Below are 57671 nucleotides of genomic sequence, written 5' to 3' on the forward strand. Positions count from 1 at the left end.
GGGCTTAACCTTATGTAATGAGTAGGGGAAACCTCTGAAATCCTAGGTTCTTTAAGGGTTAACTTAAGGAGTAGCGAGATATAAAAACTTTTGGAGTCAGCTTAAAAACTATGGCTGTGTATCAAGTACGACTCATCAACCCAAAGCTTAACCTCAATTGTGCGATCGCCGTGCCTGATGATCAGTACATTCTAGATATCGCGGAAGAGGCTGGAATTCACTTACCATCTGGGTGCAAGCAAGGAGAATGCTCTGCTTGTGTCGCCAAGCTGGTGAGTGGTGAAGTGGATCAAAGCGAGCAGAAATTTTTACGGCCTGAAGAGGTGCAATCAGGGTACGTAGTTACTTGTGTTACTTACCCTATGGCTGATTGCACCTTGCAGACTCATCAGGAATCTGTGCTGTATCAGTCATCGCTCTACTTCAAGCCTGATAGTGTTGAAGCAGAATAGAGCGGCTGATTCCCTGCTAGAAAATTCCTGAATCTAGCTTTAATGATTGACACATAATTCTTGATCTATTCTTTGTCTCGCTCTTTGAGTCCAAGCTTCGGTGGTAAATGAGCTATTGGTATCGCTGAAAGTTACAGGATAAGGAGGTTCCTCAATTGAGGAAAGTGAACCTTTGGCTTTTGCTTCTACTAAGCTGACTACCCAAGGTAGAAACTCTAAAATTTCTTCTGGCAAGATAGTTAACTCAAAGCACCACTTCCGATTCAACCCCCTACATAAAGGGCCTTTGCGAGCCACTGCGATGTCCCCTGCGCCTTTATTAATAGCCAGCCGCAGAATAAAAGGCCGTTCAGACTGAAAAGCATCTGGGGCTGAATAGGCGTAAATGTTGACGTAGTTCAAGTATTGGCTTGCATCCGTCCAAGAGGCCACTAAAGAACTACTGTTGTAAGAACTGCCGCTGATTTTGACAGGGACAGCCATTTCAGCAACAAATAGAGAGTAGAATTCCTGCCTTAAGTTAGAAATGATTCGTATTGTTTCTGGCGTCACAGTTGATTTACCTCTATTGACTAGTTGCTTTTGGCTATTTACGACATCGTCAACTGGTTATCTTTGGTGAGAACGTTGTTTACGCTGTTTGTGTTTGGCTAAAGCTTTCCGCTTTTCCTTTTCCAAGGGGGTCTCAAAGTGCCGCTTCTTCTTCATATCTTGAAAGATGCCAGCTTTAGAAACCTGTCGCTTAAACCGACGCAAAGCAGATTCAATGCCTTCGTTCTCACCTAAAACCACTTGAGTCATCCTGTTTTCTCCCATATGAACCGTACTGCCTGGAAAGTAAGCAAAAAAGTCTCTAGCAGAATAGAGCACTTGCTTTTGTCTGCCAGAGACTCTAAATTTTAAACCTGAAACAAAGGCTTAATAGCGGCGATCGCTACGGCGATTATTACTCCAACCACCGCCACCGCCGCCACCGCCGGACGAACCTCGGTCTTCACGGGGTTTGGCTTTATTCACTTTAAGGTCACGTCCCATCCACTCTGCACCGTCAAGCGCTTCAATTGCAGCTGCTTCTTCTGCTTCTGTTCCCATTTCCACAAAAGCAAATCCCCGCACCCGACCTGTTTCTCGGTCAGTGGGTAGCTGAACCCGATTGACGGTTCCGTATTCTGCAAACGCGTGCTTGAGGTCTTCTTGGGTAACCTGGTAGGACAGATTACCAACGTAAATCGACATGAATTATCTCCAAAATCAAAGAGTGTAGAGAAGTTAGATCCGGAGAAACACTTGTCGGTAAAACGAAATGGGGTTTCAAAGCCGAAAATAATCCTTACGCTGTGACTATAACACAGTCATGTAGAAGGTTGAGTTGTAAATCTTCTGGAAATAATTAGAAGTTAATTAAGTTCTGTTTCAATTGGAGCTAGGCGATCGCCAAATTTAGCGAAAGCAGAATGATAATTTTTGAGCAGTTGTACAACCAAAAGAGCAAATTGTATCAATTTTGACGAACGGTATAGCAACTTTAAATCATTCACAAAATTGCCTCTATTCGTATTGCAGGTATCTTGCCTTTAGTACACAAGATGTTTACATCTAGAGCCAATTTCAGAAATCATTTAAGACGGCTGTAGATAAATTTGAAGTTGCGGTGGCAGAAACTTCCAGAGCAGTAGCTGATCGTTGTAAATCAGCTTGTTGTTGGGCTTGACTCCAACCTAATGTGTTCCCTAGTAGCTCGACCACACGAGGTAAAGTGCTTTGAGTGGCTTGGTGATCCAAAAAACTGAGGCGGGTCCGACGGGCTAGGATGTCGCTGCTGCTCCGAGCTGCTTCCTGCTTGGCTCCGTAAACAACCTCCGCTTCTAAGTAAGGATAGTTTTTTGCTAAACGCTGACCGTATCCTTCTCGGGCTAACTCTGCTACCTGAATTGCGCGATCGCCATAAGCTTGATTGAGGTGGGTCGCGACATCAGGTGTTAAACCATAGGTAGTTTGTAACTGTATGTCTCCTTGAGCGGAGTAGTTCTCTGCCCCCGCTAGTTTCAGGCTCTCGGTTTGGGAGGGGCGATCGCAGTTCAGGTTGCCTAATGTCAAAGCGGCATTAACGGTGTCCAAAGCCATTTTGCGATACGTAGTCCACTTACCGCCTGTGATCGTGAGCAACCCTGAATTGCTGACATTGATCACATGGTCTCGCGACAGTTTGGCGGTATCGGCAGCTTTGGGATCAGAGACTAGGGGGCGTAGTCCTGCCCAAGCAGCTCGGACATCTTGCTGTGTAACAGGAATAGAGAAGTACTTCTGCAAGTGACGTAGAATATACTCTATGTCTTCCTGAGAAGCCTGGGGATCAGCTGACAGGGTCGTGGAGTTGTCAGTGGTGCCCACTAATGTATGTCCTAGCCAAGGCAAAATGAATAGAACTCGACCATCCTCTGTTTTGGGAATTAATATCCCCGTTGTAGGTAGCGAGAACTGCTGAGCGAGAACGAGATGCGAGCCAGAACTCAACCGCAGCATGGGCGTAGCACTCGGCTCATCCAGCTGGCGAATCGTATCACTAAACGGGCCAGTAGCGTTGATCACAACTTTGGCAACGATCTCCCAACTGTCTCCGCTGAGCCGATCGCGCACAGTGGCCCCGCACAGTTTACCGTTGGCTTTATTCAGTGCCACTACTTCCACGTGATTCGCAACTACTACTCCTGCTTCAGCAGCGGTCAGTGCTAAAGCCACATTCATCCGAGCGTCGTTGAATTGCCCATCATAATAGAGAACGCCGCCCCACAATCCTGCTGATCTCAACATGGGTAAGCGATCGCGGATCTCCTTAGCACTGAGAAACTGACTCGGAGCCAGATTTGCTTTTCCGGCGAGAGCGTCATACAACTTCAGCCCTGTGAAAAAGTAGGGGATTTGCAACGGGTTGTACAGGGGCATGACAATCGGTAAGGGTTGACTGAGGTGAGGCGCAATCTTTAATAAGACTGCCCGTTCCTTCAACGCATCGCGGACTAAATCAAACTGACTGCGATCGCGCCGCAACACTGCCTGCTCTAGATAACGCACACCGCCATGAATTAACTTGGTGCTACGGCTACTGGTTCCAGCCGCAAAATCGTCTCGCTCTACAAGAGCCACTTTCAAGTTTCGAGTGGCAGCATCTAGGGCAATTCCGGTTCCAGTCGCGCCACCCCCAATAACTAGCAAATCAAAAGCTTCAGACTGTAAGCGGGCCACATGCTCTTCTCGGTTCATTCGGGGCTTAAAATGTGAGTTTGGTCTGAATAGACTACTGATTAGGTCAGGCTGACTGGCTGCTTGTGCTAACTGTTTGTGTCGTCGTCAGCCTCAAGGAATTGCTGCATGCTATCGATCGCTTGGATAATGTTTTTGCTTTTCTTTCCTGCTTGTCTAGCACTATTGTGGCAGGTGATAGGGGGAGATGAATTATCTACTCAACTGCTGGCGCTTGGTATTTTGTTGCTTTGTGTAGATCAAGCTCGCATGGCAGTGGTGGATCTAGAACAGGTAGCTCAGGCGCGACAACAAATTCAAGATGCTCGCCTCAAGCGTTTCTACCAAGCTACAGTCAGTACCATTGCCCTGGAACTGTTGGGCTTTTATGCTGCCACCCTGTGGCTCGGGTGGGGTTCGCTTGTGATTTTATTGAGCCAAGTTTGGTTCAACCTATGGGCAGGAATTCAACTCCACTCGGCTGAAAAAATAGCGATTCAAGCTTGGGGTATTCCTCAACGGCTCCCGGTTTTAGGCGCTGACGCGATCGGTTTAGTTTTGGTCAGTTTGTGGATGCTAAAAATTGCGCCATTAGGAATTGCTACTGGGCTTTTGGCCTTAGTTTCCCTCTACGGCGCTATGAAGTATGCGTTGCCTACCAAGCCACTCAGCGAAGTTTCTAGATAAAACCGCATCAAGCTTAAAAGAATCAGCGATCGCATGCAGCCTGAGGGAGTGTTGTGTTAACTTTAAGATACTTGTTTAAGCAAGTATTGACCTACTTTAAAATTTAAAGGAGCTTATTATCGTAGCCCAGAAACAGCTCATTAACCGTCAAATCACGTCCCCTCAGGTCTTTCTAATTGACCATGAAAACAATAATCGTGGCTTGATCGATACCAATGAAGCCTTAAGAATAGCTGAGAGTGTAGAGCTTGACCTCGTAGTGGTCTCGCAGGGTAAGGACGCTCCAGTCGCAAAGATTCTAAATTACGGCAAGCTGCAATATCAGCAGAAAAAGCGGCAGAGTCAGGGTTCACGGCCAACTGTCAAAGAAGTTAGGCTGCGCCCGAATGTTGGCTTGTCTGATTACAAGCTCCGAATCGATAATGCGATCGAGTGGTTAGGCAAAGGCGATTCAGTCAAGTTTATGATTCGTCTACGGGGTCGAGAAAATCAATTTCGCGATCGCGCTGGGGACTTGCTAGACCGCATTGCAGCAGACCTAAGTCAAGTTGGTAAAGTACAGTCGCTTGATAAACGGTCGCTGATTGTTCAGGTCGTTCCTGCCTAAATACTCTAGATATTTAGGAATAATTTTTGATCGTAGGGGCATCTTTTATAGATGCCCCTATGTTTTAGGTTCAGGGAGGGTGTTTGGGTAGGCAATGCCGCACGTTGCTGTGCCGTTACGCCAGGGCCACCAGTTTCGTGCTCAAATCCCACAGCCGTTGGGCTTTGTTGTCGTCACTGGCTTCGTCGGAAACTTCTTGCACAAAAGATTGACGACCTGGCTTCTGACGATTGCCCCAGCTCCAATACATCCCCGATTCTTTGTACTCAGGATCAGCGACGATCGCGGCCACTCGCTCACCTGCTAGCTCCTGGGAGACATATCCTCCAGTGATGTTTTTCTGGAAGAGGGGAAAGATTTTGCGGAACAGCGGATAGTGGTTGCGGAACAAAGGCGTATCTGCCACACATCCGGGATAGAGGGAGTTAAACGTGATCCCCGTCGATTCGTGATAGCGACGATGCAGTTCCCGCATGGTCAAAACGTTACAGAGTTTGCTGTCTTTGTAAGCTTTGCCAGACTTAAACTTTTTGCCATTAATCATGGTGATCGGCGCTTTAAAGCCTGCTTCAAAGCCCTGGAGATCTCCTAAGTCCGGAGGAGCGGGGATGGGAATCTTGCCACCCAACTCTTTGGGATTGGCAGTCACAGTGCCCAAAATCACCAATCGGCGATCGGGGTAGGAAGACTTTTTCAAATCTTCCAGCATGAGGTTGCACAGCAGAAAATGGCCGAGGTGATTGGTTGCAACACTCAGCTCATAGCCTTCAGTGCTGCGTAAGGGTTCTTTTAATAAAGGGAGATAAACTGCGGCGTTACATACCAGGGCATCTAAAGATCTGCCGCTGGCTCTGAATTTATCGACGAACTGCCGAACGCTGTCTAAAGAACTCAGATCGATCGGCAAGAGGGTATAGCTGTCTTTAGGAATTTGTACCTCTTGAGCAGCGTTTTCTGCCTTGATTAAATCGCGGCAGGCCATCACTACATGCCACCCTTTTTTGGCAAGCGCTTTCGCAGCGTACAAACCAACTCCGGAGGAGGCACCAGTGACCACGACGGTTGGTTTTTGATCTCGTTCCATGCTGTTCAGACTTCAGTTGACCGTTGTTGACCTTTTCTAGGATCTCATACCGTGAACCAGCGCTGCCTATTTTTCGATTGAGCAACAACGGGACTGATTGGCAAAAACTTAGGCTAGGGCGATCGCTGAAATTAAGTTCTAATGAGCTTTTTAGACAAAAATCAAAAATCAAAAAGCTTAGTATTCAAGTCGTTGCTGAATATAAAGGTTTGTGTGGATCTATTAAGTACCAAAATTACTCTTTCCAGTGAGACCGTTAAACCTAAGCAGGTAGAAAAATTAAATGTTTAGGACAAAGCTATCCCGGCGGTGAAAGTCTGCTTCTGATCCCGTGTGAGCCAAAGCCCAGTAAGTGACCTCACTATCTTTGGTTTTGACCACTGCGGTAATCGCCACGTCTAGAGGTTTCTCGTCTGATGCGATCGCTGCCAAATTTAGCTCAAGTGAGAGAGTGTGTGCTTCCGGTTGCGTCTCTACTGCAGAGGGCAGCACAGTAAAAGCTGTTTCCTCTTGCATCCCCTGTCGATAGCCATCAAAGCGATAGACGTTCCAATCACCAGATGGGGACAGGTTGAATTCCCAGTAGCGATCGCTGTCCTGCAACCCTAAAAAGAGCTCGAAACAGGTTTCCTGCCACAGCTCATGCTTACGAGTGGGGCTGTCTGAGGGAGCGGCGATCGCAATTTTAGACAAATCGCCGGAGAGCACATAACGAATATGGAGTGTCTGTGCTCGTCGAGCAATATCACCTGTGAGCTGAAGGTTTGCAGGTGAATTGGTATGAGGAAAGGGTTGCAAAGAGAAAGCTTTGCTGTTCATCGCAAATCAGAGATTAGATTTTGGAGAGTCGTGGCTTGAGATTCGATACTTTCAGTTAGCTTAAACTGCACCAAGGCTCTGGCTAGATTATGTTCTGGGTATTTGACCTTGAAGTAGACATTGCCTGCCAGGTGATCTGTCAAGAATCGCAACCCCAACTCAAAAGCAATCAGACGGATGGAGTCGTACAGGTAGGTATAATCTGGTTCAGTCAAAAAGTCTTTGGCGATCGCTAAATATCCTTTGAGAATGCCTCGACACAGATCCGTGTCAAACTGCACCGCTTCCCACTGCTGGCTTTCTTCTCCCGCTGGATTGCAACCCGATCGCAAGCAATCCCCAATGTCGTAATGCACTAAACCAGGCTTAACGGTATCTAGGTCAACCACGCTGACTGCTTTTCCGGTCGTAATGTCAAACATCACATTATTGATTTTGGGATCTCCGTGCATCAAGCGGAGGGGCAGTTTGCCTTGTGCTTTGGCATCTTCTAAGACGTGAACTAAAGCTTGGCGATCGCGGACGAACTGTAAACAGTAAGAGACTTCTGGCGTAGGGTTAACATTGGTTTGAGCCAGAACTTGCTCGTAGTGCTGCCAGTAGCGGGGGGTGATGTGGAAGCCTTCTAGGGTATCAGCTAGCTTGGTGGCAGGGAGATCGCTAATCAGGCTATGGAACATCCCCAAGGCATATCCAACTTCTTGGGCCTGAGCCACATCTTGCATAGTATCGAAAGATTCAGAGCCTTCGATGAAGCTGATGGCTCGCCAGAAGGAACCATGATCATCACTGCAATGGTCTTGTCCGTCTTGGGTGAGGAGAACACGCGGAGTTTCCCAACGACGGTCGAGGGGGGTACGTTGTAGGCGATCGCAAACATGCTCGGTGAGGATTCGCATGTTTTGCATCACGAGTTCGGGATGGCGAAAAACTTGAGTGTTGATGCGTTGCAGGACAAAGCGGGTTTGGTCAAGATCATCCAAGGCGACGAGGAAAGTGTCGTTAATATTGCCATTACCAAAAGCTTGGACGCTAGTGATGTTGCCTTGGTGGGCAAATTGGTCAGCAATAGCCACAAGGGGATCTAGAGTACTACTGGGGGTGCGATCGCTGGTCTTATCTACCCTGGTTGACATGGGAACTCCGCTCACTACTCGCCATGACACAGTGTACGGCGTTGCCGACCTCTAATCCAGAAACCAAGGCTGATGACATTACGCCACTAAATAATATGTTGAAATTCTAGTTTGACCAATTACTATTTTGACAATCAAGCTACTTCAGTAACCTCATTAAAGTAGGGTCGTTCACTCGGTATCGCTCAGATGTATATTGAACGTTGTCTAGGGTAATGACATCACCATCTTTTTCTGCAACAAAGGTATAGCGTCCAACCCTTTTGTAAGCCCTACCAGTGATTGCATCTTTTAATGGGCTAGTTGATTTTGCATTCAGTTGTGTTTTGATTCCATCTTTCCAGGCAATATGAAAAAATACGCTATACATATTGCCTCCTTCAACTGCGTAGCAAGGCATATTAGATACATTTCCACCATTGTTGGTGCCACGATCCAAGAAGGAACATCTAGCAAAGTACGCTGCTGTACCCGCCTGCACGTGAGTATTCAAAAGCAATGAAGTTAGAATGACAGATGTAGATATGGCCCATTTCTTCATGTTTTATAGCTCTTGGATAATAATCTAATTCTCACCTAGATTACCTAAGTTAGCTCCAACTTACTCATGTTTAACAAGCCTTTACAAAGTCTTTGGTTAATTTAGATTTAACAAGGATAAGCCGAGTACTCAAATTTATTAAAGATTGCTAATTTGAAGTCAAAAGTCAAATAATTAGAGCATAGAGGTCATATGGGACTAATTACCTCTTCAGGGCTGCCAGGCCATAGCAACTTACGAGCTAGGATCTGCAATGCCTTAGATCGATGTCAGGAGTTTCGGGATATTGATTTTAAGGAGTCTGGTTCTTGGGGAGAATTGCGGTGGAAGATTATTAGAACTGTAATTTCAATGGGTAATTTACGAGGTGGCGGCATCATTATTCTTGGCGTTTCACAACGTAACGATACTTGGAATCTAGATGGTATTTCTTCAGAGCATTTAGCTTCTTTTGATGTTGATGACTTTACAGATCAGGTCAACGCTTATATTTCTCCTTATGTGGATATTACGCTTGTAACTGTTGACTACTCGACTGAACAACGCTTTCTGGCTATTGCAGTAGATGAGTTTCTTGATACGCCGCTAGTCTGCAAAAAAAATGGACCTAGCCCTAAGGACTTAGTGGAAGGAGCCATTTACGTTCGCTCTTACGGTAAGCCTGAGACAACTCGAATTATGCGTGCTGAGCAATTACATGATTTGTTGGAACTAGCGGCTGAAAAGCGTGCACGTCGTTTGATTACACTCTCTCATCGAATTGGTTTAGTTCCTGGTACCTCAGCAAAAGAACAGTTTGATCAAGAACTTAGTGGTCTAGTTCAAACTTTACCTGTTCCTGTTGCAAGGCAGCCTCACTGGCAAATAGTTGTTCGGCCTGAAAACTATGAAAGGGAATTGGTCCCATCACTTACTAATTGCTCTCAGCTTGTTGAAAGGGCACGAGTGAAACTGAGTGGATGGTCTTATCCTTGCCTAACCTTTAACTCGTCTTTGTCAGCTCGTGGCTCAAATTGGATATCAAGTTGGGTTGATTTGAACTTGGGGCGTGCAGAGTACTGGCGCATTTATCAGAGTGGTCAGTTCGTGCATTACCTAACTTTCTGGAGTCAAAGTAGCGAAGATCTGCAAGAAATAAACCAGTCTGTTCGGCGGCAATCTAGCTATGGTATGCAAGAGAGCATTCCTGGTTATGTTGCTATTCCAGACATGATCTTTAATATGACGGGTATGTATGAGTTTGCAGCTCGGCTATGTGAGTCAGGCATCTACCGTGGAGCAGTCACCTTTCAAGTAAAGCTTGTAGGGATTCGAGGCTTTGTTCTAGCTCAACCGAGAAGTTGGCTTGGATTTAGCGGATTTCATCAAGTGACCGAAAGCTCACTAGAACATCTAATGTCTGTCTCAAGCATAGATTTGATAGCTAATCCACGAGAATATGCTGTTAACTCTGTTATTTGGTTCGTTGAGCGTTTCGGCTGGAATCATCCACCTAAAACTGCATTTGCACAAACTCAGCAGCAACTCTTCGAATAATGAGAGTTACTAGCGATCGCCTCTTCTCTAAAAACAATGGGCACAGCCGCTATCATAGACTTACTCCTAGCTCTCTTCCGGCAATATCCTGCTAACCGCGATCGCAGATGACTCCTGCCCTGCCTCAAACTCTCACCCTGGAAGAATTTCTCAAGTTGCCGAATCTTGAGGAATCTCCAGCTTGGGAATATATAGAGGGACGGGCAATTCAGAAACCCATGCCCAAAACTCGACACTCCATCCTGCAAAAACGCCTTGTTGCTGCGATCGATAACCATAGTGATGCTTACACAGCCCTGCCAGAGCTGCGATGCACCTTTGGCGGTCGCTCTATCGTACCGGATGTTGCAGTTGTCGCTTGGGATCGGATTCTGCTCAAAGAAACTGGAGAACCAGAGGATGACTTCTTGACAGCACCTGATTGGTCTATCGAGATTTTGTCACCTGACCAAAAAGCCAACCGTGTAATCGACAATCTTTTACACTGTCTCCAAAACGGTTGTCAGTTGGGTTGGTTGATTGACCCAGATGATTATTCTGTTCTAATATTTGCTCCTCAACAAGAACCCAAAGTTAGCCGAGGAGATCAACCACTGCATGTATTAGCAGGAGTCGATCTGACATTAAATGCCTCACAAATTTTTGCTTGGTTGCAGTTAGGAAAGCGATAAAACTTCCTCAGGAACCAGCGATCGCTGGTTCACTCTAGGCAGGATGTGTTAGATAAATTACACTGGCCTTACGGGAATACTATTGTTGGTGGAGAATGGGTGTGCGTTTTCCAGGAATTAGGGCTATTATCCTTGCTACTATTCCTGCGATTTCCTAAACCACTACTCGCTCTCCCACTGCACAATCCATTGCGATCGCTTAAACCTTAGGGTGAAAGGCACGACCATCAGTCCTAATTGCCTACTATATGAAAAAGCGAGGCTCCTGTAAGACTTGGAAATTTCCAGCACAAAAACTGCAACTTGTTCTGGTTGTGCCGTTTGTTTTACAAGTTTTTGGAGCAGTCGCGATCGTTGGCTATCTATCGTTTAAGAATGGACAACGAGCAGTCAACGAATTGGTGCTGAACTTGGAGAGTCAAGTTGGCAAACAGATTGATCAACACCTAGAAAACTATCTATCTAGCACCCGTAAGCTCAATGAACTGAACGCAACCACCATCAGCTCTGGCTTAATCAACCCCAACGATCTAGACGGGTTAGGACGTTTTTTCTGGAAGCAAGCCAAGCTCTACAACGTGGGTTATATACTTTTTGGCTCCACCAATGGCAAATATGTGGACGTGGGCCGCCCGCTGACTTATCCAGTCGAGCTAATTACCGAGCGGATCGACCCCAGCGAATTTGGCAATCAAAATCTCCATATCTATGAGCCAGATGCACAGGGAAATCGAGGTAGACTGCTCGACAAAGATTCAGGCTATCCGTTTCAAAAGGAGAGTTGGTACACTGAGGTAATGCAGACAGGGAAACCCTTGTGGTCTTCAGTCTATACCTGGCAAAGTGAAGCCGCCAATCCTCTCGCGATTTCGATTAGTAGTCCAGTTTATGACAAGAATAAAAAGATCATTGGAGCGATCGCCGTTGAGCAACGTCTAGGCCAAATCAGCAGCTTTCTCCGCGATTTAGACATCAGTGATTCTGGACAAGTCTTTATCCTAGAACGCAATGGTCTACTAGTTGCTAGCTCCGGGACAGAGCCACTCTCCAGACTGGTTAACCAGAAGCCACAGCGGTTAAAAGCGATCAACAGTCCGAATTCTATTGTTCAAGGCGTTTCCATCCAGCTTCAACAGCGCCTGAGTAATTTTGCCAGCATTACCACAGCTCAAGAACTACAACTTGACTTACAAGGAGAGCGCTACTATGTGCGAGTTACGCCTTGGCGCGATCCCTACGGGCTAGATTGGCTGGTTGTGGTGAGCCTGCCAGAACGCGAATTTATGGCTCAAATTGATGCCAACACTCGCACTACAGTCTGGTTGTGTTTAGCAGCTCTGGGAGTTGCTTCGATTCTGGGCATCTTTACCTCCCAGTGGATTACGCGTCCGATCTCCAGACTGAACCGAGCCAGTCAAGCCATGGCATCTGGCAACTTAGATCAAACTGTAGAAGAAAGTGGGATTCAGGAGATCAACGCATTAGCGAACTCTTTCAATTACATGAGTGGACAGCTACGCGAATCCTTTACGGCGCTAGCCAGTAGCAATGAAGAACTTGAAGACCGCGTAGAAGATCGCACGACCGAACTCAAAAATGCTCTGACTGAGTTGCAGCGGACCCAAGCGCAGATGCTTCAGAGTGAAAAAATGTCTAGTCTAGGCCAACTAGTCGCTGGCATCGCCCACGAAATTAATAACCCAGTTAACTTCATTTATGGCAACTTGGGTTATGCCCAGAAATATATCCGAGATTTATTAGGATTCTTGCAGCTTTATCAACAGCATGATCCTCATCCTGTCCCTGAAGTCAAAACTGCTGCTGAAGCAATTGATTTAGAATTTTTGCAGGCAGACCTGCCCAAAATATTGTCGTCGATGCAGGTCGGCACCGATCGCATTCGTCAAATTGTGCTCTCTCTCCGCAACTTCTCGCGCATGGACGAAGCGGAGATTAAACGGGTGAACATCCATGAGGGAATTGACAGTACCTTGCTCATTTTGCAGCACCGCCTCAAGGCTCACTCGCATCGCCCAGAGATTGAAGTCATCAAAAACTATGGAGATTTGCCGCTAGTCGAGTGTTACGCTGGACAACTTAACCAAGTATTCATGAATATTTTGGTGAATGCGATCGATGCTTTAGAAGAACTGCCTGAGATCAATAACCCCAGCCAAATCGAAATTTCAACTGTGGTGGTGGATGAAAAGTGGATACAGATCGCGATCGCAGATAATGGCCCAGGCATCCCTAAAGATGTTCAAGCCCGCATCTTTAATCCCTTCTTTACCACTAAACCTGTGGGTAAAGGAACGGGGATGGGGATGTCAATCAGCTACCAAATCATCACAGAAAGACATAGAGGCAAACTAGAGTGCCTCTCTCATTCCGGTGAAGGAACCCAGTTTATAATCCACATTCCGAGTCAACTCAACTGAGCGCCTCAAACTGTTGCCAGCAGAGGTAGAGTGCTCTGGGAACATGGAAGCAGCCTTTCCATTTGCCGCCTTTCAAGTTCAGCAGCACTTCTCCGCGACGATTCAGATAGCCGAACCACTCACCATATTCCGGGTCAGCAAAATGAGACCAGGTATAATCGTGCAGCTTTTGGTACCATTGCCAACAATCCTCGCGCCCGGTTAAGCGGTAGCCCATTGCCAACGCCACCAAGGATTCCACATGCACCCACCAAAGTTTTTGGTCCCACTCCAGCTGTTGCGGGGGATGGCCTTGAGCATCCATGAAGTAATATAACCCGCCATATTCTGTATCCCAAGCAAAGTTAAGGATATTCAGCACCACATCCACTGCCTGGTGAATTGTGGCAGTATCTTGGCGACGATTGGCAATATCCATGATGAACCACATGGCCTCAATTCCATGACCTGGGTTAATCAGCCGCCCCTCAAAAGAATCCACATGGGAGCCATCAGGAGCCACATTCTCATACATTAAGCCGCGATCGCGATCTAGGAAGTCGCTCATTACTTCCTGCACTGTAGCTTCCAGAACTTGCTCTAGTTTCTCCTGAGGCAACAGCCATTCCATCTCCAAAGAGAGGTTAGCCAAAATCATCGGTACTGCCAACGACTTTAGCGGACGAGTACCCGGATAGGTTTTGTTGTACTTACCCTTGGGGTTCTCCTTCCGGCGCAACACGTTGTTGTAAGCCTGTAGTGCGATCTCCTTAGCACTCTCTTCCCCAGAAGCCAACGCATATTTGCTAAAGGCCATCGCTGCAAAGCAGTCCGAGAAGATGTTGTAGGGCTGCACTAAAGGGTTGCCAGCGCGATCGATCGCGAAGTACCAATTCCCCTCATCATCGCGACCGTGTTGTGCGAGAAAATTGGCTCCGTGCGCGGCAATCTTCAGCCAGTTCTCTCGCTGCTCCAGTTGGTTATACAGCATCGAGAAGATCCAGACTTGGCGATTTTGCAGCCAAATAAACTTGTCGGTTTCATAAACTTTGCCGCTGCGATCGAGACAAGTGAAATAGCCGCCTTGCTCCCAATCGATCGAGTGCTGTTCCCAAAAAGGAATGACATCGTTGAGGAGCGCATTTTTATACAGTTCGGCTAGTTGCGTAAAATCGTGCTCCATCGTCATGTCCTCTGTCTTCTAACCCAACAGCGTTTATTATCTCCTACGCTTAGCTGATCGAGGTGGGGCGATCGCTCAGGCTTGCAGTTGATAAGCCAAAGCCACCCATTCGTTACAGCGTTCTGAGTCAATGATGATAAAGCCTGCTGCTGCGAGAGCCGCTGTCACTTCCGCTTCGTGATCTGTAGTGAAGCCAGCCGTAATCAACCGTGCGCCTTGAGTCTGTCGCAGGGCTTGGCGGTAGTCATCGGCGAGGGCAACATGCACCCGCGCTAAAATATTCGCCATGATTAGGTCAAACTCTGCGATCGCTTTCACGGTAGGCACCTGATCGCTAATATCTCCGCCCATCCAGTGCCCTAGCTCGCTGCCACCCCCCAAACTGCCTTCCATCACCCTGACTTGTTGCGCCACACCATTACGCGCCACAGCATCTTGCGTAGACTCTACAGCCACCCTGTCGTTATCTAGAGCCAAGACTTGTGCCCCCAGCTTCGCGATCGCTACACTCAAAATTCCTGAGCCTGAGCCTAAATCGAGCGCCCGCATTTCAGGTCTAACATGACGCTCCAATAACAGAAGGCTGAGCCGAGTGGCTGGATGAAAACCGCTGCCGAAGGCCAGACTTGTCTTTATCCTTAAGGTAAGTTCATGGGCTGTTTCAGGTTGGTAGGGTATATCCCCGGGCAAAACCACAAAACGCTGCCCGATGCGGTGAACTAGGGAACTGACCGTCTCTGGTAGAGCAGGTTTCTGTTCTACGATCGAAGCTTGTAGCTCAGTAGTTAGCCCAGTGCGATGTAGGGGAGAAAGCACAGACTCAATTTCAGCAATCCGAGTGCGCACCCGGATATCGTAAGGGAGATATAAGCAAATCGTGAATGCCCAGTCGGAAAAGGGAATTCCTGGCTCCCTGGGGCAGCGAGAATCTAATTCACTGTAAGTCGTGACTCGAACTTCTCCTTGATAGTCAGTTCCTGCTAGCAGCGTCTGAACCCAGTCCACCGCCTCTGGTGTGGTATCCAGGCTCAATTCGATCCACGACATACTTACTTTCCCAAAGAGGTCATTCTAGCGCGACTCAAGGTAGCTCGATCAACTCCAGTTGTTCTTGACGGAAGACCAAAGGTTGCCGGATCTGCCAGGTTTTGTCTTGGGAGAGCTGCAATACCTGCTGATGATGATTCGCTAGGTTCGGGCGATGACCCACGCTCAAGAAAGTAGTACCGATCGCTTGTAGATGTTGATAGAGTTTTTCCTCATTGTCGAGATCCAAAGCACTCGTCGCCTCATCCAAGATGGCGTACTTAGGTTGGTTGACCAGTAAGCGGGCAAAAGTGAGACGCTGTTGTTCTCCTAACGATAAGACTTCCGCCCAGTCTCGTTCAGCCTCAAAACCACCAAAGCGTTCATCTAGATCTGCTAAGTTCACCTGTTGCAGCACTTGCTTTAAGTGTTGGTCATCCACCTGAATATGCGTGTTGGGATAGAGCAGTTGGTCCCGTAGAGTCCCCATTACCATATAGGGACGTTGGGGTAAAAACAGAATCTGGTCTGGTTCAGGGCGCAAGATGGTACCACGACCCGTATTCCATAACCCAGCGATCGCCCGTAGTAGGGAACTTTTACCACAACCACTCGGCCCCATTACTAAAAGCCCTTGCCCAGCCTGTAATTCGACAGATAAGTTTTCGATCAGTGTGCGTTGGTGGTTAGGCGTTTCTAAAGTGAGATGTTCTACCGCGACGCGATCGGCAGCAACGGTTTGAATGGTTGCTTCAGTCAGCGAGTCAGGAGCATCAGTAGTTTGGTTGTTTTCCGGCTGTTCTAGAAACTCAGCAAAGGTATACAAGCGATTGATGCCAGCTCCAAATGTCGTCAGAGCTTGGAATCGAGCCACTACCACATTCAGCGAGAAAAAGACCCGCACAAAGGCTCCCTGAGCTTCCGTAACTTTGCCTACCTCCATCTCCCCTGCAAAGATCGCTGGCGCTACAACTAAAGCTGGCAGGACAAAAGGGATAAATTCGTAAGCATTGGTTAACACGTTCAGATTCAATTCCCAAAGCAGCAGCCGCTTGACGTTGTCGAATACCTCTAGAAATCGGTGTTGAATCTGCTGCGACTCGCGCTCCTCACCTCGATAAAAGGCGATCGCTTCAGCATTCTCCCGAATTCGCACCAAACTAAAGCGAAAGTCAGCTTCTTTTTTGAGTTGCTCAAAGTTGAGTCGTACCAATGGTTTGCCAAACACAACCGTTGTGACGATCGTGCCAACTAGAGCGTAAAGCACTAGGAAAAAAACCAAAGGTTGAGAAATTCCCCAAAGCACGCCACTAAAGGCAATCACCGACAACACCGACTCCACTAACACCAACAAAAAGGTGAGAGATTCTTGGGTAAAGCTGCGAACATCCTCAGCAATCCGCTGATCTGGGTTGTCAATCTCTGTGTTGGAGGTGTTGAGATGGTAGTAGGCTCGATTGCTAAAGTAATTTTCGAGAAAGCGATTGGTCAGCCAACGCCGCCATTGCAAACTCAGGCGATCGCGCAAATATCGGTAACCTGCCAGCAGAGGGGCATACAGGACCAACACCGCAATAAAGATAGTGACTGTTTGCCAAAACCGAGGTTCATCCCGAGCCGAGAGCGCGGAGATCAGCACGCCTCGCTTGTTATTGAGGACTACGCTCAGCCCCGTATAGGCCAGCAAAAACAGCACCACTCCCAGCAATAAGCCTCTAGCTTGCCATTTCTCATCCCCGAACCAGTAGGATTTGGCGATCGCCCAAAACTGCTGAAACACTTTGAAGTTCAATCGATCCATCTGCTTATTTTCCTTGGAATTGCTTTGCGAACGGGGCAAACCCTTCAAAGGCTAAACCGGTCTCAAGCAGGTTGAAATCTGCCCAATAGTCGATCCTATAGCAATCCCAACTTGCTCAGCGCAGAGGCCGACCAGATGCGACTTCAGGTGTTTTCAGAACTAGTTGCTACCGCTGCCGCTGATTCCAATGTTGGTTCTGGGGTCGGCTCAGATGGCTCAGCGTCACTGGTCAGGTCAGCAATCCGTTGTCTCAGAGCTTCTTGCTGTTCTTTAAAGCATGAATCAGGATATTGTCTCATGGCTTCTCGGCACGACTTTAGAGCCGTTTCTAGTTCACCCAACTGCCATAAACAGTTAATTTGATAGAAATGAGCGTGCCGCACCGAATAGCGATCGCTTGACTGGCTCTGCACAATCGGGTTAAGCCATTGCAGCGCTTCTTCGTAGCATCCAAGTTGATAGAGTGCATAACCCCGATCCGAGCGAATGTGCTCACTATCCGGTGTGTATTTCAAATAGATATCAAAGGCAGTAATCGCTTCCTCGTAGCGCTCTAGCTGCAATAATGTGTCTCCACGTTCATGAGCCAAACTTGGATCACGGGGTCGCAGCTCATAAGCTCGGTCGTAGCTGGCGATCGCTTCCTCAAATCGTTGTAGCTTGGCTAACGCTAATCCTTGTTCATGCCAGAGGCGGAAGTTGCGAGGAAAGCGCTTCAATCCTTCCTTATAGACAGCGATCGCTGGCTCATATTGATCTGCTTGTTCTAAGTCTTTGCCATAAGCTAACCACTGGATCGCTTGAGTAAAAGGCAGTTGGGTTAAATCTTGGGGTTCCAAATTTGGTTCAGCATCTGGGTTGGCTGTGTCACCCGTTGCGGGCGGATCGGCAGCAGCACGACGACGGTAGCCAGCTAGGTGCCAACCTAGGCTGAGACCGAGGATGAATACAACGACGCTCCAGTCGGAATTGGCTAAGGTCGGCGTAGCTTCCCAATCCCTTAAATCTTGGCTCTCCAGCCCGGTAAACGTTTGTCTCGCCATGTCTTTACTCAACTCCAAGCTCTCAGCGCCCCAATTAGCATTCAGTTAGACTTCAACGAGCTACACTTAAATTTCTGAAACATTCTCGGTGCGATCGCTGACCTTGAAGTAACAAATTGCCGACAAAAAGTAGCTTTCACGCTAATTTGATTTGCTAAGTTTATGCTTTTCAGAATCGGGGTTGCAGTTTATACCGAGTCAAATTACCAACTCTTTATAGAAATGTGAACTCAGGTTAATCTAAGTCTACCTCTTGGAGGATGAAGATTTTCTGTCTGATCCCTAAGAGTCAGAGATAAGGACTTTATCAATAGTGATGACTCTGTCCATCTGTCAGCAATGGTCTGTCAGCAATGGTTGGGATAGAACAACTAACTATCGGCACCCTAGTGCGCCACCTTCGTCCGGATATGTTTCAGAGGTAGAGTGACAACTGTGAATGCAGAACGAGAGGCAGCTATCCGAGAAGCCATTCTCGCGGGTGGAGGTGAAATGGGGGCGCTGATGCGATCGCGAGACTGGTCGCAAACATCGCTAGGCCCCGTAGAGCAGTGGTCACAGAGCCTCAAAACTGCTGTACGCATTATGCTGACCTCGCAACAGCCGATGTTTGTCTGGTGGGGCGAGGAGCTAATCAACCTTTACAACGACGCCTACAAAGCTATTCTTGGCGGTAAACATCCAGGAGTTTTAGGCCAGCCCGCTTCAGTCGTCTGGCGAGAGATTTGGGACCAAGTCGGTCCCCGGGCGGCCTCGGTAATGCGTAAAAATGAAGGCACCTATGACGAAGCACTGCTGCTGATCATGGAACGCAACGGCTACCCGGAGGAAACCTACTACACATTCTCCTATAGCCCCGTACCCGATGACGAGGGTGGGACAGGCGGCATCCTTTGTGCCAACACAGACGATACGCAGCGCATCATTGGTGAACGGCAGTTGTCTCTGCTACGGGAACTAGCCGCTAGAACCGCCGATGCCCGGACGTTTGATGAAGCTTGCACCCTAAGTGCGGCCTGTCTAGAAACCTATCTTTACGATCTCCCTTTCGCCATGATTTATCTGGTTGATCCAGATCAGGGGCACCTGTTTCTGGCGGGAACTAGTGGCATTGAGCGGGGTCACGCGATCGCTCCTGAAATAGTCTCCCTGGATGATAGTGCTTGGTGCTTTGCAGAAGTGCTAGAAACCCGTCAATTTTGTTTAGTCACTGACCTAGAGAAACGTTTTGACGACCTGCCCACAGGGTCTTGGGATCGCTTACCCCATCAAGCAGTCGCACTGCCGATCTCCCCATCTGGACAGACTGGTAAGGCGGGTGTCTTAGTAGCGGGTCTCAATCCGTTCCGGCTGTTGGACGATAACTATAAGGGATTTCTCGATCTTGTGGCAGCGCAGATCGCCGCTAGTATTGCTAATGCCCAAGCTTACGAGGAAGAGCGGAAACGAGCAGAAGCTTTGGCAGAACTCGATCGCGCTAAAACTGTCTTTTTCAGCAATGTCAGCCACGAATTTCGTACCCCCCTCACTTTAATGTTGGGTCCTACCGATGATGCCCTAGCTGACCAGACCGAGCCACTACCGCCTAATCAGAGAGAGCGGATTGAGACGGTACAGCGCAATGGACTGCGACTGCTGAAGTTGGTCAATACACTGTTAGACTTTTCCCGAATTGAGGCAGGGCGAGTTCAAGCCTTATATGAACCTACTGATTTGGCAGCTTTGACGACAGAACTAGCCAGTGTTTTTCGCTCTGCAATCGAGCGGGCTGATTTACACCTGGTTGTGGATTGCCAACGCTTACCTGAGGCTATTTATGTAGACCGAGAGATGTGGGAAAAGATAGTACTTAACCTACTCTCCAATGCGTTTAAATTCACCTTTAACGGCGAAATTTCAGCTCGCTTGCAGTGGATGCAAGATCACGTTGAGCTAGCAATTCGAGACACTGGTATTGGTATCCCTGCGGCTGAAATTCCCCATTTGTTCGAGCGGTTTCATCGAGTCAAGGGAGCCCAAGGACGTAGTTTTGAGGGATCAGGGATTGGTCTCTCCTTAGTTCAAGAATTAGTCAAGCTGCATGGAGGCGCGATCGCTGTAGAAAGTGTAGAGGGGCAAGGCACCTGCTTCACCGTCTCGATTCCCACCGGAACGGCTCATCTCCCTCCAGAGCGCATTAGTGATACTCGCATATCACCTATAACAGCGGTAGGCTCGGTCTCCTTTGTGGCAGAAGCCTTGCGCTGGCTACCTGAAAAGGATGTTTATGTTAGTGAAACAACGCCTCAGGAGATCGGCGAAAGGATCACCGTGGGAGCAGATATTTCTTTAAACTCTTCATCTTTGCTCCCTCAACCTGCGGCTCGTATCCTCTTGGCTGATGACAACGCCGACATGCGCGATTATGTGAAACGGCTCTTAAGTCAGCGATATGCAGTAGAAACCGTTACAGATGGTCTTGCTGCCCTCGCTGCGATTCATTACCACTCTCCTGACTTAGTGTTAACAGATGTCATGATGCCAGGGCTCGATGGCTTTGCCTTATTGCGAGCGCTTCGTTCCGATCCTCAGACTCAGGATATCCCCATCATCTTACTATCAGCCCGTGCGGGCGAAGAGTCTCGTGTTGAGGGATTAGAAGCTGGAGCTGATGACTACTTGATTAAGCCATTTTCGGCTCGGGAACTGCTGGCACGGGTAGAAGCGACCTTAAAGCTGGCGCGATTGCGGCAAGAAGCTACCCAGCGAGAGCAAGGTCTACGGGCTGAAGCAGAGGCAGTTAGAGTTCGTTTAGAGAGTGTTTTGGCAGGCATTAACGATCAGTTTATTGTGCTGGACCGGGAGTGGCGCTACAGCTTCATCAATGAACAAGTCCTGCGAGTGACGGGTAAACGTAAGGAAGAATTGCTAGGTCAGCGTGTTTGGGATGTGTTTCCCGACATGGTCAACAGTCTATTCGGAACTGAGGTGTGTCGGGCAGTTGCTGAACAAACAGTGGTTCGATTTGAGGTTTTTTATCCACCCTATCAGCGTTGGTTCGAGAACCGGATTTATCCTTTTGCCGAAGGTGTCACTATTTTTGTGACCGACATTAGCGATCGCAAGCAAGTAGAAACAGCCCTATTGGAAAGCGAGGAGCGGTTCCGCCACATGGCAGACAACGCCCCCGTCATGATCTGGGTAACTAATTCAGCAGGCCAATGTACTTACCTGAGTCAAAGCTGGTACGAATTCTCCGGTCAGAGTGAGATAAGTGGTTTGGGTTTGGGCTGGTTGGATGCTGTCCATCCAGATGACCGCAGCGACGCTAAGGATAATTTCATAAAATCTAGTCAGCGTGGTGAACCGTTGCGCGTAGAGTATCGTTTGCGGCGTCACGATGGTGAGTATTACTGGATGTTGGATGCGGCGGCTCCTTGGCATGGGGCGGAAGGTGAATTCAAAGGATATATCGGTTCAGTTATAGACATTTCGGATCGCAAGCAAGTAGAAGCGGAGCGGGAACGATATGCGGCGCAAAGCTACCATCTCCTGCAACTTGAGCAAGCGGCCAGAGCGGAGGCTGAACGTGCTAACCGGATTAAAGATGAGTTTCTAGCAGTCTTATCCCATGAGTTGCGATCGCCTCTCAACCCTATTTTGGGTTGGTCAAAGCTGCTACAACAGGGCAAGTTAGATGAGCAAACAACCCAGCGGGCGCTAGAAACGATTGAGCGCAATGCCAAACTACAAACCCAATTGATCGAAGATCTGTTAGATGTCTCCCGCATCCTACAAGGCAAGATGACTTTGAATGTGAGTCCAGTCAACTTAGTCACAGTCATCCAAGCGGCGATCGAAACGGTGCGTTTGGCGGCGGAGGCCAAACAAATTGAAATTCAAACTCTGTTTGCGGCTGATGTCGCCCAGATCTCCGGAGATGCGGCCCGAATTCAGCAAATTGTTTGGAACTTGCTCTCCAATGCCATCAAGTTTACTCCCGCAGGTGGACAGGTAGAAGTTCGATTAGAGCCAGCAGGCACTCAGGCCCAGATTCAAGTTAACGATACTGGAAAAGGCATCAATTCAGCATTTCTGCCGCATGTGTTTGAGTATTTTCGCCAGGAAGATGGAACAACTACCCGTAAATTTGGCGGCTTAGGATTAGGGTTGGCGATCGTTCGTCACCTGAGCGAGTTGCACGGTGGTACTGTTGAGGTGGAAAGCCCTGGGGAAGGGTTAGGATCTACCTTTACAGTTAGAATTCCGCTCCAGAGGCTAGCTTCAGAACCCTCACAACCTCAGAACTCAGATACCACTACCATCGACCTGAGCGGAGTACGGGTGTTGGTGGTAGACGACGAAGCCGATATGCGGGATTTAGTCGAGTTTATTCTGACGCAATATGGAGCCGAGGTCAGTTCAGTAGCATCTGCCTCAGAGGCTTTAGCTCTTTTAGAGCAGTTCCAACCAGATCTCCTGATTAGTGATATTGGTATGCCCATCATGGATGGTTATATGCTGATGCGCCAGATCAAAGCCCGTTTTGCAGACGCCTCTGCTTCAGGCAACTCACTAGAACTCAATCAGCATTCAGCATTCAGCAAAGCCATACCCAAAGCGATCGCCCTCACTGCCTATGCTGGAGAGATAGACCAAAAACAAGCTCTTGCCGCTGGTTTTCAGCAGCATGTGGCAAAACCTGTAGAACCCGATGAGCTAGTCAAGGCGATCGTCACATTGCTCGGAAAGGGCGATCGCCTGTGAGTGTAAGTGATGGACACAACTGGACTCGAACCAGTGACCCCTACGATGTCAACGTAGTGCTCTAACCAACTGAGCTATGCGTCCTAGCGATTTATAAATGTATCACACCCTTCCAGGAAAGCGCAATCCCTCTCGTGAATCGGGAATAACTTTCCTTGGGCAGTTTTTTCTAACCTAGCGGCTGCAAAGTCAACTAGCCCGAAAAGTCCTTGCTACCTTGGGAAACTGAGGGTCTCTAGGGAGAAGTGCTGTGCAATATCAGGTTGTAGGCGATCGCATTGTTTGTGGCTCTGCTCGCTTTAGTGCCTTGAGCCAAGGCTTAATTCGTTTGGAGTGGTCAGCAACAGGGCAATTCGAGGATCGACCCACCGTCCAAGCAATGACGCGACCCCAAGCATTGCCCTTTCAAGCGATCGCCTGGACCGAGGCTGGTGCACTCCAACTACAAACTGAACTGATTCAAATTCACTATCGACCGGATACTCAGTCATTCAACGACAACAACCTGCAAATAGAGTGGCGCTGTGGGACACAAAAAGGAAGTTGGACTCCTACAACTGTTGACTCTGCCAACTTGGGCGGTACATTCTGTAGCCTTGACCTGATCCACCGCAATCTCCGACCTACTGAGGTGCATCCGGCGGCAGTCGAACGCGCCTATCCTTACACCCAAGAATGGCTTTACAACCCGATGAAAAAGGCTCACCTGAGCTTGCGCGATCGCGGAGAGACTACCCGCTTTGAGGAGCCACCACTCTGGTATCTCGATCGCCACCGTCAGGAAGAGTTACCGGAGGAAGTGCGGCAAGTCTTGCAAGAGTGGCAGCGCTTCCCACCAGGAATTCTCAGCCGGAGTGGTTATAGTGTCTTGAATGACTCGGCTAGTGCCCCCCTAGAAAACAACTGGCTAGCTCAACGCTTTGATCCAGAAAGCCAAGATTGGTATTTCTTTGCTTACGGCTCTGACTATGCTCAAGCCCTACAAAACTTTGTGCAACTTTGTGGCCCAGTTCCAATGTTGCCGCGCTGGGCTTTTGGGGTTTGGTTTTCGTTGTTTGGGCAACTCTACGACACTGATTACCACAACCTAGTGAAGCAATTTGAGGCACTTGACCTACCACTCGATGTTTTGATTTTGGATGTGGATTGGCATTTATCGGGTTGGTGTGGTTGGGATTGGAACCCAGAATTTTTCCCAGATGCGCCGACCTTTCTAAAGCAGATTCATGGGCAAGAACTGCATGTTGGAGCGAATGTTCACCCAGAGGGCTTGGCTCCGGGCGATAGCCAGTTCCAAGCTTTGTGCGAAGCGCGAGGACTAGACCCAGATGATGTCAAAGCGGGAAAGGTGTTTGCAATCAGAAACCCGATGTCCAGTTGGATTTTTGAATCTTGGCATCCGAGCGGAATGGCAGAATATAAGCCCACCCAAGCAGAGCTAGAAACGGGTTGGCTGCTGTTTAACTTGGCTGAGCCAGAAGAAGCTCGGTTATTTATGCAGGTGCTGCACGGTCCGCGAGAAGCAGATGGCATTGATTTTTGGTGGATTGATGGCTCCAGCGCGATTCATCCCGGCGTTAACTCTCAGCTTTGGACAAATCATGTTTATTTCACACATCTAGCCAATCGTTCCCAGCGACCGATGATTTTGTCTCGTACCGGGGGCATGGGTTCCCATCGCTATCCCGCTCAGTTCTCAGCGGATACCTACTCGCAGTGGGAAGTGTTGCAGTTACTCGTAGACTTTACGGCACGGGCTGGCAACGTTGGGGTCGCCTATTGGTCACACGATTTAGGAGGTTTCTACAACCATGTGCCTGGTGTCCCCTATATTGACCCTGAATTGTATGTGCGTTGGGTGCAGTTTGGTTGTTGGAGCCCGGTGGTGCGCTTGCACTCAGACCACGGCAAACGAGAGCCTTGGACCTATGGCCAGTGGGTGTTAGATGCAGTTCGCCAAGCCTTCCAGACGCGGGTTCAGTTTCTTCCTTACTTCTACCACCTCAGTCGGATGGCCTATGAGACAGGGTTGCCCCTCTGTCGGCCTCTGTATCTGCATTATCCCAAAGATCCGGTTGCCTATGAACAACCAACTCAGTATCTCCTGGGCGATCGCGTCTTAGTAGCGCCTGTAGTAGAAGCAGGCGGATATCGCTCCATCTATTTGCCTGTGGGAGGTTGGTGGCATCGAGAAACCTGTAAATTCTATCGAGGAGCGCAACAGTTAGATCTGTATGTGCCGCTGCACCAAGTACCCGTGTTTGTAAAAGCAGGTGCCATTTTGCCGCTACAGCCTATGGCTTTACGAGCAGGGAACCAACCAGCCGCTACCCTACTGCTCGAAGTTTATGCGGGAGATGCTGGCGACCTGGATTTTTATGAGGATGATGGCATGAGTCAGGCATATTTGCATGAAGCAGGCAGTCGGCGACGATTTACCCAACAGCAAACATCAAGCCGGCACATCCTAACTTGTGAAGCAATTCGAGGTACCTATACAGCTATGCCCGCTGCCCGAGATTTCCAAGTGCATTGGATTGGTTTAACTCCTCACAGCCGAGTCACAATTCAAGGAGCAGAAATCAGTGATTTGCGCTGGATAGGCGACCGCTTAGAAGTAACGCTGCCTCAAGTTCCTCAAGCAGCTAGCTGGCAGTTGGTGGTGACTGAGAAATAAGACAAGTTAGAGCTAATTTCGCGATCGCCCATCTCCAAAGCAGGAACATTCAGAGACAATAGAGAATAGCAATAACGACTTCTACTGAGACTCCTCTCTCTGACCTGGTATGACTAAGACGAGCGATACGATTAAACTAGATCAATTTTTGAAGGTGATTGGGCTTGTAGACACCGGTGGTCAAGCCAAGATGATTATTCAAGATGAAGTAGTGAGTGTCAACGGTGTTTTGGAAACTCGTCGGGGTCGCAAACTAGTGTCCGGCGATCGCGTCACCGTGGATGACCAAACTTTTGAAGTGGATTTGGATAACCTCTAGTTCGCCTCTCTCTTCCTCATCTTCTTTCAACTGTACGACCCCCCAGCCGCTTCTTTATTATGGAAGGACTGGGGGGTCCGGTCTTTAGCGATTAGCACCCGCCAATGGATGCGCTCCCTCTGTGGTCATGCGATAGTCGCCACCCATTTGACTGCGGTGTTCTTCAATCACCTGCTCGCTGGGTACGCCGCCCGCGTTGACCGTCTTTTGGTATTGGAAGTAGCGAGCATCCTCAGGTAGTTGCTCAACTGGCACGAATTCCGTATCTTGAGTAGTCAAATTCACCTGATCTGCTAAAACTTGACGGATATAGTCTTTGTTTTCTTCAAAGCGCATCGTTTCCGGTAAGCTTGGGGGCAAGAATTCTTCCGGATCGCGATTTTCATACTGACGGAGCAGATCGCAAGCAATTCGCAGATGCTCAATCTCCATGTTCAAGTGGAGTTCCCATATTTGCTTGATCCGGCGATCGGACTCTTGCTGCATGAAGGAGTAGTACAGATAGCACTCGTTGTACTGGTGCAATACTTCCTGCTCTAGCCAAGAAGCATTGGGGTCCAGCAGAGATTCATAGTGAGTGACGTGCTGTTCCTCAATTTGAGCGATTTCCAGGTAGAGTCCCCGTGCCAACGGGTTCATGGGACGATTGCCCACGTTCATGTAGAAGTTCATGGTCTGTTGCTCCGAAGCAACCAAGGTCAGCACGTGCAGCAGGGAGACCGGATCAGCTTTGGTGCGATCGCTAGGTCTACGCACATCATCATAGGGATGGCGGTGTTCTGCGACTGTTGGCCGTCCTGGCATAATCTCAGTCAACCGACCTGTGACTTCTTCCGCTTTCTTGCCTTCGGTCATTTCTAGCAAGTTGGCATAGCGATAGAGATGGTCGAAGTCCTCTAAAAGACCAAATTCAAACGCTTGCTTGATATAAGGATCAGGTTCATGACGAGCTAAAAAGGCCGTGAGGTCAACTGCAACCTGCTCATAGCCAATCGTGACTTCCAGAGTCGATTCATTACCGGGCGTGAGCCAGTTAACCACTTTCTGCTGTTGCTGCTCCACTCGACGCAGCATGGCGAGTTGTCTCCGTAGGTCTGGGTCGGCGGTGTGGCGCGCAAATTGATGAGAGAAAAATATCCCTTCTGTTTCAATTCCGTTCATCGTAATGACACGGGTACGAGTATAGGGATCAACTTGATCTTTGATATAGGGCTGAACGTTTAGCTCGGACCAATTTCGTAGCTGTTGATCAAGCGGAATTCCTTTTTCAGCTAGCGGATTAAAGCTCATTATTTCACCTGCTTAAATTATGTAAAATGCCTCGAATTAATCAGCTCAATCGGCTTTTCTCAATCGACTTCTATTGATGAATTCAAGGTGCCAGCATTTTCAAAGTATTTGCTATTAAGCAGCTTAGTGGCGATCGCTCACAGCTTCTTCCACTGAGGACAGAGAGGCTACTCTATCCAAAGTTGTAAAAACGCTGTATCTGAATGAAATGTAACTGTACCCATAAATACTGCCCGTGCTGAATAGTGGCTTATTACTACAACTAACTAATCATGTCGACCGTCAAGTTACTTAAAGTATCAGGCATTACAGCTTAGCTTACGAGAGACTCACCTATAGAAAGACCTAAATTTATCTCCAATGAAGCAGAACTGAACTAAAAGTGCGTTCTAAAGTGAACATGCTCGCCGAAGCTAATAAGGCGGCAGATTATGGAACAGCCAAAAGAATTTAAATAGTTGAGATTCGGCAGATAAAGAGCAGATTCTCAACTTAGCTTATGGCTGACTTCTAAAAGTCTTTTAACAGATAGAAATACAGCAAAACCCCGGGAGAAGCAACGATGAGTCAATCCAAAGAATTACAACCACCCCAACATCAGAATCAACAGCCTGGTATTGAGTCTGAAATGACTCCCAGGCCTCAGTTTGATGATTCTAAATATCGGGGAAGCGGCAAGCTACAAGGAAAAGTCGCTCTGATTACTGGAGGAGATAGTGGCATTGGACGCGCTGTAGCAGTCTTCTACGCCAAAGAAGGAGCCGATGTCGCACTCCTTTACCTGAATGAGCATCAAGATGCCGAAGATACCAAGCGCCGAGTTGAAGCGGAAGGCAGACGCTGTATCACCATTGCAGGTGATATTGGGGACGAGCAATTCTGCAAAGAAGCTGTACAGCAAACGGTACAGCAACTAGGCTACCTCGACATTTTGGTGAACAATGCGGCTGAGCAACATCCGCAGCAAAGCATTGAGGATATTACAGCAGAACAACTGGAGCGTACTTTCCGCACTAATATCTTCAGCATGTTCTTTCTGACGAAAGCTGCTCTGCCCCACCTCAAGGAAGGCAGTGCCATCATTAATACCACTTCGGTCACAGCTTATAAGGGCAATCAACAACTGCTAGACTACTCTTCTACCAAGGGCGCGATCGTTGCCTTTACCCGTTCTCTGTCGCAATCGCTGGTTGAAAAGGGTATTCGGGTGAATGGTGTTGCCCCTGGTCCTATCTGGACTCCTTTGATTCCTGCGACCTTCCCTGAGGACAAAGTTAAGAGCTTTGGGTCACAGGTGCCGATGCAGCGAGCTGGGCAGCCAGAAGAAGTTGCACCGAGTTATGTCTTCCTGGCTTCTGATGATTCCTCCTATATGTCCGGGCAAATTCTGCACCCTAATGGTGGCGAAGTTGTGGGGGGATAAAGAACTGTCAGCAAAACCGTTTGTATATTGGTTTGCCCATCAACGTTACGAAAATTTCTTTGAGTCAGAAGTGTGGCTGATTTAGTCACAGTACTCTACGCGAAGCGATTCAGTGTCATTATCAAACCTAGGAGTTTAGGCTAGCTGCGCCACCAGTTTTGGCAAACTCCTAGGTTTCTTTTTTCTTGAAATCAAAAAAGTTGATCCATGCCATTTTGTCTGATGTAACTGAAGCTACTACTGGTTGAGGGATACAGCTCTACCTTTAGGAGTTTGCAAGATTGGCAGAAGTAAACCTTTAGAACAATGAAACTTAACAGACTATTACATAGATTAGTTATGTGATCTATTGCTAGTACGAATAGCAATAGAGAACTCTGAAATTATTAATGCCTTCAGGGTGGGGCGAATGAAGCTAGCTCTACTGCACACCGGGTATCGCTGATTAACATTGCATATTTCGATCAACTCTTCGATCAACTCACAAATTCACCCATTTCACCCATTTAAGGACTACTTATGTCTCACTTTAGTACTCTTCGCAGTAAGCTGACAGACGCTGAACTGCTTAAAGCTTCTCTCGCGGATCTGGGCCTAGTTGCTAGTACAAACACCGATGTGCGCGGCGCTTGTGGTCAAAAAGTTCGGGCTGACATTGTAGTAGCGCTTAAAGGCGATTACGACTTAGGTTGGGTTCGCAATCCACAAGGATCATTTGATTTAATAGCTGATCTTTGGGGTGTTGCTAAGAGTCATAATTTAGCCAACTTAATGAATAGCATTAATCAGAAATACGCGATTAACAAAACATTGGCAGAAGTCAAGCAACCTGGTTTACAAAATGCCAAAGTTAACTTGATGGTGCAGCAATCAGTTGCCTAAGAATTTCTACTGCCTATAGTTTTGCTTCGCTCTGATTTCGCTTTTCTCCCTTCAACTTTTGGTTGAGGGGAGTATTTTTGTGACCTGCGCCTGCAAGCATCAACCTATTTAGCAAGAGAAGTATGACGAAGCGATCGCCCTCCCCTCAAGACAGCTCAAAGGCAAGGCGATCGCTCATGTGCAATTCAGGCTAATCATTTTGGGCGAATCAAACTTACTAAACAATCTGACGCAAAAAGTCAACTTGCTGACTGACTTCTAAAGACTTCAGATGATTGATGATTTCTTGAGCGCCAGAAGACAGTTGGGTCGTCGCTGCTGTCGAGATAGCATCTCTATCCAACTCTTGAGCTAAGCGATACCAGAACGCTAAGCGAGCATTAGGATCTAAAGATTGGTAGTGGCTGAGAGGATCTTTGGTACCACCAGGAATCAATTCTAGTAACGCTTTACTGGGGTGGGGGTCAAGCGCTACTTCCTCGCGACCACCCTGTTGGCTAGAAAATACGTCGCGGATAAATTGCAGCTGGTCTTCTGAACGCAGATCTTTGACGTGCTTGACGAGTTGACTAATTTCGTTAGAGGAAGTCACTCCAGAACTGGGAAAAGAGATCGATTGACCTAGCTCGGTATAAAGATAAGCCAAAGCAGCAATTTGCTGATCCACATCTAGGTGCTGAAAAGATCGCAGAGTTTGAGCGGTATTGGTATTTGCAGATGTCATAACAGATGTCCAAAACAGTAATCTCACACCCGCATGCTAAACACCTGTGGCCCAGGTAACGCCTATATAAAGACGGAAGATAAGTTTTGTTACTAACACTAATAAATCCTTCGTCAGGCTGAGGTGCGATCGCCAATACAACGGGACGATGAATCCTAGCGATGTTCTGGCCGCAGAATTAGCCAACTTCCTACTTCAACTACATTAGGCAGATGGTTATTGCGTCCGGTTAATGTTGATCAATATAGTGTCTCAACAAGTAGGAGAAAGCATCTTGATTCACTCTATGTTGCTGGCAGCAGTCCCCGCTGCTACGTCCCAAGACCCCACTGCTTTGTGGAACTGGCAAGGTACCCCCATTATGATTGGTTCCTGCCTACTGGCTTTGTTCATTGCCAGCCGCACCGTCCGCTTTCCCAAAGTTGGCCCTAAGATGCCTCTCGGACCATTCTCTGGCCTACTGAACAACATGAGTGTTGCCACCTTCTTAGGCGCAATGAGTTTTGGTCATATCTTAGGAGTTTTAGGAATTTTACTTAGTTCCAGTTGGCTCAAATAAAAATAGCAACTCTACAAATTCGTTGATAGATTTAACTGCTCGCGCAAGCTAGAAAATTTGCTGCGATAGCTTTTAATCTACTATGACAAGTGATCTATAAAATTGAGAGAGGGATATGATTTTGTTGTATCTCTCTCTCAATTATTTTTTAGCTGTTATGCCTTTAACTCTGTAACTTTGTCAGTATTTGAGCGACTTCAACGCCGAGATTCTCAACGGTAGTTTGTTGAGCGCTATCTTTCAAGCTGCCATCTGGATTAAATGCTTCATGAGCTTTTGCGATCGCAATTTGGTCGGGAATGACTAAAACTTGGATATTAGACAGAATACTACGAACATGAACCAAGCCTCTTAACCCTCCTAAACCGCCCGGAGACGTACTCATAATTGCGGCTACTTTATCTGTAAAAGCAGCTAAGAAGGGTTCACCAGGGGTAGAACGAGAAGCCCAATCGATCGCATTTTTGAGTACCCCAGAGATAGAGCTGTTGTACTCAGGGGAAGCAATCAGGAGTCCCTGATGAGTTACCATGATCTCCTTAAATTTCAAGGCATTGGCAGGAATTCCTTCAGCCGCCTCTAGATCTTCATCATAAAGCGGCATTGGCAAATCGCGCAGATCTAAGAAAGTAACTTCAGCGCCCGCAGCGCGAGCCCCTGTAGCGGCAATTTTAACTAGGGTTTTGTTGTAGGAATTCGTTCGGGTACTGCCCGCAAAAGCCAAAATTCTGGGTGAGTTAGCCATAAAAATTGATTTCCAAAGATATCTTTATCGAAAAACAGAGCTGCGATCGCAGTTAAGTGAGTTTTAGCTAGTATCCTCAAACACAAAACGCGATCGCAGCTTTCAAATCTCATTCTAGAGACGAAAGTCAGCGATCGCGTTACGCTTAAATCACTCTAGTCAAGCTACTTAGAGCGACTAGGCAACACCCAAATAATCTGCCAGGTCTTCAGACCCACCAATCAATTTGCCGTCAATAAATACTTGAGGGACTGTTGTTCCTCCTGCCATTGCTCGCAACGAGCGTGTCGTCGCATTTTTACCAATCACAATTTCTTCGTAAGCGAGGCCGCGCTCCTTCAACATCTCTTTAGCCCGAACACAGAACGGGCAGCCTTCCTTTGTAAACAAGGAGACGCATTCAGGCTTCACAGCATGAGGATTGATGTACTTGAGCATTGTATCGGCATCCGATACTTTGAAAGGATCTCCTGGTTCTTCTGGCTCAATAAACATCTTCTCAATCACGCCATCCTTGACTAGCATGGAATAGCGCCAAGACCGCTTACCAAAGCCCAGGTCAGTCTTATCAACCAACATCCCCATGCCTTCGGTGAACTCACCGTTACCATCTGGAATGAGTGTAATATTACCAACGTCTTGGTCCTTAGCCCATTCGTTCATCACGAATGTATCATTGACCGAAAGACAAAGAATGCTGTCTACACCGTTTTCCTTAAAGGCTGGAGCCAACTCGTTGTAGCCAGGTAAATGAGTAGAGGAACAAGTCGGGGTGAAAGCACCAGGTAAGGAGAAAACGATTACAGTCTTTCCGGCAAACAGATCATTAGTTGTGATGTTAATCCACTGATTGTTCTGTCGAACTCGGAAGGTGACGTCAGGAACTCTTTGTCCTTCGTGGTTAGGCAACATAAGTTTCGCTCCTCGCTGGGTTTGGATGTAAAGTTTTGCATCCTATGACTGCTTAAAGCGTACTCATTATGAGTATGCCTGTCAATACACCATAGGAAGTTCTACCTGAATCAAGCTGAGAATAATAGAGGCGCTATAGGACTAATTTGGTTTTGTCCAGCATCACTCATTCAGGTGAGTCACCTGGGTGAAGTGCAAAGTTGAAGTAGATGCCTACACTAAGGCTGTATTGCCACAAGATCTATTTATGAATGCCACTATCTCATCGCCAACTTTACGGGTTTTGATTATTGAAGATGATCCAATGATGCAGTTGGGTCTGGAACAGTCATTACAAGCTGATTCGGCGTGCATTGTTGTGGGACAGGCAGAAGATGGGTATTTAGGTGTAGAGGCAGCTCTAAGACTCAAGCCAGACCTGATTATCATGGACATCGGTCTGCCCCGACTAGACGGAATCGCGGCCACTCAAAAAATTAAGGCTGCGCTCCCCGAGGTTCGGGTCGTGATGCTGACCTCACACACGGCAGAAACAGAAATTATTGCAGCCCTCTCTAGTGGAGCCGATGCTTACTGTATTAAGGGTGCCAGTTTAGATCGACTCCAAGCAGCGATCGCCGCCGCTCAGGAAGGTGCTACCTACCTCGATCCTCAAATTGCCCGGCGTGTGATTGATCACCTCAAGCCGCCTACGCCCAACAGTGGCATTGGGCAACTGTCGGAACGTGAACTGGAAGTGCTGAAGCTGATGGTTGAAGGACTAAGTAACCCCGAAATCGCTGCCAAACTCTACCTAAGCCCCAATACCGTCAAAACTCACGTCCGGGGCATCATGAATAAGTTATCGGTAGACGATCGCGTGCAAGCCGCAGTGGTCGCTTTGCGCTCTGGTTTAGTTTAAGTCTGGCGCGATCGCGAGCCGAGTTGGTGCGTAACTGCTAGAAGCAACCGCTGTCGCTAGGGGCAGCGTAAACCAGATGATCGAACCGGGTTCGGTGTTGATAACGCCAATTTCACCTCCATGCGCTTGAATGATTTGCTGACACAGGTGCAGTTGCACCCCCAAACTCGTAGAACAGCAAGCATGGGGCGATCGCACTTGCAATTCAAAAAAGCGATCGCATTCTCGAGAGTCCCAGCCCTGCCCATCATCGAGTAGAGTACAGCGCAGCATCCCAGCTCCCACTTCGGCAGCAAGAGTTAAATGCAGGCCCGGTGGATTGTGTTGCAAGGTTGCGGTTACTAGGTGGGAAACCACCCGGCGAATTTGGTCCGAATCTGCCAAAATGGGTGGCATATGGGCAGGAAGCTGCGGCGTAATTCTCGCTTGGTTGACGCTTAAAAGGGGTGCCAAGTCCTGCAAGATAGTTTGGCTGAGCGCTGGAAACTCTACAGGTTCCGGTTGCAGCGGTACGGTTTGCTCTGTCGTAGAGTAGGTTTCAAGCAAGGCGCTCATAGCATTCAGTTGGCGATCGCTGGCTTGAACCATCCGTTCTACTCTAGAGCGAGTGATTGTAACCGTCTCATCTCCTTGCTTGAGTAAGTTCCGCAAAACCATCAAGGTACCCATGAGGAAAGGGCGCAGATCATGCTCCATGACATGAAACAGTACAGCTTGCCGTTGACGTACTTCCTGAAGTTCAGTAGAGGCCTCTTGCAACAACGCTTCTACCCGATCTAGCGGCTCTAGTACGGTGTTGGTTGCGCTTATTGCGCTTAGATTAACGGTGCTAGCTTCTGCCTGAGGTTGACTGCCTACAAACCCTGATAACTTTGATAAATGCTGACTGGCGCGAGGGTCTGCGAGGAGTTGTTGTAGTTGGGTAAAGGCTGCTTCATCGCGACAGCAATTTCGTAAAGCCTGGAGATAGTTCACATCAGCAATCATAATTTAGTTCTTATAGGATTTAATTTTGGCGATAAAGCGAAGACAAGCGAATCTTTAGACAGTGATTTTGCCGCCCTAATCGGCAACCACCTGATATGCGTAATCTCAACCAGGCTGTGCCAATATAGTCAGCTTGGTAGTGGCTCAAACTTTATTAGATTTGGTTATACACATCGTTAAATTGCTGTGAAAATAACCAGTTCGCGCTAGTTAGGAAGACTGACTTCTTTGCGGAATCAGCTTGAGAGCAGGTGTAGCTGATTTCAAATTCAGTTTGTTTAATCACCTTAGTTTTATCTTAGGTGGGGGTAAGGCGATCGCACCTCGCTCACATGATTCACCCATCAAGGTGATTTTGTGGTTGCTCCTACAGGTGCCAAAGGTAAGGTAAACCAGAAGGTCGAGCCAACCTCAGGACTGCTAGTCACGCCCATCTCTCCCCCATGAGCCACAATAATTTGACGGCAAAGATATAAACCTAGTCCTAGTCCGGTAGAGCGACGGGTTTGAGGTCCGCGAGAATACAGCTCAAACAAATGCTCGCACACCTCTGGGTTGATACCTGCTCCGTTGTCTTGCACTCGGCAAAGCAGCGAGTTGTCTCCTTGTTCCACGCTGACACTCAAGCTCACTCCTGGCGGGTTGTGCTTCAGGGCGTTTGCTAGTAAGTTTTCTAGCACTCGGCGCAGTTGCAAGGGATCTGCTGGAACGGCAGGTAGATGGTTTGGAATCAAAGCTGTGGCGCTAACTTGGTTTTTAGAGAGCAGAGGCTCAAAATCCGTCAGCACATCTGTGATCAGGTGCCCAAGTTCCAGCGGTTCAGTCTGAAGGACAATCCCCCCCACTTCGCTGGCATGGACTTCTAAAAGCGAGTTAATTAAATACAATTGGCGATCGCTACTTTGAGCCATGCGCTCCAAAATGCTACGGGCCACCGGGATCACCGCCTTGCCAGAACCGTTGGAGTCATCAATAGGCAGCGATTCACTTTTGAGCAAATTCCCCAACACCATCAACATCCCAGTCACTGGGTTGCGGAGGTCATGAGAAACGGCGTGCAAGAAAACCCGCAATGCATCTTCCACCCGCTGGCGTTCAGCAATTTCCACCAGCAGTTGCTCATTGGCCGCTCGAATATCCGCAGTTCGCTCCTGAACTCGGACTTCTAACTCTTCATTGCGCTGTTCTAGAACGCCAAAGGAAGCGCGTAACTGCTCCGCCATATTCTGAAACGCCCGAGCCAAGACCCCCACTTCATCTTCTCGCTCCACGGGCACCGTTTGCTCCCACTCACCTTGGGACAAAGCTTTAGCCGCTCGGCTCAAATGCAAAATCGGCTGCGCAATCCAGCGTGAGGTGAGAATTCCCAACGCGATCGCAGCAATCAAGGCGGCCAAACACAGCAAAATTGTCGATTGCGTGTTGGCCTCGATTTGCTCCATGAAGTCTGTTTCTGGTACTACCACCACGATCAGCCAATCCAAACCTCGCTGATCTGGTAGCGGTAGCACTTGCAGAAATTGACGTTTACCCTCCAACTGAAAGTCGAGCTGTTGGCTACCTTGAATTTGCCGCAAATCACCGAAGCGTTGCTGTAAGTGCTGCGCCGTTGCTCGAATCAACTCATTGCGGCTAGCAGTCGCGGCCAGTCGTTCCTGCGTTTTGCCATCAGCGCTGAGGATGAAAGGTTTCTCGGGCAGCGAAGTTGCAACTAGAAGCCCCGATCGCTCCATGATAAAGGTTTGTCCCGTTTTACCAATCTTGAGGCTGCGGAGAAAGTCGCCGATTTGAGACAACACCAAATCAGCCGCCGTCACCCCAATCAATTTGCCTTGGGCATCGTACAGTGGCTGGTCGGCTGTGATCGTGAGTTTTTGCGTGGAGAAGTAAGTGTAAATCTCGGTCCAAATCGGTTTACCCGCTTTCACACTGGTTTTGTACCAATCCCGCTGACGCGGGTCATAATTGGGTTTACTTTGCACCAGTTGCGTGCGGTTTCCTCGGCTATCCGTGGCGTAGGTTTGGAAATTTCGACCTGTGGCGCGATCGGAGACTTCAATCTGTAAGGCACCATTATCTAAGCGCTCTACTCCGATGTATTCTGCCTGCTCTGTCCCCAACGAGATGTAGCTCACCGTCTTAAATTGCTGCATCTGTTGCCAGAAATAGCGTTCTAAACCAGGGATGTTTTCAACGTTCAGTAATCCCAAGCGAATGGCATCAGCGTTAATGCGGTTGACGAGATGAGGAGTTTCTAGATAAGTCGTGACATGCTGCTGAATCCGGGCTGTTACCTCAGTCCGTAGCTGGCTAGCCACATCGTTGACCGCGTTCTGACCATTACGTAGCGACAGCCAACCCGTCAGCCCCACTGCGATCGCAATTTGCAAGACAAAAGGAGCGACCAGAACCGTTTGCAGTGGCACTTTCTGCAATCGCTTCGTGATAAGAGTGGCAGGGTGTTTCATGCAGGCGTCCTTGCCAATCCGCAGAATCTCGCAACGCTTTGGATCAATATATACCTTTTAGCGTCAATTCTGGCAGTCCAGCTTACTTACATAGAAATTAACCTTGAGTTTTGAGGGTGAGGACTTGAGGTGGGGTGGAATCAGGCGGATAAATCAAATCTAGCTGCACAGAACGGCCACTGTTGGGAGGCAGAGTGATCATCTCTAACGGCTCCAGTACTTGTCCCTTACGGTGCCACAAATGCACATACCGAGTCTTAAGCTGGCCTCGATCATCTGGGTAACGCAGACGTACAGTGCCTCGAAAGAAGGGCACATCAAAAGGGGGTTGGCGGAAACGCAATCCACCTTGACTGAGACGATCTTCCTTTAAAGGAGTTGCTAAGGTGAAAGCCACTTTCTGAGGCTGTTGAGTCGGGTTGAAAAGCGGCAAGGTCAAGTTGTATTCCACACCATAGTTGGCATGGGATTCGTAAGCGGTATCGGGGTAGCGCACCAGCATTTTAGCCGCTTGATTTTGCTCCGTGCCCAAGCGACCTGCTCGCACTGTGCTGATGGCATAAGATACCGCCTGCCCTGGAGCAGGAATGGTTAAGTTTTTGGCTCCAGGGCGATCGCTGAGTTGAGCTTGCCAGCGCGATCCTTGAGCAACTCCTGCAACTCGACCATAAATCAACTGTCCGCCTGCCTGTTCGGGTGGGGTTGGTACTTTGTCGCGAGGTCCAGAGAGAGTCCCAGTGTCTAGTAAAGCTTGCCACTCCGCTAAGGTGGGGGCGCGATCGCTACCATTGGCATTTTTCTTGGCAAACATCATCAAGCTGGCCGCGTAGACCTTGCCATTACTACGCAGCCGCAGATAACCCGATCGCCCATTGATTGGTTTCTCTAAACCCCGCACTGGCATCGGGTGGTTTAGGAGCATCCGGCTTTGACCTGGCGGAATTACCAGTTGAGCCGGAAAATCAGCTTGGCGCTTGCCCTGAAGAATATCTGTCACCACGCGATCGCCTGGCCCTGCATAGACTGTATTGTTGGGATTGTCTACATAGGTTGGCAGCTTGATGTAGGGAGCGCTTTGGGTCAGATAAGTCGCGCCTTGCAACACATCAACAGTTACTGGTTGCGAACTGGAGTTATGCAGCATCACACCCAAGTAGAAAGTTTGTAGATCCTTCGGGGTATGCGTTTGGTGGTGAATGAATAAATCGAAGCGGCCCTGAAACGGAAAGTTTAGATGGGCAGTCGGTGTTTTCTTGCCCGTAGGCGGCAGAGTCGAAAGCAGAATTCCCTCAGTCTTAACCCACTCCGGGCTATTGCTGTTAAACATCGGCACCTGATCTAGCTGCCCTGGCAAAGCTCGCACCGGTTGCGGCTCCACGATGATTTGGGGAGTAGGTTTCGGGCTAGGTGGCGCTCCTTGAGCGAGGTCCGACGCAGATAAAGCTGTTTTACCAGCAAGTAATAAGCTGTAACTGCCTACCCCAACCAGGGCTAGAGCAGAGATCAAAGCGATCGCGATGTGATTTTGCTTCGGCCTCATAAACAATTACCTACTTGGGTCTCACATAAAGGGATACATCTTGTAGAGACCCAAATCCTGGAGCCAAAGTGCCGTTGTAACTACTTCCAAAACAGGAAATGGTTCACTCAGGCGATCGCCAAGTTAGCCGTTTTGAGGTGAATCAGGAGCTTGACTGTCTAAAACAGAGTTTCTTGATGGCAGGAGTTGAGGCAACAACAAACCAGAACGCGCTTTGTACTCAGCAAACTCTGGGTAACGCGCCAGAGATTGGTCCTTCTTCCGCATATTCGGGATAAACAAACCTGCGGCAAACAGAGCCAGAATCACAAACGGCAACCAGTGCTGAGCTAAAAGCGCAAACGAGCTGTAGATCAGCACTTCCCCCAAGTAGTTGGTGTTGCGGCATCGGGCAAAAAAGCCTTCCGTAATTAAACCAGGATGATATTTCAGCGTGAAGTATTTCTGAGCATCGCTGCTGTAGTGGAGGAATACACCAAGGATGTTTAAGGCCACAGCTGCCGCAATCAGAGGAGCCGACGGCACAACACCACGACTAATCAGCAAGAAGGGAGCAACCCAATACAAAACTAGGATAATGCCAACAAAAATTCCTTGCCCTGGTGAAATCTTCTGCTCCCACTGCTTGTCGGGAAAGAGCTGATCTTTAAGCAACCAAAGCAGGCCGTAGGTGCCATGAAGTGCCAAATAAATCCACGGACCGATGGTGAAGTTCTGATAAGCCCACATCAGTCCTAGGACTACAAATCCAGTCAACCCCTTTTGCAAGTTAATAATATGTTTCGCTTTCATCAGCGTATCCTTTTGATCTCTGATTTATGATTGAAGGCAGCAATACGGAAACTGGCAAAACCGCTTAAGGCTCGACGCTAGCCTGATAACGTTGCTTCGCTAGTTCAACTTGCCTTTGGCGGGCTACTTGGCGGGCTCTTTTTTCTTCTGTAAGACTATCAAAGCAATGAGGACAAGAAATTCCTTCTTGGTAATGTTCTGAAGTTTTGTCTTCGTCTGAAATAGGTCTACCACAAGCCATACAAGCATCATAAGAACCAGGTTCTAGCCCGTGACGCACCGCTACTCGCTGGTCAAACACAAAGCACTCGCCTTCCCAAAGACTTGCTTCGGCTGGGACTGCTTCGAGGTACTTCAAGATGCCGCCTTTCAAGTGATACACTTCCTCAAACCCCTGCTCCAGCATGAAGGAGGAAGCTTTTTCGCAGCGAATTCCACCCGTACAAAACATTGCAACTTTCTTATGTTTTTGGGGGTCTAAATGCTGGCGAACATAGTCAGGGAATTCTCGAAAGGAAGCCGTCTGGGGATTGCAAGCGCCTTGAAAAGTACCGATTTGCACCTCGTAATCATTGCGCGTATCAATCACCACCACGTCTGGATCGGCAATCAGATCATTCCACTCTTCTGGACTGACGTAGGTTCCTACTTTCTGGTTGGGGTCAACCTCAGGCACGCCTAAAGGCACGATCTCTTTTTTTAAGCGAACTTTCAGGCGATCGAACGGGGGAGTATCTGTATATGACTCTTTGTGCTCTAGGTCGGCAAGGCGCGGATCAGCCCGCAAAACAGAGAGAACCGCATCGATCGCTGAGCGAGATCCGGCGATCGTGCCATTGATGCCTTCTGAAGCGAAAAGAAGGGTGCCCTTAATGTCTTGGTCTAAACAATAGGCCAAGAGCATATCTTTTTTCTCAGCGAAGTCTGGCAAGCTGACAAATTTGTAGAGTGCGGCAACAACAATTTCGGTCATGCTTCCCGTACGAATCAAGCGTCTAAACACATTTTAGGGCACACCGGAGTGCGCCCTAGTAGTTAGTTTTGGGTGGGACAAAGCCCATTCCTCTCAATCAGACTATTACTCAGACTATTACAGCGCTACAGCAACTGGTTTGTGACGGATGCGATCGTAAATCTCGATGTAATCCTTACCCGGATGGTTCCAAGAGTAGTCGTATTCCATGCCTTGCTTCACTAGTTGTTGGAACTCTTTGGGGTAATCCCGCCACAGGCTCAAAGCTCGATTCATGGTTGATTCTAACGCTTGATAGTCAGAATCATAGAATACATAGCCATTGCGGGTTTCGGGCAGGTGGTCTGAATCGTGGTCGCGATCGAACACCGTATTCACCAGACCCCCCACACTCCGGACGATCGGCACTGTGCCGTACTTTAAGCCAATCATCTGAGTCAGGCCACAGGGTTCGTAGTTGCTCGGCACCAAAATCATATCGGCCCCAGCGTAGATCAGGTGCGACAGTTCTTCGTTAAAACCCAGCTCCAGATGCACATCTGGATGATCGTTTAAAAAGCGCTTTTCGTGCTGGAAGTGAGCATTAATTCCCGCTTCGGTGGCGGAACCTAACAAGACAAACTGGGCACCGTTATCGATGGCGTGATAAATGGCGTGATGCACCAGGTGAACGCCTTTTTGGGCATCCAGACGGCCAATATAAGCAATGATTGGTTTGTCAACATCTTGCAACAACAGGCGATCGCGCAGCGCTTTCTTGTTCTGGGCTTTGCCTTCTAAGTTGTCCTTGGTATAGTGGTGTGGAATATAGCGATCGACTTCAGGGCTCCAGAAGTCTAGATCAATGCCGTTGAGAATTCCGGTAAATTTGTCTTGATGCATATGCAGCGTGTGGCCCAGACCAGACCCCACCTCTGTATGACGTGCTTCCCAAGCGTGGTGCGGTGAAACTGTGGTTACTGCATTGGCGTAAACAATGCCCCCTTTCATCAAGTTCAAGGCGAAAGGGTTAAAGTTGTCTTGCAGGCGATCGGGTTGGAAATAGTAAGGTTCGTTGTTGAGTCCGGTGGCCCAAAGAATTTCGTTGCCCGCAAAGCCTTGATGCTTAAAGTTATGAATCGTGTAACAAACTCGCTGGAGCCCCATTTCATACTTGTAGTTTTCAAACAGCATGACGGGAACTAAGCCAGTCTGCCAGTCGTGGCAGTGGATGACATCGGGACGCTTATTGCTTTGTTGCAAAAATTCTAGAGCGGCCTTGCTAAAGAAGGCAAAGCGCATGGTGTCGTCGTGGCAACCATAGTAACAACCGCGATTGAAGAAATCATCGCGAGAGTGAGGCTCAATAAAGAAGCAGAGTTGCCCATGTACCCAGCCGCAGTAAACCGAGCAGTGAATTGTGCCGCCATACCAGGGCACCCACAGGTCACGGTAGGCATCGTGCAAGCCCCAAATATGGTCGTAGCGCATGCAATCATATTTGGGCAGAATCAGCTCAACGCAGTGTCCTCGCGTTTCTAATTCGCGGCTGAGTCCATAAACCACATCGCCCAAGCCTCCGGCTTTGATGACTGGAGCGCACTCAGAGGCAATTTGTACGATGTACATCTTTACTCCTCGCTGATCAAAAGGGTTTTGTTATCTTCACAAAAGTATATTTATTTCTCGCGAAGGAGCAACCCCATCATTCGGCATAATCTGAAATCAGCACATCAGGTGATGTTGACAGGTAAACTCGGGGAGAATTACCTAGCGATCGCTTTAATTCACTAAGCCTGAACGCAAGCCTAAAACCGCTGCATGAGTACGATCGCTGGCTCCCATTTTGTTTAGGATATTACGGACATGGGTTTTCACCGTGTCCAGCGTGATATAGAGCTTTTGACTAATTTCCTCGTTCTTGTGCCCCCCCACAATTAACTCCAGAATTTCTAGCTCCCGTTTAGTTAAAGGGTCAGCGCCTAGAATGGGGCCTACTGCTGGGTCAATCGGTTCAATACTCACAGAGCCAGGGCTAGAATCGTTGGTGTCTTGCTCAATCGTTTGCTGATAGTGGGACAGCACAATCCGAGCGATCGCGGGATCGAGCCAGGAATTTCCCTGGTAAGTTGCCTCAATCGCTTCTAACAAATCTTGGTGATTAGTTTTGTCTTTTAAGCAGTAAGAATCTGCGCCTGCGGCAAAGGCTTGCATGACCAATTCTTCATTAGCTTCAGTGCTAAAAATCAAAACTTTCAGGTCGGCAGATTCTGCTTCCGACTCTGGGTTCTTAATCTGCTGAATGACCTCAATGCCACTGATATCAGGCAAATCCAGTTCGATAATGACCAAATCGGGCTGAGTTTGTTGCAACAGGTCTAAACCTTCTCGCCCCTTGGCCGCTTCCCCGACAACAGTGATTAGATCACTTTGTCCTAAAGCCGCTTGCATCCCATACCGACTGAGGTCTTGAGATTCAATTAGGGCCACACGAATTTCACTCATTTGCAACCTTCACCACTGCCTGATAAGGATGGAGCTGATTTAACAAAGCTTTTATAAAGACGTTCTAATCAGCGCAAAAGTGCCCGTGTAGAAAATTATTAATTAGTTCAGTACTACTGAAGCCATCAAAGAGAAAAAACTGCGATCGCAACCCTAAAAGCCTTTTCTTAGCTGGAATCCAGCGCTTGGTATTGTAGTTAAAATCTTGATTAAGCTAACCCAATCTAAACCCACTTTGTAGTTTTTGTCTTCCTACAAAGCTTTAAGTGCAATTTCATAGTTACGAGTTTTCACTAAAATAAATTAATCAAATTGCTACTTTATTCATGAAGAATGCAGTAATTTTCATTGGTTTTAGGACTTATCGATTCAGAGTGCCTAGATCCAGCGTTTGATTACCCGTAACATTACAGAGGTTTCCCCTTCACCTGATCTTCAAGCTACGATTAATCGATCTCGCTAGAGGTGAAATATGACTTTACGCAAGTCCACAATTACCGATCAGCAGTTTGTCCAAATGCGCTGTAGTACCGATGGCGGAACTCATTACTTTGAAGCCACGGGCTCGATGTACGCGCAGCCGCTCGACTCAGATCAACCTATTCACCTGTTCGACTTTTTGGGGGTCGATATTTCGCGCTGTATTCAAGACCCTACAACTTCGCGCTGGACTTTACTCAGCCGCAAATTTACGCTCTATCTAGACCCGCGATCGCAAGAAATATTGCGGCAATGGCAAAACCCATGGACAGGTGAAACGCTACACGTCATCCACCGCTCCTACGACTATCAGGAGTTTCAGATTCCGCCACAGGTTGGGGCTTTTATTGGGCCTGAAGTGTCTTTTGTCTCACTAGACCTCAACCTGAAGCTACCTAATAATTTGGCGAGTAATCCTAAGTTTTCTGAATATTCTCCTGAGCCATTCGTGCAATCTTCTGATTCCTACAAATTTATTTTTCCAACTCGCATGCTTGAAGACGAAATCGTAGATGCCAGTTGCGATCGCGCCGTCACCTTGTCTTACTACCGCATGGGACCTTGGGAGCCTTGGATGAAGATGAAAGGCAAAGCAGGCTTTTTAGTGTTGAACTACACAGGCACAAAAACGGATGTCTTTGAAGAATTGCATCCAGCGCTGAAAACGCAGATCGAGCAACGCCTCCCCTTATACCGAGAAGCTCCAGCCTGTCGTTTGCAACGTTCGATTGCAACAAGCTGGAGCCGATTTGAAGAAGAATTTGATGCCTACCTGCGCGGCGAAGAATTTCCCTTACTCGCTCCCCTCAAAGAGGAACCTTGCTTAGAGTAAAGACTAGGCACTAGTAGGTTAGCGAGTTCAGAGATAGTTCAGAACAAGTTAGCCTACTACATCTTGAGACAGCGCTACCGCAGGACTATTAGAGGCGAGTTTGGCTCCTGCTCCATCGGGCAGGATAGCGTCTGACAGATATGCATGACTTAGATTTGTGTCACTCAGATTGACATGAGTCAAGTCGGCATTCTTCAAATTGGCCCGTGTCAAATTGGCTCTGGTTAAGTTTGCGCCCGTCAAATTGACGTCGCTCAGGTTCGCTTGGCTCAAATTGGTGCTAGTCAGGTTTGCCCCTCTGAAATTGGCTCCACTGAAATTAGCCCCACTGAAGTTAAGATTTCTTAGATTAGCGGCCATTAGATTAAGGTTTCTAAAGTCCCTTTGTCCAGCTGAGTAGCGGCTTAGAAGTTCTTTGGTATTCATAGGAGCCTTTAGGAGTTGTTAGAAGATTTACGAAGAGAAGGAGTGTCTCATTTCAGCGATCAAGCTTAACTTGCGGACCTGAGTTCCGAGAGTTTTAGGTTGATTAGGCTGCGTCAGCCGGATAAGTTTTAAGGATCAGTGACGAGAATATTTTTTCCGCTGTCTATGCTTAGCAACTAATTTACGTTTACGTTTTTCCCCAGGCGTTTCGAAGTGGCGATGCTTCTTCATATCTGGAAAAATTCCTGCCTTAGAAACTTTCCGCTTGAATCGATGGATTGCTGCCTCAATTCCCTCATTTTCATTTAGAATTATTTGGGCCATTCGGTTGGGGCATCTCCAGAATCAAAGGTGCAGAGAGTTAGATTCGGAGAAACGCTTGCAACAAAACGAATTACACAGCCGAAAATAATCCTTTTCCACAGGCTAGCACAGGATTGGGTTAAGCAATAGTTAGCTAATTATCTTTCGTCAGGATTTTTGTCACGAGTTGCATAGTTAAGTTACAGATTGCATCACGATGCAGTAGGCCAACTCTCGCAAGTCTAGCTTAGTGAATTGCCTTTAAGATTTAGTGCTTCTATTAGATGAGCCAGGCAATCCCGCACCTTAGGATAAATGGACCTATCTAATTAAGGCGATGCGTTATTTAGCAATTGCTTCGGATTACGACGGAACACTCGCTACGAAAGGTCAAGTCAGCAAAACCACGCTGGCAGCCTTGCAACGCCTCCGCGAATCTGGCCGCAAACTCATTTTAGTCACAGGTAGACGGTTAGACGAGCTATTCCAGGTGCTGCCGCAGGTAGATTGGTTTGATTGTGTGGTTGCGGAGAATGGGGCTTTGTTGTACTGGCCTAGGACCCGTGAAGAACAGTTGTTGGGCGATCGCCCTCCCGCAGCCTTTATCCAAGCTCTTCAAGAGCGCCAAGTTGATTCCTTAGCGGTCGGTCGCGTGATTGTAGCAACTTGGAAACCCTATGAAACCACGGTATTAGAAATAATCAAAGATTTGGGGTTAGAGCTACAGATAATTTTCAATAAAGAGGCTGTGATGGTGCTGCCCTCCGGCTTAAACAAAGCGACCGGGTTGAAAGCAGCTCTAGAACGCATGGAGTTATCTCCACAGAACGTAGTTGGGTTTGGTGATGCAGAGAATGATCTCGCTTTTCTGAATATTTGCGCCCTCTCTGTAGCCGTAGCCAACGCGCTGCCGATGGTGAAAGAACAAGCGGATTGGGTGACGCAAGGCAGCCGAGGTGATGGAGTCGCTGAGGTGATTGACCAGTTACTTACTTCTGAATTGAGCATCTGAATTTAAGCGAGATGACCGCACGACTGCATTAAGGCCGCGATCGCTTAACTCTACCTCCTACCTGCTGAGGCTGCCTGGGTAGAAAAACCCTTGCTCTTTTGGCAAGACAAAACTTTTAAGACAAAACTTCTACGTGTTCTGGCGATCGCTCTTGCGGACTGGGGGCGATCGCTCCTTGGGTAACTAAAACCACACAGGGAGCGTGGTGCAGCACATAGTTACTGACGCTACCTAAAAAGAGTTCGCTCAGACCCGATCGACCCCGACGGCCCACCAGAATCAAATCTGCGCCCCAAGTTCGAGCTAAGGCACAGATGGCTCGGCCAGGACTACCAGGGCTTTGGGTAAACTCCACTCGCACGCCTGCATCCGCCGCTTCTTGAGCCCGCGATCGCAGCATTGCTAGCCCTTGACCTTCATAGTTTTGCCATTGCTGTTGGTATAGCTCTAAAGCTTGAGTCCGGATCATGCCAGGATAAGCGTCAAAACCTGTCAGCACTGGCAATCTAGGACTTCCTTCCTCTTCATAGGAAAGGACGTGGAGCAACATTAGATTTGCTTCTGTCAGCTTCGCTAAGGCTAAAGCTTGTTCAAAAGCTTGGCGGCTAATGCTGGAGTGATCGATCGCAACAAGGATTCTTCGATACATATAGATCTGCTCTCCCTAACCGTAGCAAGATGTGATGTAAGTTGCGCCATAACTTTAATGTAAGCCGGATCATTGCGCCGCAAGCTCAATCTCCCAAATTCTTAGTACTTGTTGGTACTTGTTGGTAAAGGTGCCGCTAAAACTGACCCTCCGATCAGTAAGGCAACCCCAGTTGCTGGTTGAACTGGGTTAAATTTGCTGAAATCAGCCTAGGGATCAGTGCTAGGTCCATCCGTTAGGCCAGGTAATAGCGCAGCGCTTTCGGAGGAAAATGATGCTATTAACTCTTTTTCTTGGTTGAGCAGTTCGGACTGGTTGCTCAAGACCTGAACTAGGTTTCACCAGTTCAAACTCGTTACTACTGAAACTAACTCTGGGAACCGCAATCATGCCTCACAAACACAAAAACCTCTTATCCACCATTCGGGCTTTAGGCGACAAGCAGCTTACCTTGACCCAGCAAGCATCAGAAGCAAAAGAGGGAGCGGTGGAACCCCAGCTTCATCAGGCTGCTGAGGAGTTTGAGCCAAAGCACCAAGAACCAGACACCGCTAGTAACGAATTGATTGCTCCGCTCCTGACCCCGTCCACTCTAGAAGAGCGTCTAGAAGCGCAGTTAAGCTTAGACACAGAAACGGTTGAGACCGCCGAGACCCTCCACCTAACTGAGCTTACTGCTTCAGTTGAGGTAGAAGCGCCCCAAGCAGATCCAGAAACATTGCCTTCTGGGGAACTGGCGATCGCAGAGCCTAAACCAGAGGAATCTAAACCGGAACAGCCTATGGCGGAAGAGTCCGAGCTAGCTGAGTCTAAGTCAGAAGCACCAGAACCAGAAACATCTAAACCAGAAGAGCCTGTGGCGATCGCGGCGAACTTCGAGGATCAGGTTGCAGCCACAGATACCGCAGCCCCCACCAGAGAACCTGCACCACAGCAACCCACATCTTCTACCCCCAGCCTCCAAACTACAGCTAATCCTGAGAACGATGGCAATCCGAATGGTACCAATGACGATAATCAGGCGATTGCCCCTAACCTCCAAGCGAAAGATTTACTCAAGCGGCCAGAAGCTTTTGCACTGATTGTCTGCACCTTCTTCATAGCCATCTGGCAAACTCTTGTGGGGATTGGGCAGAAGCGAGAGCTGTAGAGTTCTGACGAACCGTAAAAGAGACATTTCACTGGGGCAAAGATCAGGTGTTGGAGATCAGTTAGAAGTTACGGAATGGCAAAGGATGTTAGATTTTCTACTCAATCTCCATTGGCTGACTATTCTCATCATTGCGATCGCTTTACTGGTTGGGGGTGGAGTAGGAGCAGCCCTTTATGCCGCGATCGCCGCCTACCGCAATCGTAAACCTGCGATCGCCCAGAGAGTAGAAACGCCTCCTAAATTCCAAGATATTCTCGGCTCATCTTGCCCCCGCACTGAGATCCGGATTTCGGATGGGCAAAAGGAATATCAGTATGACAATTTGCGTGTGGTCCAGATTCATTTACTCAATCAAGGCACGCAGGATTTTGACGAGTTTAAGTTAGGCATCTCCTTGAATCTGGATGATGCCGAGGATGGAGCCGTGCATGTCGAGGTCCGCTCAGGCGATCGCGACCACCAGGTAAAGCAACTCACCCCCTTGTCCTTTGCGGAACCACAACCCGCCTTGGATGTCGTTCTCATTCCCTTTAACCGCCAGGATTCGTACAGTTTGCGCTTGTTGCTGGCCGCCAGTGAAGACGTAGAGCTTTCTGGCAAGATTGGTTTAAGCTCACCTCACGCTATCCGCTTTGTAGACCTACCAACCGTCAAGGAAGCAGTGCAAGAAGCAGCAATGGCTACCTCACTTTCGCTAGGCCCATTCCAATTCTCCTTTGACAAATAACTCTTGCCCCTTGAATCTAGATTTTCTGAATCTATATACCAGTCCTGAATAATTTATGAAATTGGTGGATTGCTATGTGTCCTGCATGAGCCACATCAGTGAGGACAGTTAGAAAAGTGTTACTTAACGGCACTAAAGCATGGGTAGAAAGACTGTACATTTACTCATGTGGGGATTGACTCTAAAGCAAAAGCCCTTGGGGTCGAAACACGGCCAGACGCCCAAGGGCTTTTCTCATAATTGTTTTAGACACATTTTTATCATTTTTTTTGATAAAATCAAATTAAGTTAAATCTATTAAAAGTTACATAGATAACGGCGTTTATCTATCCCTTGAGGCTACTACTTAGAAGCACCGTACACTAAACTAAGAAACTGGTGACTTAACCTTAACCACACTAGCGTTAATTGCTGTTCACTACTATAAAGTCCTTGCAGGATAGCTTTATACCGCTATGCCGCTGTCAGGTACTACCCTGGGTTGCAATGGAATGATGAAAACTGAGCCTCCAGTTAATATTCTTCTGGTCGATGACCATGTAGAAAATTTGCTAGCGCTAGAAGGAGTTCTTGCTAGTTCAGGTCAAAATTTGGTGCGAGCCTGTTCGGGCAAAGAAGCCTTGAAGTGCTTGCTGGAAGAAGATTTTGCTCTGATTCTGCTCGATGTCCAGATGCCAGAAATGGATGGATTTGAGACAGCGACTCTAATTCGTAGCCGCGCGCGATCGCGTCATATCCCAATTATTTTTATGACGGCGCTCCATAACAGCGACCAGTTGGTTTACAAAGGCTATTCGGTCGGAGCAGTAGATTATTTATTCAAACCGATTGAGCCAGAAATTCTCCTTTCCAAGGTAGCCGCCTTTGTGGAGCTGTTTCAGAAGACTGCTCAGATCCAACGGCAAGCAGACCAATTAGAAGCTGTAAACGCTGAACTGCGGACGAGCCAAGCACGGTTGCAAAACTTCTTAGACCATGCCAATGATTTAATCCATATCATGTCTCCGTCTGGGGAGTTGCTCTATGTCAACCCCGCCTGGAAACATACGTTGGGTTATGACGAAGCGGACCTGAACAACTTAGCCATAGACATTGTGCATCCGCAAAGCCGAGGACGATGGCTAGAAGCAATCTATTGGGTGCAGGCAAAACCCGCTACCCGTAGCTTGGAAATCACATTTTTGAGTAAAGAGGGACGAGAAGTTATAGTTGAAGGCACCTTGAGCAGCCGATTTGAAGCAGATCAGCTCAAGGCAATTCACTGTATCTTTCACGATATTACGCAACGCAAGCAGGCCGAGCGATCGCTGCGCCAGTATACTGCTCAGTTGCATCAAGTCCTCGACTTTAATGACATGCTCAAGCGCATCACCGATAAGTTGCGGGATAGCTTGGATGAAGGGCAAATTTTAGCTACTGTCGTGCAGGAATTAGCTCTAGTACTAGGCGTAAATCGTTGCCAAGCGGCTCTGTACGATCTGACCCAACAAACTGCGACGATCGCTTATGAATATACTGCCTCTATGTTTTCAGAGCAAGGCTCTGTGATCGAGATGGCCTATTTCCCTGAATATGAGCAACTCCAAGAAGGGCAATCCCTACAGTTGTGCAACTTAGTACCCCATCCGATTCAAGGACGAGTAGCCATGTTGGCTTGCGCGATCGTGGATGACCAAGGAGTGTTAGGTGATCTACGCTTGGTCAATGACAAAGACTATCCTTTTAGAGATTTAGAATTACATTTAGTGCAGCAGGTAGCCAACCAATGCGCGATCGCCATTCGCCAAGCGCGGCTCTATCAGGCGGCTCAGGCCCAAGTGGCAGCCTTAGAAAGACTCAATGGTCTCAAGGATGACTTTTTAAGCACCATATCCCATGAGTTACGCACTCCTATCTCCAACATCAAAATGGCAACTCAGATGTTGAAGATGACTTTAGAACCGCTAGAGATCCCACCATCAGCAGATTTGGCGCGTTATTTCCAGATTTTGCAGAGCGAATGTGAACAAGAAATTAGCTTAATTAATGACCTGCTAGACTTATCCCGTCTAGATGCTGATGCAGAACCCTTACTATTGACCAGCATCAAACTTAGTACTTGGGTGCCGCATGTAGCAGAAACTTTTATGGAACGAGCTCATACTCAACAGCAGCAAATCCAGGTTGATCTCCCTGATGATCTCCCTGCTCTCACTACAGACCTGATTGATTTAGAGCGCGTCTTGTCGGAGTTGCTTGGTAACGCCTGTAAATACACCCCCCCAGGTGAGCAGATTAAAATCTTTGCCGAGGCTACCCCCGAACGATTACAGCTACATATCAGCAATTCTGGGGTGGAGATCCCCGAGGAGGAATGCGATCGCATTTTTGATAAGTTCTACCGCATCCCCAACAACGACCCTTGGAAGTATAGCGGCACTGGCTTAGGCTTAGCGCTAGTCAAGAAACGGGTCGAACGGTTGGGCGCAACTATCCACGTCGCTAGTGAAGCCGCACAGACGCGATTTAGTATTGAGTTTCCCTTGCCCACCTCCTAAGTCTGCCGAAACTCAATCAGGGCCTGGCGGTATGCGTCTGGTAATCCTGTATCAAACGATCGCCCTTGCACCATATAGCCCATCATCCCTAACTCTTGCCGCAGCCGCTCTAGGCCAGAGGTGAGCTGAAATTCATTGCGATCGCGTAAATTGCCTCGGATTTGCTCTTCCAGGTAGTCAAAAATTTGTGGTGACAGCACATACATGCCGAAAATAGATAGCAATTGATCTGGGTTCATGCCAGGTATATGTAGATGTTGCCGCGCATACTCTACCTCTGGTTTTTCCACCAACTGAGTCACGTCTAGCAATACCTGTGGCTCCTGCCACGTACCTGTCACACATCCTCTATGGCTAATCTCGGCGGCTGGGGTCACTTCCAGACTAATGACACTTTTGCCACAGCGCTCGAACATAGCCAACATCTGAGCCGCACAGGAAACCTCCGAATCAGACTTGTAGACGTGATCACCTAAGAGCAGCAGAAACGGCTCATCCTGTACCCAGTCTTTGGCACAGAAGACCGCATGACCGAAGCCCTCTTGCTGCTCCTGTGTCAAGATTGTGATGCGATCGCCTACTTCCTGGAGATACTCCAAATAAGCGCCCTGTTTCACAACCAGTTTCTGGAAATAATCTCCCTCGGGTGGCGCTTTAAAGAAGGTTTCAAACAGCTCGCGATCACTGGGCTGCACCACAATCCCGACCGATTCAATCCCAGCGCTAAGCGCTTCTTCTACGATCGCCAAAACCACAGGCTTGGCCCGTCCCTCAGCGTCAATAATCGGAAATAGCTCCTTCTTAACGGCCTTGGTAGCGGGAAAGAGACGTGTACCAAAGCCTGCGGCTGGGATTATAGCCTTACGCACAGAAGGGGGACTAGAGGGCTGAGGAAGGGCGATCGCTGGAAGCATGGGTGAGGACGCTCGCGCAGATATTGATCACAGCATTGGGCTTTTCAACTAGGCGTGCTTCTGGGATTTCTCTAGAAAAGCAATAAAAGAGTCTTTAACACATAGTCAAAGACTCTCGTTGAGGAATATAAACATGAATAAAATTTAGCCCTTCTAATTTTGCCTGTCTTGTATCTAGAGTTACGAATAGTAGCTGTCGCAATCCACCTCTTTAGGTAGACCCTGGTTTAAGTTTCAAGGCAGGTTATATTTGACAGGTTTCGTGGGGTGAGCAACCAACGGTGCCCCTCTCACTGATCAATAGCCCAGAGCAGTCATAGTTTAGCTAGTTAAGGCTCAGCTCCACCTCAATCGCTTGGATGATCGCTTCTAGCTTGACGGGCTTAGTCAGGTAAGAACGCACCCCCATCCTCAACGCTCTTTGTTTCTCCCGATAAAAAGCATAGGCCGTTACGACCACCACAGGCAAAGCATGCCACTGCGACTGTTGTAGTTCTTGAAGCAGCGTGAATCCATCCACTTGAGGTAGCCTTAGATCTAAGATGAGTAAGTCTGGTTGAAACTCAGTCACCGTTTCCAAGAAATCAATGCCGTCACACAGACTTAGGACTTGATATCCTTGCGACTCTAAAAAATCTTGGGTGAACAGACGGTGGATTTCGTTATCTTCTACAAGAAGAATCCGTTTACTCATAAACTAGATCCTAGATAGGGGGGTTGACCGTATTCTCTATTATTTCTTGGCCTTTTCTATTCACCTCATCGGCGCTCTAGTCCAAATTCTAAAATTGCATAGCTGACAGTCTAGTCCATAAATTTTTTCTTAAGGTAGCAAACCTGAGCCAGTCAAATCAATTTTTGCCCTAGCCGAGAATATTTAGCTACCAACAAAAGTGCTTCATTAGAAGCCAGAATTATCAGCTTTTGTCAGAGCCAGAACCTAGTGGACAGTAATGCCAAACCACTTCAGCATTGCCAAAGCTAAGCATTGACATCACTCATCTCTGCAAGCTTTTGCTATTAAAAACTAATGTAGAAAAGCAGAGCTTAATTAGGCTAGTGATAAGACCAGTCTCAATTAAAGAACAATTGATTTGTGGAAGTTTTTCCAATGTCTAGCCTGCACCAAAAATCGCTTAAGAATTTACGCCGCTGGTTTGCTTTAGCGATTACAAGTGTTACAGGTTTACTTTTAGTTGCCCTACTCGTCTTACCAGCAGTTTCCAGACTGGCAGACCCTAAAAGTGCAGTGTTTGAACAAGCTTGGCAGACAGTCAATCAAAACTTTTATGATCCGAAGTTTAATGGCGTGGACTGGCAGGCAATTCGCGATCGCTACAGGCCCTTAGTAGCGCAAGCCAGCTCTATGGAAGCAGCCGCTGTCGTGATCAATCAGATGTTGTCTGAGTTACAAACTTCTCATACGCAGTTTTACACTCGCTCCGAACCCGCCTATTACCAACTTTTAGGCATCTTTCAATCTGACAGTTTGTGGAGACAGTTGAGAAAGTTCTTTCCAGATGGCAAGGTGGAATATCCTGGCATTGGCATTTTCACCCAAGAGCTGAACGGTCAAACTTTTATCAGCGCTATCCTCAATGGCAGCCCTGCGGAGAAGGCAGGCTTAAAAGTGGGCGATCGCTTACTCAGTGTCGAGGGCCGTCCTTACCAACCAATCCAATCTTTTGTCGGGAAGGTGGGGCAAGGAGTCAAAGTCTCTATTCAGCGCACCTCGGATGCGGCTAGCACTCAGACAATTACAGTTACTCCCAAATCTCTAGATCCCACCAAGCTTTTTTTAGAAGTAATGCAGGCGAGCACGGAGATGATTGAGCAAGGGAATCAGCGAATTGGCTATGTGCATATTTGGTCTTATGCGGGCGATCGCTACCAAGAGGAATTAAAGCGATCGCTAATCTATGGCGATTTGAGAACAGCAGACGGATTAATTTTAGACTTGCGAGAGGGCTGGGGTGGAGCGATCCCAGAATATCTCAACTTCTTTACTGCCAAGTCTCCAACCCTGACTCAAGTTGAGCGTGATGGCACCAAAACTGACCTCAATTACCGTTGGAGCAAGCCAGTTGTTATGTTGGTCAACCAACGCTCTAGAAGTGGTAAAGAGATTTTGGCCTATGGCTTTCAGAAATACAATATTGGAGCCGTGATTGGTAGCCAAACTCCAGGAGCTGTGGTGGGAGGTCGCCCATTTCTGATGCAGGATGGTAGCCTGCTATATCTAGCTGTGGTAGATGTGTTTATCAACGGAGAACGCCTAGAAGGGAGAGGTGTGAAGCCAGATATTGAAGTGCCATTCCAGTTAGCTTATGCTCAAGGCGCAGATCCACAAAAACAGAAGGCGATCGCGGTTTTAGTACAAGCATTGCAGCAGTCAAAGTAACTACTGAACTTCAGGGTGGGGGCAATTCGCTTGAAAATCGCAGCATTAGAATATTTGGAGCGTATTGCTAAACACAGCGTCTTGATACATCCAAACAAGCCCTAAGAAGAAGATGCATAAGTGTTTGATGGTTATGCTTAACCGTTAAGGCTTTGCCGATTTTGCATCTTTTTAGACCACAGTTTTAAACAACAGGAATCTCAACAATGAAATCTCGGAAACCAGGACAGTATTTCGCCTTGGTGATAGGTATCCTCTTTCTGTTAATCGGTATCATGGGATTTATCCCAGCCTTGGTGAAAGAACCTACAGTGTCAGCCGATGCGGCGAATCTTGGCTTTAGCGGCGGATATGGCGATCTACTAGGTTTATTCCCTATTAACTTCTTGCACAATATCGTTCATCTGACTGTAGGATTTCTAGGAATTCTGGCTTCTATCTCCTTAGGCAGCTCCCGCCTTTACAGTGGCGCGTTGGCCCTATTCTACGGATTGCTCACCATTCTGGGTCTGATTCCCGCTACTCAATCCACTTTGGGCTTTATCCCTATCTTTGGTAATGAGATTTGGCTGCATGCCTCTACCGCTGCGATCGCAACTTACTTTGGCTTCATCGCCACACCCGATTTAGCAGAACTTACCGAGAAGAAACTCTCTGAGAGAAGCGCCAGCAGCAATTAATCATTCATTCCTGCTTGGGTGATTGGGCAGTTGCACTGTAAAGGTTGTCCAACCACCCCTACTCTCTACTTCGACTGTGCCTTGGAGTTGCTCTACTAAACGCTTTACCAGAGATAAGCCTAAACCTGTCCCTCCTTGCTTCCAGCGATCAGCATGGGGAATCCGGTAGAACTTGTCGAAGATACGAGGTAATTGCTCAGCGGAAATTTCTGCTTGATTCCGTACCGTAAAGGTAGTCACAGCACTAGTCGCTCGAACTTGCAGAATAATCTCTCCATCTGCCGCTGTGTACTTATAGGCGTTATGCAACAGTTCTACTAGCAACCGCTCTAAGCTACCTTGGTCAATGATAAAAACTGGCAATGATGCAGGGAGATCTAACTGAAGGTTTTGTCGGTGGGCTTTAGCTTTCAGTTGCAAGGACGTGATGAGGTTAGGCAGCCAGGTAGAGAGATTGATTGCTTCCGGCACAAAGTTGCTCTGGAGGTTACTCTCTAGACGCTGTAAGTCTAGAAGGTCATTAATTAGAGCCGCTTCGCGATCGCATTCTCCTTGCAAGACTTTAAGATATTTCTCCCGTTGTTCAGGAGTACTAGCAATTTGGAGCAGTTGAGACGCCATTTTGATGTTTGCTAAAGGAGTGCGGAGTTCGTGAGAAACCGTACTTAAGAAATCATCCTTGAGCAAATTGAGTTTTGCTAGTTCCTCAACCTGGGCTTGGGCTGTTTGGTAGAGCCGAGCTTGCCGAATCGCAGTAGCGCATTGGTCAGCAACCTGCTGCACTAGGTTCACCTCAACTTCCTGCAAGGCTCGCTCTCCGTCGCTAAAGCACCACAGATCACCAATGACACCTTCATGGTCAGCAATGGGACAAGCTAGAATCGCTACTTGACTTCGAGCGGGGTCAGTCGTTATTTCACAAAACTGAAAAGTTTGAGCTTGCTGAAGCTGACTGTAACCATCCGGAAAGGCTGCCATTTGGATTACTTGCCCTACTACAGAAGGCATCAAGACGCCAGGAGCACTATATTGATAGCAAACGGTAGAAGTGCCTGTTTGCAGGTCATACATAGCAGTATCGCAAGCACGCAAGTGCAGCCCAATGGCTAATTCCTGCACCGCAGTTTGCAAAATCTGGCTTTCATCTAACCTTTCTCGCACTTTGTCCCGAATTCGCTTCAGACTGGTTTCAAAGAGCGATCGCTGCATCAGTTCTGCATTCAGCTTTTTGACTTGTCTCTCTACCTGCTTGCGAGCAGTAATATCGCGCAGCAACCAACGTAGCATGATTGGCCTTGCCCAGTTATCTCGCACGACTGCAACCGTCGCTGCTACATCTAAGGGCTGTCCTCGGCGAGATTGTAGCCGCATCTCCCACTCTTGCTGGGTAGACTCTTGCTGCAATCTTTGTAACCTGAGACGAAAAATAGCCCGCTCTGATTCAGCAATAAAAACAGATAATGGCTTACGAATCAGAGATACCCTAGGCAAATTGAGTAACGCGATCGCCGCTTCGTTTACTTCCTGAATTTGGCCGCTGACATCTGTGACAATATAGCTGTCTGGAGCAAATTCAAATAATTCTTGATACCGTTGGCGCTCTTGGTCAATTAAGTCACGAGTAATTTGTAACTCTTCATTTTGCTGTATCAGTTCAGCTTCCGCAACTTGCAGTTCTTCTAGGGCTGTTAACAGTTGTTCGTAGATCAGTAAAGGGTCTAAGTACTCTGAGTTCTTATCTTCAGTGAAATGGCTACTTGACTGCCTAAGTGTCTTGATTTTCTTGATGAATTCCTCTAAATTCATGTATCCTCAGACACTTTTAGCTTAATAAATTTATCAGTCTGATCGCTAAATCTAATAACTATTCTAATCTGAACTACTAAATCAATGAGCTTTTGGATTACACCTACTTAAAATAGGTGCGCAATTGTTCAGCCAAAACCTGTACGTGAGGTTGCTTCAAGATTGAGAAGTGGTCGCCAGGAATGACATGAGTTTTTATTTCGGTTGTAGTTAAACTGTGCCAGCCGAGAAAATCATCTTTGGCTTGGCTCAATGGTTTTGAGCTTTTAAACTGTGAGCTTTTGAACAACGTAATCGGACCCGAATAAATTCGAGGAGTGTAGCGTTGTACTGCCTGACTGTTGGCATAAAAGATGCGGAGCATGGGGCTTAGCGCCAATTCTTTGAGGAGTCGCAGTTGCGAGTCAGGAGGAAGTCTAGAGGGAGCAGCGCTCAGAGTCTTTGATCGAATCTGGTTGAGGCGCGATCGCCTGTTCCCAAACATCTTGGCTACAGAAGCGATCAGGAGACGGAAATAGTCTAGCCCAAAAGAAGGGAGAGATTTCAGGACAGTCGTGATCAGAAATCGCCAACTCTCTCCAAAAGACGGTTGATTGGTGGGGATCGGAGCGAGGGTATCGAGTAATGCTAGCAGCGCCACTTCATGACCTGCTTGCCGCAGTTGTTGGGCCATTTCAAACGCTACCAAGCCTCCAAATGACCACCCTCCTAAATGATAAGGGCCTCGCGGCTGAACGGCTCGAATTGCCTGTATGTAATGGCTCGCCATCTGCTCAATACTCCTGAGCGGCGGCTGTTGACCATCTAAGCCAAAAGGTTGCAGTCCATAAAAAGGTTGCTCAGTTCCCATCCGGCGGGCTAACTCAGCATAAGGCAGTACCATCCCCATTACAGGATGGATACAGAAGAAGGGAAGTTTCGTACCCGCAGGTTGCAACGGTACGAGAGGCGACCAAGCTGGAGATTTTGGGCTTGATAGGTGTTTTGCCAGTTGCTCTACCGTGGGAGCCAAAAACAACGTCGATAAAGGTAGAGATTGCTCAAATTGTTGTTGAACTTGCTCCATCAGGCGTAAAGCCAAAAATG

General features: G+C 47.9%; 50 protein-coding genes and 1 tRNA gene (1 of these 51 running past the window's edge). 20 read left to right on the top strand and 31 right to left on the bottom strand.

Annotation, left to right across the window (positions count from 1 at the left end):
* Positions 1-110: 110 nt before the first annotated feature.
* A complete protein-coding gene (locus H6F68_RS07710) occupies positions 111-452 on the top strand; it encodes a 2Fe-2S iron-sulfur cluster-binding protein (protein ID WP_190557854.1) in 342 nt (113 codons plus the stop codon).
* A gap of 39 nt (positions 453-491) precedes the next feature.
* Here H6F68_RS07710 and H6F68_RS07715 read toward each other — a convergent pair whose 3' ends face one another.
* From H6F68_RS07715 to H6F68_RS07730, 4 genes are all read right to left on the bottom strand, one after another.
* The gene (locus H6F68_RS07715) at positions 492-1004 is read right to left on the bottom strand and encodes a hypothetical protein (protein ID WP_190554327.1); all 513 of its coding nucleotides are present in this window, start codon (positions 1002-1004) and stop codon (positions 492-494) included.
* Between the two features lie 57 nt (positions 1005-1061).
* Positions 1062-1253, bottom strand: a complete 192-nt coding sequence (rpsU, locus tag H6F68_RS07720; RefSeq protein ID WP_190437776.1) for a 30S ribosomal protein S21 — start codon at positions 1251-1253, stop codon at positions 1062-1064.
* A gap of 117 nt (positions 1254-1370) precedes the next feature.
* Positions 1371-1688, bottom strand: a complete 318-nt coding sequence (locus tag H6F68_RS07725) for an RNA-binding protein (RefSeq protein ID WP_190437392.1) — start codon at positions 1686-1688, stop codon at positions 1371-1373.
* Positions 1689-2060: 372 nt separating this feature from the next.
* Complete coding sequence (locus tag H6F68_RS07730; protein ID WP_190557856.1) at positions 2061-3713, bottom strand: glycerol-3-phosphate dehydrogenase/oxidase; 1653 nt, start codon at positions 3711-3713, stop codon at positions 2061-2063.
* A gap of 129 nt (positions 3714-3842) precedes the next feature.
* On the opposite strand from H6F68_RS07730, the gene H6F68_RS07735 reads away from it, so the two are divergent.
* Both H6F68_RS07735 and infC read left to right on the top strand, forming a co-directional pair.
* The gene (locus H6F68_RS07735) at positions 3843-4379 is read left to right on the top strand and encodes a hypothetical protein (RefSeq protein ID WP_199299960.1); all 537 of its coding nucleotides are present in this window, start codon (positions 3843-3845) and stop codon (positions 4377-4379) included.
* Between the two features lie 118 nt (positions 4380-4497).
* Positions 4498-4986: a translation initiation factor IF-3 gene (gene infC, locus H6F68_RS07740; RefSeq protein ID WP_313930057.1), complete on the top strand. Its 489-nt coding sequence runs from the start codon at positions 4498-4500 to the stop codon at positions 4984-4986.
* A 115-nt stretch (positions 4987-5101) separates the two neighbouring features.
* Here infC and H6F68_RS07745 read toward each other — a convergent pair whose 3' ends face one another.
* From H6F68_RS07745 to H6F68_RS07760, 4 genes are all read right to left on the bottom strand, one after another.
* The gene (locus tag H6F68_RS07745) at positions 5102-6070 is read right to left on the bottom strand and encodes a protochlorophyllide reductase (RefSeq protein ID WP_190557859.1); all 969 of its coding nucleotides are present in this window, start codon (positions 6068-6070) and stop codon (positions 5102-5104) included.
* A 279-nt stretch (positions 6071-6349) separates the two neighbouring features.
* Positions 6350-6889 carry a DOMON-like domain-containing protein gene (locus H6F68_RS07750; protein ID WP_190557861.1) on the bottom strand — a complete coding sequence of 180 codons (540 nt, stop codon included), beginning with the start codon at positions 6887-6889 and terminating at the stop codon, positions 6350-6352.
* Positions 6886-8025: a phosphotransferase enzyme family protein gene (locus H6F68_RS07755; protein ID WP_190557863.1), complete on the bottom strand. Its 1140-nt coding sequence runs from the start codon at positions 8023-8025 to the stop codon at positions 6886-6888. Before H6F68_RS07755 ends, H6F68_RS07750 begins: the two co-directional genes overlap by 4 nt.
* 139 nt (positions 8026-8164) lie before the next feature.
* Positions 8165-8566: a hypothetical protein gene (locus H6F68_RS07760; RefSeq protein WP_190557865.1), complete on the bottom strand. Its 402-nt coding sequence runs from the start codon at positions 8564-8566 to the stop codon at positions 8165-8167.
* A gap of 192 nt (positions 8567-8758) precedes the next feature.
* Between H6F68_RS07760 and H6F68_RS07765 the strand changes: the two genes are divergently transcribed.
* The 3 genes from H6F68_RS07765 (at position 8759) to H6F68_RS07775 (ending at position 13211) form a co-directional block, all read left to right on the top strand.
* Positions 8759-10102 carry a helix-turn-helix domain-containing protein gene (locus H6F68_RS07765; protein WP_190557867.1) on the top strand — a complete coding sequence of 448 codons (1344 nt, stop codon included), beginning with the start codon at positions 8759-8761 and terminating at the stop codon, positions 10100-10102.
* 107 nt (positions 10103-10209) lie between these two features.
* A complete protein-coding gene (locus tag H6F68_RS07770; RefSeq protein WP_190557869.1) occupies positions 10210-10773 on the top strand; it encodes a Uma2 family endonuclease in 564 nt (187 codons plus the stop codon).
* A gap of 248 nt (positions 10774-11021) precedes the next feature.
* Entirely contained in the window at positions 11022-13211 is a 2190-nt protein-coding gene (locus H6F68_RS07775) for an ATP-binding protein (RefSeq protein WP_190557871.1), read from the top strand.
* Here H6F68_RS07775 and H6F68_RS07780 read toward each other — a convergent pair.
* The 4 genes from H6F68_RS07780 to H6F68_RS07795 form a co-directional block, all read right to left on the bottom strand.
* Positions 13204-14373, bottom strand: coding sequence for an AGE family epimerase/isomerase (locus H6F68_RS07780; RefSeq protein WP_190557874.1), 1170 nt, complete (start codon positions 14371-14373; stop codon positions 13204-13206). The two genes, H6F68_RS07775 and H6F68_RS07780, sit on opposite strands and share 8 nt — an antisense overlap.
* 75 nt (positions 14374-14448) lie before the next feature.
* Entirely contained in the window at positions 14449-15420 is a 972-nt protein-coding gene (locus tag H6F68_RS07785) for a 50S ribosomal protein L11 methyltransferase (RefSeq protein WP_190557876.1), read from the bottom strand.
* A 34-nt stretch (positions 15421-15454) separates the two neighbouring features.
* On the bottom strand, positions 15455-17200 hold the full coding sequence (locus H6F68_RS07790; protein WP_190557878.1) for an ABC transporter ATP-binding protein/permease: 1746 nt from the start codon (positions 17198-17200) through the stop codon (positions 15455-15457).
* A gap of 143 nt (positions 17201-17343) precedes the next feature.
* Positions 17344-18243 (bottom strand): tetratricopeptide repeat protein, encoded by a 900-nt coding sequence (locus H6F68_RS07795; RefSeq protein ID WP_190557880.1) that lies wholly within the window; start codon positions 18241-18243, stop codon positions 17344-17346.
* A 435-nt stretch (positions 18244-18678) separates the two neighbouring features.
* On the opposite strand from H6F68_RS07795, the gene H6F68_RS07800 reads away from it, so the two are divergent.
* The gene (locus tag H6F68_RS07800; protein ID WP_199299962.1) at positions 18679-22989 is read left to right on the top strand and encodes an ATP-binding protein; all 4311 of its coding nucleotides are present in this window, start codon (positions 18679-18681) and stop codon (positions 22987-22989) included.
* Positions 22990-22999: 10 nt separating this feature from the next.
* Here H6F68_RS07800 and H6F68_RS07805 read toward each other — a convergent pair.
* Positions 23000-23073 (bottom strand) — tRNA-Val (locus H6F68_RS07805).
* A 166-nt stretch (positions 23074-23239) separates the two neighbouring features.
* Between H6F68_RS07805 and H6F68_RS07810 the strand changes: the two genes are divergently transcribed.
* Both H6F68_RS07810 and H6F68_RS07815 read left to right on the top strand, forming a co-directional pair.
* Positions 23240-25666 (top strand): TIM-barrel domain-containing protein, encoded by a 2427-nt coding sequence (locus H6F68_RS07810; protein WP_190557882.1) that lies wholly within the window; start codon positions 23240-23242, stop codon positions 25664-25666.
* A gap of 109 nt (positions 25667-25775) precedes the next feature.
* Positions 25776-25985, top strand: coding sequence for an RNA-binding S4 domain-containing protein (locus tag H6F68_RS07815; RefSeq protein WP_190552973.1), 210 nt, complete (start codon positions 25776-25778; stop codon positions 25983-25985).
* A gap of 84 nt (positions 25986-26069) precedes the next feature.
* Here the strand turns inward: H6F68_RS07815 and H6F68_RS07820 are convergent, their stop codons facing one another.
* Entirely contained in the window at positions 26070-27275 is a 1206-nt protein-coding gene (locus tag H6F68_RS07820) for a hypothetical protein (RefSeq protein ID WP_190552974.1), read from the bottom strand.
* 562 nt (positions 27276-27837) lie between these two features.
* Here H6F68_RS07820 and H6F68_RS07825 point away from each other — a divergent pair.
* Positions 27838-28698 (top strand): SDR family oxidoreductase, encoded by an 861-nt coding sequence (locus tag H6F68_RS07825; RefSeq protein ID WP_190437346.1) that lies wholly within the window; start codon positions 27838-27840, stop codon positions 28696-28698.
* 519 nt (positions 28699-29217) lie between these two features.
* Positions 29218-29580 carry a DUF1257 domain-containing protein gene (locus tag H6F68_RS07830; protein WP_190557884.1) on the top strand — a complete coding sequence of 121 codons (363 nt, stop codon included), beginning with the start codon at positions 29218-29220 and terminating at the stop codon, positions 29578-29580.
* 217 nt (positions 29581-29797) lie between these two features.
* On the opposite strand, the gene H6F68_RS07835 is transcribed toward H6F68_RS07830, so the two are convergent.
* Entirely contained in the window at positions 29798-30304 is a 507-nt protein-coding gene (locus H6F68_RS07835) for an orange carotenoid protein N-terminal domain-containing protein (protein WP_190437342.1), read from the bottom strand.
* Positions 30305-30578: 274 nt separating this feature from the next.
* On the opposite strand from H6F68_RS07835, the gene H6F68_RS07840 reads away from it, so the two are divergent.
* The gene (locus H6F68_RS07840) at positions 30579-30863 is read left to right on the top strand and encodes a photosystem I reaction center subunit PsaK (RefSeq protein ID WP_242016965.1); all 285 of its coding nucleotides are present in this window, start codon (positions 30579-30581) and stop codon (positions 30861-30863) included.
* A 163-nt stretch (positions 30864-31026) separates the two neighbouring features.
* On the opposite strand, the gene H6F68_RS07845 is transcribed toward H6F68_RS07840, so the two are convergent.
* Together H6F68_RS07845 and H6F68_RS07850 are read right to left on the bottom strand one after the other, a co-directional pair.
* A complete protein-coding gene (locus tag H6F68_RS07845; protein WP_190557886.1) occupies positions 31027-31608 on the bottom strand; it encodes an NADPH-dependent FMN reductase in 582 nt (193 codons plus the stop codon).
* Positions 31609-31785: 177 nt separating this feature from the next.
* A complete protein-coding gene (locus H6F68_RS07850) occupies positions 31786-32520 on the bottom strand; it encodes a glutathione peroxidase (RefSeq protein WP_190557889.1) in 735 nt (244 codons plus the stop codon).
* Positions 32521-32707: 187 nt separating this feature from the next.
* Here H6F68_RS07850 and H6F68_RS07855 point away from each other — a divergent pair, with 187 nt between their 5' ends.
* Positions 32708-33421: a response regulator transcription factor gene (locus H6F68_RS07855; protein WP_313930055.1), complete on the top strand. Its 714-nt coding sequence runs from the start codon at positions 32708-32710 to the stop codon at positions 33419-33421.
* Here H6F68_RS07855 and H6F68_RS07860 read toward each other — a convergent pair.
* The 7 genes from H6F68_RS07860 to H6F68_RS07890 all read right to left on the bottom strand — a co-directional run bounded on the left by H6F68_RS07860 (position 33413) and on the right by H6F68_RS07890 (position 42665).
* Positions 33413-34408, bottom strand: a complete 996-nt coding sequence (locus tag H6F68_RS07860) for a sensor histidine kinase KdpD (protein WP_190557891.1) — start codon at positions 34406-34408, stop codon at positions 33413-33415. The two genes, H6F68_RS07855 and H6F68_RS07860, sit on opposite strands and share 9 nt — an antisense overlap.
* Positions 34409-34752: 344 nt before the next feature.
* Positions 34753-36876, bottom strand: coding sequence for an ATP-binding protein (locus H6F68_RS07865; protein ID WP_190557893.1), 2124 nt, complete (start codon positions 36874-36876; stop codon positions 34753-34755).
* Between the two features lie 97 nt (positions 36877-36973).
* The gene (locus tag H6F68_RS07870; RefSeq protein WP_190557895.1) at positions 36974-38416 is read right to left on the bottom strand and encodes a DUF3370 domain-containing protein; all 1443 of its coding nucleotides are present in this window, start codon (positions 38414-38416) and stop codon (positions 36974-36976) included.
* A gap of 123 nt (positions 38417-38539) precedes the next feature.
* Entirely contained in the window at positions 38540-39208 is a 669-nt protein-coding gene (locus tag H6F68_RS07875; protein ID WP_190552983.1) for an isoprenylcysteine carboxylmethyltransferase family protein, read from the bottom strand.
* Positions 39209-39272: 64 nt separating this feature from the next.
* Entirely contained in the window at positions 39273-40181 is a 909-nt protein-coding gene (locus H6F68_RS07880) for a rhodanese-related sulfurtransferase (protein ID WP_190557897.1), read from the bottom strand.
* A 117-nt stretch (positions 40182-40298) separates the two neighbouring features.
* Entirely contained in the window at positions 40299-41789 is a 1491-nt protein-coding gene (gene glgA / locus H6F68_RS07885; protein WP_190557899.1) for a glycogen synthase GlgA, read from the bottom strand.
* Positions 41790-41942: 153 nt separating this feature from the next.
* A complete protein-coding gene (locus tag H6F68_RS07890) occupies positions 41943-42665 on the bottom strand; it encodes a response regulator transcription factor (protein ID WP_190437314.1) in 723 nt (240 codons plus the stop codon).
* Positions 42666-43137: 472 nt separating this feature from the next.
* On the opposite strand from H6F68_RS07890, the gene H6F68_RS07895 reads away from it, so the two are divergent.
* The gene (locus tag H6F68_RS07895) at positions 43138-43977 is read left to right on the top strand and encodes a DUF1838 family protein (RefSeq protein WP_190557901.1); all 840 of its coding nucleotides are present in this window, start codon (positions 43138-43140) and stop codon (positions 43975-43977) included.
* Between the two features lie 48 nt (positions 43978-44025).
* On the opposite strand, the gene H6F68_RS07900 is transcribed toward H6F68_RS07895, so the two are convergent.
* Positions 44026-44403, bottom strand: a complete 378-nt coding sequence (locus tag H6F68_RS07900; RefSeq protein ID WP_190437308.1) for a pentapeptide repeat-containing protein — start codon at positions 44401-44403, stop codon at positions 44026-44028.
* Positions 44404-44538: 135 nt separating this feature from the next.
* The gene (gene rpsU / locus H6F68_RS07905) at positions 44539-44727 is read right to left on the bottom strand and encodes a 30S ribosomal protein S21 (RefSeq protein WP_190437304.1); all 189 of its coding nucleotides are present in this window, start codon (positions 44725-44727) and stop codon (positions 44539-44541) included.
* A gap of 316 nt (positions 44728-45043) precedes the next feature.
* On the opposite strand from rpsU (H6F68_RS07905), the gene H6F68_RS07910 reads away from it, so the two are divergent.
* Complete coding sequence (locus tag H6F68_RS07910; protein ID WP_190557903.1) at positions 45044-45718, top strand: HAD family hydrolase; 675 nt, start codon at positions 45044-45046, stop codon at positions 45716-45718.
* Between the two features lie 115 nt (positions 45719-45833).
* Here H6F68_RS07910 and H6F68_RS07915 read toward each other — a convergent pair whose 3' ends face one another.
* On the bottom strand, positions 45834-46367 hold the full coding sequence (locus H6F68_RS07915) for a universal stress protein (protein WP_190557905.1): 534 nt from the start codon (positions 46365-46367) through the stop codon (positions 45834-45836).
* Between the two features lie 388 nt (positions 46368-46755).
* On the opposite strand from H6F68_RS07915, the gene H6F68_RS07920 reads away from it, so the two are divergent.
* From H6F68_RS07920 to H6F68_RS07930, 3 genes are all read left to right on the top strand, one after another.
* Positions 46756-47517 carry a hypothetical protein gene (locus H6F68_RS07920; protein ID WP_190557907.1) on the top strand — a complete coding sequence of 254 codons (762 nt, stop codon included), beginning with the start codon at positions 46756-46758 and terminating at the stop codon, positions 47515-47517.
* Between the two features lie 85 nt (positions 47518-47602).
* Complete coding sequence (locus H6F68_RS07925; RefSeq protein WP_190557909.1) at positions 47603-48247, top strand: hypothetical protein; 645 nt, start codon at positions 47603-47605, stop codon at positions 48245-48247.
* 491 nt (positions 48248-48738) lie between these two features.
* Positions 48739-50784 (top strand): response regulator, encoded by a 2046-nt coding sequence (locus H6F68_RS07930; RefSeq protein ID WP_190557910.1) that lies wholly within the window; start codon positions 48739-48741, stop codon positions 50782-50784.
* On the opposite strand, the gene H6F68_RS07935 is transcribed toward H6F68_RS07930, so the two are convergent.
* On the bottom strand, positions 50781-51653 hold the full coding sequence (locus tag H6F68_RS07935) for a UTP--glucose-1-phosphate uridylyltransferase (RefSeq protein ID WP_199299964.1): 873 nt from the start codon (positions 51651-51653) through the stop codon (positions 50781-50783). The genes H6F68_RS07930 and H6F68_RS07935 overlap by 4 nt on opposite strands.
* 370 nt (positions 51654-52023) lie before the next feature.
* Positions 52024-52392, bottom strand: coding sequence for a response regulator (locus H6F68_RS07940; RefSeq protein WP_190557912.1), 369 nt, complete (start codon positions 52390-52392; stop codon positions 52024-52026).
* Between the two features lie 417 nt (positions 52393-52809).
* Between H6F68_RS07940 and H6F68_RS07945 the strand changes: the two genes are divergently transcribed.
* Together H6F68_RS07945 and H6F68_RS07950 are read left to right on the top strand one after the other, a co-directional pair.
* Positions 52810-54099 (top strand): S41 family peptidase, encoded by a 1290-nt coding sequence (locus H6F68_RS07945; RefSeq protein WP_190557913.1) that lies wholly within the window; start codon positions 52810-52812, stop codon positions 54097-54099.
* Between the two features lie 206 nt (positions 54100-54305).
* Entirely contained in the window at positions 54306-54779 is a 474-nt protein-coding gene (locus tag H6F68_RS07950) for a DUF4383 domain-containing protein (protein WP_190557914.1), read from the top strand.
* On the opposite strand, the gene H6F68_RS07955 is transcribed toward H6F68_RS07950, so the two are convergent.
* Both H6F68_RS07955 and H6F68_RS07960 read right to left on the bottom strand, forming a co-directional pair.
* Complete coding sequence (locus tag H6F68_RS07955; protein WP_190557915.1) at positions 54780-56585, bottom strand: ATP-binding protein; 1806 nt, start codon at positions 56583-56585, stop codon at positions 54780-54782.
* A gap of 103 nt (positions 56586-56688) precedes the next feature.
* Positions 56689-57671 carry the end of an amino acid adenylation domain-containing protein gene (locus H6F68_RS07960; protein WP_190557916.1) on the bottom strand. It continues 3031 nt past the right edge of the window, so only the last 983 of its 4014 coding nucleotides appear in the window; the start codon falls outside the window, past its right edge; the stop codon is at positions 56689-56691.

It is taken from the genome of Trichocoleus sp. FACHB-262 (assembly GCF_014696035.1).
In the GTDB taxonomy this organism is placed as follows: domain Bacteria; phylum Cyanobacteriota; class Cyanobacteriia; order FACHB-46; family FACHB-46; genus Trichocoleus.

What these genes read in the sequence shown, in the direction of transcription:
- H6F68_RS07765 (WP_190557867.1), top strand. Translation starts at nt 8,759, where the DNA reads ATGGGACTAATTACCTCTTCAGGGCTGCCAGGCCATAGCAACTTACGA.
- H6F68_RS07820 (WP_190552974.1), bottom strand. Translation starts at nt 27,275, where the DNA reads ATGAGCTTTAATCCGCTAGCTGAAAAAGGAATTCCGCTTGATCAACAG.
- H6F68_RS07895 (WP_190557901.1), top strand. Translation starts at nt 43,138, where the DNA reads ATGACTTTACGCAAGTCCACAATTACCGATCAGCAGTTTGTCCAAATG.
- H6F68_RS07735 (WP_199299960.1), top strand. Translation starts at nt 3,843, where the DNA reads ATGTTTTTGCTTTTCTTTCCTGCTTGTCTAGCACTATTGTGGCAGGTG.
- H6F68_RS07845 (WP_190557886.1), bottom strand. Translation starts at nt 31,608, where the DNA reads ATGGCTAACTCACCCAGAATTTTGGCTTTTGCGGGCAGTACCCGAACG.
- H6F68_RS07830 (WP_190557884.1), top strand. Translation starts at nt 29,218, where the DNA reads ATGTCTCACTTTAGTACTCTTCGCAGTAAGCTGACAGACGCTGAACTG.
- H6F68_RS07725 (WP_190437392.1), bottom strand. Translation starts at nt 1,688, where the DNA reads ATGTCGATTTACGTTGGTAATCTGTCCTACCAGGTTACCCAAGAAGAC.
- H6F68_RS07770 (WP_190557869.1), top strand. Translation starts at nt 10,210, where the DNA reads ATGACTCCTGCCCTGCCTCAAACTCTCACCCTGGAAGAATTTCTCAAG.
- H6F68_RS07790 (WP_190557878.1), bottom strand. Translation starts at nt 17,200, where the DNA reads ATGGATCGATTGAACTTCAAAGTGTTTCAGCAGTTTTGGGCGATCGCC.
- H6F68_RS07950 (WP_190557914.1), top strand. Translation starts at nt 54,306, where the DNA reads ATGAAATCTCGGAAACCAGGACAGTATTTCGCCTTGGTGATAGGTATC.
- H6F68_RS07835 (WP_190437342.1), bottom strand. Translation starts at nt 30,304, where the DNA reads ATGACATCTGCAAATACCAATACCGCTCAAACTCTGCGATCTTTTCAG.
- H6F68_RS07940 (WP_190557912.1), bottom strand. Translation starts at nt 52,392, where the DNA reads ATGAGTAAACGGATTCTTCTTGTAGAAGATAACGAAATCCACCGTCTG.
- H6F68_RS07945 (WP_190557913.1), top strand. Translation starts at nt 52,810, where the DNA reads ATGTCTAGCCTGCACCAAAAATCGCTTAAGAATTTACGCCGCTGGTTT.
- H6F68_RS07710 (WP_190557854.1), top strand. Translation starts at nt 111, where the DNA reads ATGGCTGTGTATCAAGTACGACTCATCAACCCAAAGCTTAACCTCAAT.
- H6F68_RS07755 (WP_190557863.1), bottom strand. Translation starts at nt 8,025, where the DNA reads ATGTCAACCAGGGTAGATAAGACCAGCGATCGCACCCCCAGTAGTACT.
- H6F68_RS07865 (WP_190557893.1), bottom strand. Translation starts at nt 36,876, where the DNA reads ATGAAACACCCTGCCACTCTTATCACGAAGCGATTGCAGAAAGTGCCA.
- H6F68_RS07860 (WP_190557891.1), bottom strand. Translation starts at nt 34,408, where the DNA reads ATGATTGCTGATGTGAACTATCTCCAGGCTTTACGAAATTGCTGTCGC.
- H6F68_RS07745 (WP_190557859.1), bottom strand. Translation starts at nt 6,070, where the DNA reads ATGGAACGAGATCAAAAACCAACCGTCGTGGTCACTGGTGCCTCCTCC.
- H6F68_RS07850 (WP_190557889.1), bottom strand. Translation starts at nt 32,520, where the DNA reads ATGTTGCCTAACCACGAAGGACAAAGAGTTCCTGACGTCACCTTCCGA.
- H6F68_RS07880 (WP_190557897.1), bottom strand. Translation starts at nt 40,181, where the DNA reads ATGACCGAAATTGTTGTTGCCGCACTCTACAAATTTGTCAGCTTGCCA.
- rpsU (WP_190437776.1), bottom strand. Translation starts at nt 1,253, where the DNA reads ATGACTCAAGTGGTTTTAGGTGAGAACGAAGGCATTGAATCTGCTTTG.
- H6F68_RS07760 (WP_190557865.1), bottom strand. Translation starts at nt 8,566, where the DNA reads ATGAAGAAATGGGCCATATCTACATCTGTCATTCTAACTTCATTGCTT.
- H6F68_RS07875 (WP_190552983.1), bottom strand. Translation starts at nt 39,208, where the DNA reads ATGAAAGCGAAACATATTATTAACTTGCAAAAGGGGTTGACTGGATTT.
- H6F68_RS07910 (WP_190557903.1), top strand. Translation starts at nt 45,044, where the DNA reads ATGCGTTATTTAGCAATTGCTTCGGATTACGACGGAACACTCGCTACG.
- glgA (WP_190557899.1), bottom strand. Translation starts at nt 41,789, where the DNA reads ATGTACATCGTACAAATTGCCTCTGAGTGCGCTCCAGTCATCAAAGCC.
- H6F68_RS07825 (WP_190437346.1), top strand. Translation starts at nt 27,838, where the DNA reads ATGAGTCAATCCAAAGAATTACAACCACCCCAACATCAGAATCAACAG.
- H6F68_RS07925 (WP_190557909.1), top strand. Translation starts at nt 47,603, where the DNA reads ATGTTAGATTTTCTACTCAATCTCCATTGGCTGACTATTCTCATCATT.
- H6F68_RS07775 (WP_190557871.1), top strand. Translation starts at nt 11,022, where the DNA reads ATGAAAAAGCGAGGCTCCTGTAAGACTTGGAAATTTCCAGCACAAAAA.
- H6F68_RS07955 (WP_190557915.1), bottom strand. Translation starts at nt 56,585, where the DNA reads ATGAATTTAGAGGAATTCATCAAGAAAATCAAGACACTTAGGCAGTCA.
- H6F68_RS07870 (WP_190557895.1), bottom strand. Translation starts at nt 38,416, where the DNA reads ATGAGGCCGAAGCAAAATCACATCGCGATCGCTTTGATCTCTGCTCTA.
- H6F68_RS07780 (WP_190557874.1), bottom strand. Translation starts at nt 14,373, where the DNA reads ATGGAGCACGATTTTACGCAACTAGCCGAACTGTATAAAAATGCGCTC.
- H6F68_RS07920 (WP_190557907.1), top strand. Translation starts at nt 46,756, where the DNA reads ATGCCTCACAAACACAAAAACCTCTTATCCACCATTCGGGCTTTAGGC.
- H6F68_RS07750 (WP_190557861.1), bottom strand. Translation starts at nt 6,889, where the DNA reads ATGAACAGCAAAGCTTTCTCTTTGCAACCCTTTCCTCATACCAATTCA.
- H6F68_RS07815 (WP_190552973.1), top strand. Translation starts at nt 25,776, where the DNA reads ATGACTAAGACGAGCGATACGATTAAACTAGATCAATTTTTGAAGGTG.
- H6F68_RS07890 (WP_190437314.1), bottom strand. Translation starts at nt 42,665, where the DNA reads ATGAGTGAAATTCGTGTGGCCCTAATTGAATCTCAAGACCTCAGTCGG.
- rpsU (WP_190437304.1), bottom strand. Translation starts at nt 44,727, where the DNA reads ATGGCCCAAATAATTCTAAATGAAAATGAGGGAATTGAGGCAGCAATC.
- H6F68_RS07915 (WP_190557905.1), bottom strand. Translation starts at nt 46,367, where the DNA reads ATGTATCGAAGAATCCTTGTTGCGATCGATCACTCCAGCATTAGCCGC.
- H6F68_RS07785 (WP_190557876.1), bottom strand. Translation starts at nt 15,420, where the DNA reads ATGTCGTGGATCGAATTGAGCCTGGATACCACACCAGAGGCGGTGGAC.
- H6F68_RS07930 (WP_190557910.1), top strand. Translation starts at nt 48,739, where the DNA reads ATGATGAAAACTGAGCCTCCAGTTAATATTCTTCTGGTCGATGACCAT.
- H6F68_RS07730 (WP_190557856.1), bottom strand. Translation starts at nt 3,713, where the DNA reads ATGAACCGAGAAGAGCATGTGGCCCGCTTACAGTCTGAAGCTTTTGAT.
- H6F68_RS07900 (WP_190437308.1), bottom strand. Translation starts at nt 44,403, where the DNA reads ATGAATACCAAAGAACTTCTAAGCCGCTACTCAGCTGGACAAAGGGAC.
- H6F68_RS07795 (WP_190557880.1), bottom strand. Translation starts at nt 18,243, where the DNA reads ATGGCGAGACAAACGTTTACCGGGCTGGAGAGCCAAGATTTAAGGGAT.